The sequence below is a fragment of the Streptomyces lavendulae subsp. lavendulae genome, from assembly GCF_002803845.1.
Classification (GTDB): Bacteria; Actinomycetota; Actinomycetes; order Streptomycetales; family Streptomycetaceae; genus Streptomyces; species Streptomyces lavendulae.
Genome location: NZ_CP024985.1, coordinates 5894067 through 5951215 on the forward strand (window position 1 = coordinate 5894067; position 57149 = coordinate 5951215).

Here is a 57149-nt window from a genome sequence, read left to right on the forward strand (position 1 = left end):
AGGTGTGGAGCGCCCTGGACGTCCGGATGATGCGGCCGGTCGCCGCCAAACTGGTGCGGACCGTGCCGGGGATGGACCCGGCCGAGGTCGAACGGCGCTTCACGCACGAGGTCCGCTCCGCGGCCAACCTCCCGCACCGCCACACGGTGACCGTCCACGACTGCGGCGAGACCTTCCTCGCGGGCCGCAGGCTGCTCTACCTGGTGATGGAACGCCTCGACGGCAGCACGCTGGCGCAGCTCTTCCGCGATCCGCGGCCCGTGCCCTGGTACGACATCGCGAACTGGGCCGGCCAGATCGCCGCCGCCCTGTCCGCGGCGCACGCTCGCGGCATCGTCCACCGGGACGTCAAGCCGGGCAACGTGATGCTCACCGGGAACGGTGTGATCAAGGTCCTGGACTTCGGGCTCGCGAAGATCCTCGCCGAGAGCCTGGAGGTCTCGGCCCTCACCGTCACCGGCACCGCCATGGGCACCTTCGCGTACATGTCCCCCGAACAGTGCCGGGGCGATTCCGCCATCGACCACCGCGCGGACCTCTACAGCCTGGGCTGCCTGCTCTACGAGGGCCTCGCCGGGCGCCCGCCCTTCACGGGCGCGGAGCCCTACGCGCTGCTCTACCAGCAGGTGCACGAGCAGCCCCGCCCGCTCCCCGCGGGCAGGGCCCCCGCCGCCCTCACGGACCTGGTGATGCACCTCCTGGCCAAGGACCCGGCACACCGCCCGCCCGACGCGGCCACCGTCGTACGCGAGCTGGACCGCCTCCTGGCCGCCTACCGGCAGCCCCCGGCCCGGCCACCCGCCGTACCGGGCGGCGGGGACGGCGCCGCGGAGGTGGCCCGGATGCGCGCCGAGGCCGAGCGGGAGATCACGGAGCTGCGGGAGCGGGTCACACGTGACGTGATGGCCGTCCGCGCCGCCGCCCAGAAGGACGCGGCCGCCAAGCGCGAGGAGGCCGACGCCCTCTTCGAGGAGACCCGCGCCAGGGCCGCCCAGGCCGCCGCGGACTTCGAGACCAACCTGGCCAAGCGGCGCGAGCAGTCCGAGCGCGAGATGGCCGTCCGTCGGGCGAGGGCCGAGGAGCGCCTCGCGGAGATCGAGCACCGCGCCGAGCAACTGCGCCTGGAGGCCGAGAAGCTCCGTACGGACTGCGAGCGCCGGGCCCTCCAGACCGTGGAGACCGCGCAGCGCCAGGCCGAGAACATCGTCGCCGACGCGAACGCGAAGGCCGACCGGATCCGCAGCGAGTCCGAGCGCGAGCTGGCGGCGCTCACCACCCGCCGCGACTCCATCGACGCGCAGCTGACCAACGTCAGGGGAAGGCTGGCGGAGCTGACCGGTGCGGCGGCGGCCGTGGAGGCGCAGCAGCAGGTGATCCCGCAGCAGAAATGACGTGAGGCGGCCCGCCCCCGAAGGGGAGGGCCGCCTCACGGTCGGACGGGCTCGGGCCTACAGGCCGTAGCGCTCCCGGGCCTCCTTGATGGCGGACGCCGGGACCTCGCCGCGGCGGGCGAGCTGGGCCAGCGAGGCCACCACGATCGACTGGGCGTCGACGCCGAAGTGGCGGCGGGCGCCCTCACGGGTGTCGGACAGGCCGAAGCCGTCCGTGCCCAGCGAGGTGTAGTCCTGCGGGACCCACTGGCTGATCTGGTCCGGGACCTGGCGCATCCAGTCGGAGACGGCCAGGACCGGGCCGGGCGCGCCGTCGAGCACGCGGGTGACGTACGGGGTGCGCTCCTCGCCGCGCAGCAGCGCCTCGTCGCACTCCAGCGCCTCGCGGCGCAGCTCGCCCCAGGAGGTGGCGGACCAGACGTCGGCGGCCACGTTCCAGTCGGCGGCGAGCAGCTTCTGCGCCTCCAGGACCCAGTGGATCGCCGTGCCGGAGGCCATCAGCTGGATCTTGGGAGCGTCGGCGGCCGGGGCCGCCTCCGCCAGGTCGGCCGCGGTGTTGAAGCGGTACAGACCCTTGAGGATGCCCTCCTCCACGCCCTCGGGCATGGCCGGCTGCACCTTCGGCTCGTTGTAGACCGTCAGGTAGTAGAAGACGTCTTCCGGCTTCTCGCCGTACATCCGGCGCAGACCGTCCTTGACGATCACCGCGATCTCGTACGCGAAGGCCGGGTCGTAGTTGAGCGACGCCGGGTTCGTGGACGCGATCAGGTGCGAGTGGCCGTCCGCGTGCTGCAGGCCCTCACCGGTCAGCGTGGTGCGGCCGGCGGTGGCGCCGACGATGAAGCCCTTGCCGAGCTGGTCGGCGAGCTGCCACATCTGGTCGGCGGTGCGCTGCCAGCCGAACATCGAGTAGAAGATGTAGAACGGGATCATCGGCTCGCCGTGCGTCGCGTACGACGTGCAGGCGGCGATGAAGTCGGCCATGGCGCCGGCCTCGGTGATCCCCTCGTTGAGGATCTGGCCGTCCTTGGCTTCCTTGTAGTACATCAGCTGGTCGCGGTCGACCGGCTCGTACGTCTGGCCCAGCGGCGAGTAGATGCCGGCGGACGGGAAGAGGGACTCCATACCGAAGGTGCGGGCCTCGTCGGGGACGATCGGCACCCAGCGCTTGCCGGTCTCCTTGTCCCGCATCAGGTCCTTGACGAGGCGGACGAAGGCCATGGTGGTGGCCATCTCCTGCTTGCCGGAGCCCTTGATCAGCGGGGCGAAGGAACGGTCGGCCGGTGCGGGCAGGGCCACGTGGTGGACCTTGCGGGCCGGGGCGGGGCCGCCGAGGGCCGCACGGCGCTCGTTCAGGTACTGCACCTCGGGGCTGTTCGCGCCCGGGTGGCCGTACGGGACCTTGCCGTCGGCGAAGGCGCTGTCCGGGATCGGGAGGCCAAGGAGGTCACGCATGTCCTTGAACTCGTCGATGGTCAGCTTCTTCATCTGGTGGTTCGCGTTCTTCGACTCGAACCCGGCGCCCAGCGTGTAGCCCTTGACGGTCTGCGCGAGGATGACCGTCGGCGCGCCCTTGTGCTCCAGGGCTGCCTTGTACGCGGCGTAGACCTTGCGGGGCTCGTGGCCGCCGCGGGAGCTGTGGAAGCACTCGGCGATCTTCGCGTCGGACAGCAGGCCGCCCAGGGCGACGAGCTCGGCGTTGGCGCCGAAGAAGTGCTGGCGGATGTAGGCCACGTCGCGGGTCGCGTACGTCTGGAACTGCGCGTCCGGTACCTCGCGCAGGCGGCGTACGAGGGCGCCCGTGGTGTCGAGCTGGAAGAGCTCGTCCCAGGCGGAGCCCCACAGGGACTTGATGACGTTCCAGCCGGCGCCGCGGAACTGGGCTTCCAGCTCCTGGACGACGCGGAAGTTCGCGCGGACCGGACCGTCGAGGCGCTGCAGGTTGCAGTTGATGACGAAGGTCAGGTTGTCGAGCTGCTCGCGGGAGGCGAGGGCGAGGGCGGCCGTCGACTCGGGCTCGTCCATCTCGCCGTCGCCGAGGAAGGCCCAGACGTGCGAGTTGGCGGTGTCCTTGATGTTCCGGTTCTGCAGGTAGCGGTTGAAGCGCGCCTGGTAGATCGCGGAGAGCGGGCCGAGGCCCATGGAGACCGTGGGGAACTCCCACAGCCACGGCAGGCGCCGCGGGTGCGGGTAGGACGGCAGGCCGTTGCCGCCGGACTCCTGGCGGAAGTTGTCGAGCTGCTGCTCGGAGATCCGGCCGTCGAGGAAGGCGCGGGCGTAGATGCCGGGGGAGGCGTGGCCCTGGATGTAGAGCTGGTCGCCCGATCCGTCGGCCTCCTTCCCGCGGAAGAAGTGCTGGAAGCCGGTCTCGTACAGCCACGCGGCGGAGGCGAAGGTGGCGATGTGGCCGCCGACGCCGTACTTGGAGCCGCGGGTGACCATGGCGGCCGCGTTCCAGCGGTTCCAGGCGGTGATCTTGGCTTCCATCGCCTCGTCACCGGGGAACTCCGGCTCCGCGGCGGTGGGGATGGTGTTGACGTAGTCCGTCTCCAGCAGCTTCGGCAGGGCCAGGCCTGCGGCCTCGGCGTGCTGGAGCGTGCGGCGGAGCAGGTATTCGGCGCGGCGCGTACCGGCGGCCTGGGCGACGGCGTCGAGGGAGGCCGCCCATTCGGCGGTCTCCTCGGTGTCGCGGTCCGGGAGCTGGTCGAGCTCGCTCGGAAGCTTTCCTACGGGGTCGGACATCGGTGTGCGCCGCCTTCCGGACAAGGAGAGGTGGTGGTGAAGAGAACCCTGACGGGCAGGACAGGGTCGGTGGACCCGGGTGGGGCCCGCGTCGACTGTAAAGCGCTGATCGATGATCGATCAAATAAAAGTGACGAATAAACGTCCCTGCGCCAAAAGTCGGCACCCGGTGCCATGAATACAGGCACCCGGTGCCCATGGGACGAGTACACGAGCGGGCCCTGGAGGCTCTCTGGCGATCCACTAAAAGACGCAGGTCAAAGCGTGTTTCCGAGGGTACGGGAAGCGCGCGCCCCGGGGAGCCGGGGGCGGGCCGTCCGCCCCTCGCGGACAGGGCTCAGGCGCGCGGCGCGCAGCCCAGGACGTGCCGCTTCACGAGCAGCCCGATGTCCGGATCCTGACTGCGGAAGGCGGCCACGAGGGCCTCGTGCTCCTCCGCGTAGGACTTCTGGACCGTGCCCAGCCAGCGGATGGACAGGGCCGTGAACACCTCGATGCCCAGGCTCTCCCAGGTGTGCAGCAGCACGCTGTTCCCGGCCGCCCGCACCATCTCGCGGTGGAAGCCCACGGTGTGCCGCACCTGCGCCGTGCCGTCCTCGCTGCGGTCCGCCTCCCACAGGGCGGCCACGTGCGGCTCCAGGGCCGTGCAGTCGGCCGCCAGACGCGGGGCGGCGAGCTCGGCCGCGATCTGCTCCAGACCGGCCCGGACCGGGTAGATCTCCTCCAGGTCGGCCGCGGAGAGGTTCCGTACGCGCACGCCCTTGTTCGGCGCCGACTCGATCAGGCGCAGCGTCTCCAGCTCGCGCAGGGCCTCCCGTACGGGCGTCTGGCTGACCTCCAGCTCGACCGCGATCCGCCGCTCGACGATCCGCTCGCCGGGCTTCCAGCGCCCGCTGACGATCCCCTCCACGATGTGCTCGCGGATCTGCTCGCGCAGCGAGTGCACGACGGGTGGGGTGATCATCGGCGTTTCAACTCCTGTGGGGGCACGCAGGGCCTGATGCGTAGACAATACGGCGGTCGTGGCCTGCTGCGATGCGTTCCCGGTCAGGGACGCCGGGTGAGGCTCGTTACAACGACGGCGCCCCCGCCCGGACGGATCCGGACGGGGGCGCCGCCAGCGGCAGCCGGGGCTGCGCGCGGGGCCTTACAGGCCGAGCTCGACCTCGAACTCGCCGGCTTCGAGGATCGCCTTGACGGCCGAGAGGTACCGGGCCGCGTCCGCGCCGTCCACCAGGCGGTGGTCGTAGGACAGGGTCAGGTACGTCATGTCGCGGACGCCGATGACGGTGCCCTCGGGGGTCTCGATGACCATGGGGCGCTTGACCGTCGCGCCGATGCCCAGGATGGCGACCTGGTTCGGGGGCACGATGACGGTGTCGAACAGCGCACCGCGCGAGCCGGTGTTGCTGATGGTGAAGGTCGCGCCCGACAGCTCGTCCGGCGTGATCTTGTTGCCGCGGACCTTGGCGGCCAGGTCGGCGGTCGCCTTGGAGATGCCCGCCAGGTTGAGGTCACCGGCACCCTTGATGACCGGGGTCATCAGGCCCTTCTCGGAGTCCACGGCGATGCCGATGTTCTCCGAGTCGAAGTAGGTGATGGTGCCCTCGTCGTCGTTGATCCGGGCGTTGACGACCGCGTGGGCCTTCAGCGCCTGGGCGGCGGCCTTGACGAAGAACGGCATCGGGGACAGCTTGACGCCCTCGCGGGCGAGGAAGCCGGCCTTGGCCTGCTCGCGCAGCTTCATGATCTTGGTGATGTCCACCTCGACCACGGAGCTGAGCTGCGCCTGCGAGTGCAGGGCCTTCATCATGTTGTCGCCGATGACCTTGCGCATGCGGGTCATCTTGACGGTCTGACCGCGCAGCTCGGACACCGCGGCGGCCGGAGCCTTCGCGGCCGGAGCGGCGGCCGGAGCCGGGGCGGCAGCGGCGGCCTTGGCGGCCTCGGCGGCGGCCAGGACGTCCTGCTTGCGGATGCGGCCACCGACACCGGTGCCCGAAACCGTGGACAGGTTGACGCCGGACTCCGAGGCGAGCTTGCGCACCAGCGGGGTCACGTACGCGCCCTCGTCACCGGCGGAGACCGGGGTGACGGGAGCGGCGGCGACCGGAGCCGGAGCGGCGACCGGGGCCGGAGCGGCCACGGGGGCCGGAGCGGCGACCGGGGCGGCCGGGGCGGCCGGAGCCGGGGCGGCGACCGGAGCCGGGGCGGCCACGGGGGCCGGAGCGGCCGGAGCGGCCGGAGCCGGAGCGGCGACCGGGGCCGGGGCAGCGGCGGCCGGGGCGGCGGCCGGAGCCGCACCCGCGACGCCGATGACGGCCAGACGGGCGCCGACCTCGGCGGTCTCGTCCTCGCCGACCAGGATCTCCAGCAGGGTGCCGGAGACCGGGGCGGGGATCTCGGTGTCGACCTTGTCGGTCGACACCTCCAGCAGCGGCTCGTCGGCCTCGACCGACTCGCCGACGGCCTTCAGCCAGCGGGTGACGGTGCCCTCGGTGACGGACTCGCCCAGGGCGGGCAGCACGACATCGGTGCCGGAGGCGGCCGGGGCAGCGGCGGCGGGGGTCTCGGCCGGTGCGGGGGCGGCCGGGGCCTCGGCCACCGGGGCCGGAGCCGCCGGGGTCTCGGCGACGACCGTCTCGGCGGCCGGAGCGGCGGCCGGGGCCGGGGCGCCGGAGCCGTCGTCGATGACGGCCAGCTCGGCGCCGACCTCGACGGTCTCGTCCTCGGCGACCTTGATGGAGGCCAGGATGCCGGAGACGGGCGACGGGATCTCGGTGTCGACCTTGTCGGTCGAGACCTCGAGCAGCGGCTCGTCGGCCTCGACGCGCTCGCCCTCGGCCTTCAGCCAGCGGGTGACAGTGCCCTCGGTGACGCTCTCACCGAGCGCCGGAAGGGTTACGGAAACCGACATGGTTTCTGTTGCTCCTAACGAAAGTGCGGAAGTGGTCGTCGCGCCCGTGACTGTGGATTAGTCGTGTGCGTGAAGCGGCTTGCCGGCCAGGGCCAGGTGGGCCTCGCCGAGGGCCTCGTTCTGGGTCGGGTGCGCGTGGATGAGCTGCGCGACCTCGGCGGGCAGGGCCTCCCAGTTGTAGATCAGCTGGGCTTCGCCGACCTGCTCGCCCATGCGGTCACCGACCATGTGGACGCCGACCACGGCACCGTCCTTGACCTGGACGAGCTTGATCTCGCCCGCGGTCTTCAGGATCTTGCTCTTGCCGTTGCCCGCCAGGTTGTACTTGAGGGCCACGACCTTGTCCGCCCCGTAGATCTCCTTGGCCTTGGCCTCGGTGATGCCGACGGAGGCGACCTCGGGGTGGCAGTAGGTGACGCGCGGGACACCGTCGTAGTCGATCGGAACCGGCTTGAGGCCGGCCAGACGCTCCGCTACCAGGATGCCCTCGGCGAAGCCGACGTGCGCGAGCTGGAGGGTGGGGACGAGGTCACCCACGGCCGAGATCGTCGGCACGTTGGTCTGCATGTACTCGTCGACCAGGACGTAGCCGCGGTCCATCGCGACGCCCTGCTCCTCGTAGCCCAGGCCCTGCGAGACCGGGCCGCGGCCGATGGCGACCAGCAGCACCTCGGCCTCGAAGGTCTTGCCGTCCGCGAGGGTCACGCGCACACCGTTCTCGGTGTACTCCGCCTTCTCGAAGAAGGTGCCCAGGTTGAACTTGATGCCGCGCTTGCGGAAGGCGCGCTCCAGGATCTTCGAGCTGTTCTCGTCCTCGACCGGGACGAGGTGCTTGAGGCCCTCGATGACGGTGACGTCGGTGCCGAAGGACTTCCACGCCGAGGCGAACTCGACGCCGATGACGCCGCCGCCCAGGATGATCGCGGACTCGGGCACGCGGTCCAGGACCAGCGCGTGGTCCGAGGAGATGATCCGGTTGCCGTCGATGTCCAGGCCCGGCAGCGACTTCGGCACGGAGCCGGTCGCCAGCAGGACGTGGCGGGCCTGGATGCGCTGGCCGTTCACGTCGACGGAGGTCGGGGAGGAGAGACGCCCCTCACCCTCGATGTAGGTGACCTTGCGGGAGGCGACCAGCCCCTGCAGGCCCTTGTAGAGGCCGGAGATGACCTCGTCCTTGTACTTGTGCACACCGGCGATGTCGATGCCCTCGAAAGAGGTCTTGACACCGAACTGTCCGGCTTCGCGCGCCTGGTCCGCGACCTCGCCGGCGTGGAGCAGAGCCTTCGTGGGGATGCAGCCGTTGTGCAGGCAGGTGCCGCCGAGCTTGTTCTTCTCGATCAGCGCAACGTCGAGACCCAGCTGGGATGCGCGCAGAGCCGCGGCGTAACCGCCACTGCCACCGCCGAGGATCACTAGGTCGAAAACGGTGCTGGCGTCGTTCGCCACGTCACGTCCTCCATGCATGTGCGCCGAGCACCGGTCCTCTGTGACCGGGCGGCGGCTGGTAATCGGCCGCTTGTTTCTTCGGCCCTGTGGTGGGGGCCCTGTCCTGCCGAGAACCCATCTTCGCATTTGTCGGGGGAACGCGGGACGCCGGGCCCCGGGTGTGCACGGTCGTTCCGCCCGAAGTAGGGGTTACCGCGGCGTAGAAACCTACTGATCCTCAAGGTTTCTTCCAGAGCGAACGCGCCCCGGACCCGTGACCGGGTTCCGGGGCGCGCCGCGTCTCACAGGACGTGTCTCACGGGGTGGTGCGTCAGCCCAGGTCGCCCGTGGCGGTGCGCTCGGCCAGCCGCACCAGGGTGCGCACGGCCGAGCCGGTGCCGCCCTTGGGGGTGTAGCCGTACGGGGCGCCCTCGTGGAAGGCGGGACCGGCGATGTCGAGGTGGGCCCAGGTGATGCCCTCGCCGACGAACTCCTGGAGGAAGAGGCCGGCCACCAGACCGCCGCCCATGCGGACACCCATGTTGGCGATGTCGGCGGTGGGGGAGTCCATGGTCTTGCGCAGGTCCTCGGGGAGCGGCATCGGCCAGGAGGACTCGCCGACCTCTTCCGCGATCTCGTGGATCGAGGTGCGGAAGGCGTCGTCGTTGGCCATGATCCCGAAGGTCCGGTCGCCCAGGGCCAGCACCATGGCGCCGGTCAGGGTGGCGACGTCGACGATCGCGTCCGGGTTCTCCTCGGAGGCCTTGGTCAGGGCGTCGCCCAGGACCAGACGGCCCTCGGCGTCCGTGTTGAGGACCTCGACGGTCTTGCCGCTGTACATGCGCAGGACGTCGCCGGGCTTGGTGGCGGAGCCGGACGGCATGTTCTCGGCGAGCGCGAGCCAGCCGGTGACGTTGACCTGGAGGCCCAGCTTGGCGACGGCCACGACGGAGGCGAAGACGGCGGCGGCGCCGGCCATGTCGCACTTCATCGTCTCGTTGTGACCGGCCGGCTTCAGGGAGATGCCGCCCGAGTCGTAGGTGATGCCCTTGCCGACGAAGGCGAGGGTCTTCTCCGCCTTGGGGTGGGTGTAGGAGAGCTTCACCAGGCGCGGCAGGTTCTCGGAACCCTTGCCGACGCCCATGATGCCGCCGTAGCCGCCCTTGACCAGGGCCTTCTCGTCCAGGACCTGGACCTTGACGCCGTTCTCCTTCGCGGTCGCGGACGCGACGGCGGCGAAGGCCTCGGGGGTGAGGTCGTTCGGCGGGGTGTTGACCAGGTCGCGGGCGATGTTGACCTCGGTGGCGACCACGGTGGCGCGCTCGGCCGCGGCCTTGTGCTCCTTGTCACGCGGCTTGGCGCCCAGCAGGGCGACCTCGGCCAGCGGCTGCTTGGGGCCGGAGCCCTTGGCGGCCTTCTTCTCGCCGCCCTGGTAGGCGGTGAAGGCGTACGCGCCGAGCAGCGCGCCCTCGGCCACGGCGGTGACGGCGGAGGCGTCGTCCAGGGGGAGTGCGAAGGCGGCCTTCTTGGCGCCGTGCAGGGCGCGGGCGGCGGCGCCGGCGGCGCGGCGCAGGGCCTCCTCGTCGAAGGACTCGTCCTGCTCGGGGGCCGTGCCCAGGCCGACCGCCAGCACGACCGGGACCTTGAGGCCGGCCGGCGCGGGCAGCTTGGTGGTCTCGCCTTCGCCGCCCGAGGCGCCGAGGGCGTCGAGCACGGCCGCGAGCTTTCCGTCGAACGCCTTGTCCACGGCCTCGGCGCCGGCCGCCACGACGAGCCCCTTCGGGCCCTTGGCCACGCCGACGACGAGGGCGTCGGCGCGCAGCGTCGCCGCGCCGGCAGTGCTGAGAGTCAGAGCAGTCACGGTGGTGAAGTCTCGCTTCCGTTTGTGTGTGTGGGCGCTGCGGACACGTCGGGATCTCCGGCCGCTCCGCAGCGATCGTATTCGGGCCCGGCGGCCGCCGGAAACGAGCCTACGCGCACGTACTCGTCCGTACGTCACTCGAAGGTTTGTCAAGTTGTTCGATCAAAGGGCCATCAGGTTCACCCATCTGTGGACTCTGCTCCAGGTTTGCTCTTTAGACCTGACGAGGTCCGAGAGACTCGACCCACTCTCGCAAGGGGACGCGGGGTCCCTTTGCATGATTTCCACAGAGCCTCCCCGGCCCGGCCTTCCGCCTTGGGCCGCCGCCGAGGGACGCCTGCGGGGGGAAGGCCGAAATGGTCAACAAGAACCGGATGAACAGGGTGGCCGCGGCAATGGCCGCAGCCACCCTGATGGCGATCGCCGTACCCGCGGCGACCGCCCAGGCGGCGACCGTCGCACCGCGGATCGACCTGAGGGTGCTGGTCGTCGACGACGGCGGCGGCGCGGTCCAGGCGATCACCGCCGAGCTCCGCGACACCGGAGTCCCGTACACCCGCGTCGACCTGGGCAGCGCGAGCCGCCCGGTGATCGACGCGGCGTTCCTGAGCGACACGGTCTCCGGCCGTCCGCGAGCGAAGTTCCAGGGGGTCGTCCTGCCGAACGAGAACCCGTTCGGCGCGGGCTCGGCCGAGCTCGCCGCGCTCACCGCGTACGAGACGACGTACGGGATCCGCCAGTTCGACGCCTACACCTGGGCGCACCCCGAGGTCGGCCTGGAGTACACCGACAACGGCGGTTACGGCGGCAGCCTCGACGGCACCCAGGCCGCCGTCACCGCCGCCGGGAAGACGGGGCCCTTCGGTTACCTGCAGGGTCAGGTCGCCTTCGAGGACAACTCTCCGCTGATCATGGAGAGCTACGGGTTCATGGCGAAGCCGCGCGCGGGCTACACCAGTTACCTGGACGCCCCCGTCCCCGGCGGCACCGAGCGGGCCTCGCTGCTCGGCGAGTACACCCACGACGGGCGCAGCGAACTGGTCGCCACCTTCGCCTACAACCAGTACCAGCAGCAGTTCCGGCTGCTGGCCCGGGGCATCGTCGAGTGGCTCACCCAGGGCGTCCACCTCGGCCAGGAGCGCAACTACTTCGCGGTCCACGTCGACGACGTCTTCGCCCCGGACGCCCGCTGGGACAAGACCCTCGACTGCACGCCCGGCGACTACGCCTGCGCGGGCGGCGAGGGCAAGGAGAGCACCATCCGCATGACCGCCGCCGACGCCCAGTACGCGGCGCAGTGGCAGACGAGCAAGAACTTCAAGCTCGACATGCTCTTCAACGCCGGCGCCGGGGAGGAGTGGAAGACCGAGAACGGCGGCACCGACGCCCTGACCGCGCAGCTCCTCGCGGACAAGGCCAAGTACCGCTGGATGAACCACACCTACACCCACCTCTTCCTCGGGTGCACCCAGGACGTCTCCGTCAGCCCCTGGACCTGCACCAAGAACGCCCAGGGCGCGACGAACTGGATGAGCCGGGCCGACATCTCCGCGCAGATCCGCGACAACAACAACTGGGCCGCCTCGCACGGCCTCACCACCGACCGGTCCGAGATCGTCACCGGCGAGCACTCCGGTCTCAAGACCCTCCCCCAGCAGCCCACGGACAACCCCAACCTGGCCGGCGCCTTCGCCGACAACGGTGTCAAGTGGGCGGGCAGCGACAACTCCCGCGAACCCGCGCAGCGGGCCGTCGGCGCCGCCCTGACCGTCCCCCGCTACCCGATGAACGTGTTCTACAACACGGGCACCAACGCCGAGATGGCCGACGAGTACAACTGGATCTACACCAGCCGGGCCGACGGCGGCAGCGGCCTCTGCGAGGACAACCCGGCGACCTCCACCTGCCTGCCGGCCCCGCTCGACGTCAACACCGGCTTCCAGGACTACATCGTCCCGGCCGAGGCGCGGACCGCCCTGCGTCACGTGCTCGCCAACGACCCGAAGCCGCACTACGTCCACCAGTCCAACCTGGCCGAGGACCGCACCCTGTACCCCGTGCTCAACCAGGTACTCGACACCTACCGCGCGCTCTACGCCACCAGCGCGCCGATCGTCAACCAGAGCATGAAGGACACCGGCGTCGAGCTGAGCCGCCGCGCCGCCTGGGACAAGGCGATCGCCAACAACCAGGTCACCGCCTACCGCATCGGCAAGGACGTCACCGTCAAGGCGCCCTCGGGGGTGGTCGCCCCGGTCACCGCGCCCAACGGGACCAAGAAGCAGCTCCTGCTCGGCACGACCGACTTCGGCACCGCCTACGCCGGCACCCGCTCCGCCTGGACGGCTCCCGACCTGCTCCAGTCGGCGGTCACCCTGAAGCTCGCCTGACCCGACGGCCGGAACGCCTGCCGGCCGTCACGCGTACCACCTAGCGCCGGCGCTCCAACCCACGGGCGCCGGCCCCTTTTCCGTCCTGGGGGGACACACCGCATGAGCCATGGGCGTCATGTCACCATGCTCACAGAAGGCACCTATCCACACGTCCACGGGGGCGTCAGCACCTGGTGCGACCAGCTCGTCCGCGGTATGCCGGAGGTCGACTTCAACGTCATAGCCCTGACCGGCTCCGGACGCGAGCCGGTCACCTGGGAACTGCCGCGCAACGTCTACCGGCACACCTCCTTCCCGCTCTGGGGCCCGCCGCCCTCCCGGACCCGCCGGTCCGCGTTGCGGGGCAAGGCCCACCGCCGTTTCGCCGACCTCTACGAGACCTTCCTGCTCTCGCTGCTCGACCCCGCGCACGACGGTTTCTCCGAGGCCCTCGGCGAGTTCGCCCGCCTGGCCCGCGCCGGCCGGCTCACCCCGGCCCTGCGCTCCGAGTCGGTGCTCCGCCTCCTGATGGACGTCTGGACCCGGCCCGGCCTGGCCACCGCCCCGGCCGAACCCACCATCCACGACGCGCTCACCGCCACCGACCTGCTGGAACACGCCCTGCGCCCGCTGTCCGTGCGGATCCCGCCCGACAGCGTCGCCCACGCCGTGAGCAGCGGCCTCGCCACCCTCCCGGCCCTCGCCGCCAAACGCCTCGACCAGGTGCCGTTCCTCCTCACCGAGCACGGCATCTACCTGCGCGAGCGCTACCTCGGCTACCGCACCGCCGCCCAGCGCTGGCCCGTCAAGGCCCTGATGCTGGGCTTCTACCGGGAGCTGAACTCCGAGGGGTACCGGCAGGCCGACCTGATCACCCCCGTCAACCAGTACAACCGCCGCTGGGAGGAGCGCGGGGGCGCCGACGCCGAGCGGATCCGTACCGTCTACAACGGGGTCGATCCGCACGCCTTCCCCGAGGCCGGGCCCGAACCTGAGGTCCCCACCCTCAGCTGGTGCGGCCGCATCGACCCGATCAAGGACCTCGAAACCCTCATCCGCGCCTACGCGTTCATGCGACGCGAACTGCCCGCCCTGCGCCTGCGCCTCTTCGGGCCGGTCCCGGCGGGCTGCGAGGAGTACCGGCTCCGCCTGGAGAAGCTCGCCGCCGAACTCGGCGTCGGTGACGGGATCAGCTACGAGGGCCGCATCGACGAGGTCGCCAAGGCGTACGCGGCCGGCAGCGTCGTGATGCTCTCCTCCATCAGCGAGGGCTTCCCCTTCAGCATCATCGAGGCCATGTCCTGCGGGCGCACCACCGTCTCCACGGACGTCGGGGGCGTCCGCGAGGCCGTCGGGGACACCGGGCTCGTCGTCCCGCCCCGCGAACCCGAGACCATGGCCCGCGCCACCCTGGCCCTGCTGCGCGACGACGAACGCCGGGCCGAGCTCGGCCGGATGTCCCGCAAGCGGGTCGTGGAGAAGTTCACCCTCCACCAGTCCGTCGACGGCTTCCGGCACATCTACCGGGAGCTCGCCGGGCAGCCCGTCCTGCCCGTCCGTGCGGGCGACGACTGGACCCAGCGGCTCGCGGACCCCTGGTACCGCGAACTCGCCGCGGACGGGAGCCTGTGGTGAGCGGATCCCTTTGGCTCAGGCCCCCCGGACCGGAGGGCGGCTGGGTCCACGTCGGCCACGCCGCCGCCACGGGCCGCGGGGCGGGCGGCCCCGGCCCGGGTGCCGGCCGCACCGACACCCTGCCCGCCGTCCCCCGGCCCCGGCGCGCCGCGCCGGAGGGGGCGGCGGCCGCCGCCGACCCCATGGACGAACTCGCCGACCGGCTCGGCGCGTTCATCGCCGCCGCCGTGCACCCCGACGAGATCGCCGCCGTCCTCGAATCCGACGGCATGAACGACGAGTACATCCGCCTCACCTACGGCCGCCGCGACTCCTTCGCCCTCGCCGAGGAGCTCTACGCCCGCGTCCCGCGCTCCTTCCCGGAACCGGACGAGGTCACCGACCCCTGGAAGGTCTCCCTCACCGCCTGCCTGCTCCGCGGGGTGATCTTCGTCCTGCCCGGACTCGCCTACGTCCTGGGCGCCCCCCTCCTCGAAGGCCCCCCGGACCGGCTCGGGCTGCCCGCCGGCACCCTGACCCTGCTCGCCGGGGCCCTGATCGGCTGGGTCTGGGACCAGACCCTGTCCCACCGCGCCTACTCCTGGCTCGGCCTCGGCGACCGGGCCGCCGCCCGGCGGACCCTGCTCGCCGGAGCCCCCGCGGGAGCGCTGCTGGGCACCGCCGCCGCGCTCGCCGTCCCCGGCGGCCCGCCGTTCTCGTACGGCTTCGCCGCCGGCCAGGCCCTGTACGTCGGGGCCGCCACCGTCCTCCTGGTGCTCGGCCGCGAGCGGGCGCTGCTCGCCGCGCTCGCCCCGATGGCCGCCGGGGCGGTGCTCTCCCTCGTCACCGACCTGCCGGTGCCGCTGCGGGTGGCCCTGCTCGTCGCGTCCCTGCTGGCCGCCTGCGCGCTCGCCCTGCGGGAACTGCCCGTCCGACGGGGCGTACGGGCCGCCGTGCGCCGGATCCGCGACCGGCTCGGGAGCCGGTCCGGCGAACGGGGCCCGGTGCGCTGGCGGATGCTGCGCGGCGCCGAGGAGGACCCGGCCCGGCGCGGCCCCCGGATCGGGGACTCGGTGCCCTACGGGGTCTTCGGCCTCGGCACCGGCCTGCTCGTGCTGTACGCCGCGCTCGGGGAGGTGCTCTCCGGCGGCCCCGCCGAGGCGGTCGCCGCGCCCTCCGCGGTGGCCCTCACCCTCAGCATGGGCCCCGCCGAGTGGCTGCTGCACCGCTTCCGCAGCGGCAGCCTCGCCGGGCTGCGGGCGGCCCGGTCGCCGCGGGCGTTCCGGCGCCGGATGCTCACCACCCTGACCGGCTGCCTGGCCGTCTACCTGGTGGTGCTGCTCGCCCTCGGCGTCACGGGAACCCTGCTGTGGCCGCACGCCCCCGGCCTGACCTGGGTCCGCGTCACGACCCTGCTGCTCCTGGGCACCGTGATGTGGACGGGACTGCTCCTGCAGTCCTTCGGCGCCGTGCGGCCCGCGGCCGTGGTCTGCGCCTGTGCCGCCGTCGCCCAGAGCCTGGCCCTGCTCTTCGGGGTGGGGCAGCCCCGGCTGGTGCAGCTCGTCGTGGCGGCCGGCGCCTCGGCGGCCCTGGCCGTCCTGGTGTGCCTGCTCCTCGGCCGGGCCACGGCCCACCGGTGAGCGCCGATCACGTGTCCGCGTACGAGGAGAAGGACCCCATGCTGCTGGTGCCGCTCTACGAGCACCCCGCCGACCGGCCCGAGGACTGGGAGCTGCTCATCCGCTCCGCGGGCCGGCTCCACTCCGTGGTGCTCAACCCCGACAGCGGTCCGGGCCGGGCCCCCGACGAGGGCTTCGCCGACGTCTGCGCCCGGCTGCGGGACGCCGGGGTGACCGTGCTCGGGTACGTGGACACGGACTACGGGCGGCGCCCGCACGGGGAGGTGGTCCGGGACCTGCTGCGCCACCGGGACTGGTACGCCACCGACGGGGCCTTCCTCGACCAGGCCGCCGCCGATCCCGAACTGCTGCCCCACTACGGGCGGCTCGCGGTCTCGGCCCGTGCGGCGGGGGCCCGTACGCTCGTCCTGAACCACGGCGTCCACCCGCACCCCGGATACGTCGGACTCGCCGATCTGCTCGTCACCTTCGAGGGACCCTGGGACGCCTACCGCGACGCGGCGGCTGCGCCGCCCGCCTGGACCGCCGACCACCCCGCCCGGACGTTCTGCCACCTCGTGTACGCGGTCCCGCCGGGCGCGCCCGCCGCGGAGCTCGCGGCGGTGCGCCGGGCGGGAGTGCACTGTGCGGTACCGGGCACGGGCGCGCATCCGTGGGGGACCCTCCCGAACGCCCTGGAGGCCGCCGGATGAAGCGTTTCACCACCGGGCTCGCGGTCATCGCCGCCGGCGCCCTGCTCGTGCTCACCGGATGCTCCTCCGAGCCCGACGACGACGAGGAGACCCCGGAACCGGGACCCACCCCTTCCGCGGGTCTCACCCCGGCCCCTTCCACGCCTCCGGGGCAGCGCTGGCAGCCGCAGCCGGGCACGGCCTGGCAGTGGCAGCTCAGCGGGAAGCTCGACTCCTCCGTGGACGTGCCTGTGTACGACATCGACGGGTTCCTCACCTCGAAGGAGGAGGTCGACGGTCTGAAGAAGGCCGGCCGCCGCACCATCTGCTACATCTCCACCGGCGCCTGGGAGGACTTCCGCCCCGACTCCGGGGACTTCCCGAAGGACATGCTCGGCGAGGGCAACGGCTGGAAGGGCGAGCGCTGGATCGACGTCCGGCGGCTGGCCGACGTCGAGCGGCTGATGGCCAAGCGCTTCGACATGTGCCGGGACAAGGGCTTCGACGCCGTCGAACCGGACAACATGGACGCCTACCGCAACGACTCCGGCTTCCCGGTGAGCGCCGAGGACCAGCTGAAGTTCAACCGGATGATCGCGAAGCTCGCCCACGACCGGGGGCTGGCCGTCGGGCTCAAGAACGACCTCGACCAGATCCCGCAGCTGGTCGGCGACTACGACTTCGCGGTCAACGAGCAGTGCGCCCAGTACCGGGAGTGCGACGAGCTGACCCCGTTCATCCGGGCGGGCAAGGCCGTCTTCCACGTCGAGTACGAACTGTCCACGGACAAGTTCTGTGCGCGCTCGAAGGAGTTGAAGCTCAGCTCGCTGGAGAAGAAGCTCGAACTGGGCCCCTGGCGGAAGTCCTGTTAGCGGCGGGCGCCGGGCGGCCGGCGCCGGGTCAGGCCACCGGCAGGATCGCGTGCACCCGGTAACCGCCCCCGTATCGGGGGCCGGTGAAGCAGGAGCCGCCCAGGGCGCCCGCCCGCTCCCGCATGCCGAGCAGGCCGTGCCCGCCGCCCGGGTCCGTCGCGGCGGGGGCGGAGTCGGCGGAGTCCCCGCCGTCGTCCAGTACGGTCACCTCCACCGAGGCGCCCACCCGCACCACGCTGACCTCGGCCTTCGCTCCGGGTCCGGCGTGCTTGCGGACGTTGGTCAGCGCCTCCTGGATCACCCGGTACGCCGCCAGGTCCACGGCGGCCGGGAGCGGTTCGGCGTCCGCCCCCACCTGCATGAGCACCCGTACCGGCAGTCCGGCGTGCCGGAAGGTGTCCAGCAGTTCGTCCAGCAGGGCCAGCCCCGGCGCCGGTTCCGTCGGCGCCTCCGGATCGCCCGACTGCCGCAGCAGCCCCACCGTGGCGCGCAGCTCGTTCAGGGCCGAGCGGCTCGCGTCCCGGACGTGGGCCAGGGCCTCCTTCGCCTGGTCGGGCCGCTTGTCCATGACGTGCGCGGCCACCCCCGCCTGCACGTTGACCAGGGCGATGTGGTGGGCCACCACGTCGTGCAGGTCCCGGGCGATGCGCAGCCGCTCCTCGGCGACCCGCCGCCGGGCCTCCTCCTCACGGGTCCGTTCGGCCCGTTCGGCCCGCTCCCGTATGGCGTCGATGAACGCCCGCCGGCTGCGCACCGCGTCCCCGGCGGCCGCGGCCATCCCGGTCCAGGCGAAGATGCCGATGTTCTCCTGCGCGTACCAGGGCAGCGGCCCGGCGAGCATCGCCACCCCGGTCAGCCCGGCCATCGTCACGAGCCCGATCCGCCAGGTGGTCGGCCGGTCGGTGCGGGAGGCCACCGTGTACAGGGCGATCACCGCGGACATCGCGACGGGCGCCCGCGGCTCCCCGGTGGACAGCTCCAGCATGGAGACCCCGCAGGTGATGGCCAGTACGGTCCACGGCCTGCGGCGACGCAGCACCAGTGCCGCCGAGCCGATCAGCATCAGCAGCAGGGAGAACGGTTCGGGGGTGCGGGTGCCGAAGGTGGGCCCGTGCGGTCCGTGGGGATCGGCGAAGGATCCGACGACCATGGAGACGAACGCCCCGAGCGCGAGCACGGCGTCGGTGGCGAGCGGGTGCGCCCGCATCCACTGCCGGGTGGGGGCGAAGGGCCCGAGGTCTGTCGTCACCCCGATACGGTACGGCCTTGCGGCCGGAGGGCTCCCCTACAGGAGGGGCGGGGGCCGGCGGACGATCGGGGCGCGGGAGCGGGCCGGTCCCCACTTCGCGCGGACCGTGCAGACGGCCATCACGGCGGCGATGGCCGCCAGGTGTTCCTTGCCGGCCAGGTTGTCCTTGAACAGCACCTCGCCGATCATCACGAGGATCACCAGCGCCCCGGTGAAGTAGGCCCGGTAGCGCCAGCAGACGTAGATCGCGAGGCCCACCACGGCGGCGGAGGGGCCGGTGTCGTTGACGATCCGGTCGGACACCGGCAGGCCGAAGGGGTGGTCGTGGCCCAGGGAGAGCCCGATGCGGGCGTAGGTGGTGCCGGCGAGGGTGGCGACGTAGCCGATCAGCAGGGTGCGCCACCAGCCGATGCAGATCTCCGAGATCCCGAACACCAGCAGGATCTGGGCGAGCGCCCCCCACACCGGCAGGTCGAGGGCGGGGACGAACAGTGACAGCGGAGTGCGCAGCACGGCGAGCCACAGGGGGTCGACGGCCTTGACGGACCCCAGGTTCTGGACGGGCTGGAAGCCCCACGACGTGTTCTGCACGACCTGGAAGAGGGAGGTCAGGCAGACCGCGCCGATGGTCATCGGGATGGCGCGCCACTTGTCGCGGACGAGCGCGTCCCGGATGGTCCAGAACATGGGGCCCCACTCACGGCGGGCGAACCGCCGTAGTGGGGCCGTCGGCCACGACGTCAACGAATCGTCTCCAGATGTCTGCGGTGCAGCCACTTCGGCAGGCCGGGTGCCTCCAGGAAGCCCTCGGCCCGGCCCGCCGCGACACCGATGCGCAGCAGGTCGGAACTCTTCTCGAAGAGCATGAACCGCGGCTCCCAGATCGGCCGGTATTTGGCGTTGGCCCGGTAGAGGGACTCGATCTGCCACCAACGGGAGAAGAAGCTCAGCAGGGAGCGCCACATGCGCAGCACCGGTCCCGCGCCGAGCTTGGACCCCCGCTCGAAGACGGAGCGGAACATCGCGAAGTTCAGTGAGACCTGTGTGACGCCGATCTCCTTCGAGCGTTCCAGGAGTTCGATGACCATGAACTCCATCAGGCCGTTCTCGGAGTCCCGGTCACGGCGCATCAGGTCGAGGGAGAGGCCCTTGGGGCCCCACGGCACGAAGGACAGCACGGCCCGCAGGTCGCCGTTGCCGTCGGTGCACTCCAGCATCACGCACTGCCCGTCGTCCGGGTCGCCGAGGCGGCCCAGGGCCATGGAGAAGCCGCGCTCGGTCGCGCCGTCGCGCCAGTCGTCGGCCTTCTTGAGGAGGACGTCCATCTCCTCGGCCGGGATGTCGGCGTGGCGGCGGATGCGGACCGTGTACCCGGCCCGCTTGACGCGGTTGAAGGCCTGCCGGACGGTCCGCATCGCGCGGCCCTCCAGCGTGAACTCGTCGGTCTCCACGATGGCCTCGTCGCCGAGCTCCAGGGCGTCCAGTCCGTGCCGGGCGTAGATCTGCCCGGCCTCCTCGCTGGCGCCCATCACGGCCGGTACCCAGCCGTGCTCGCGGGCCTCGGCCAGCCACGGCTCGATCGCGCCGGGCCAGGCCTCGGGGTCGCCGATGGGGTCGCCGGAGGCCAGCGAGACCCCGCCGACGACGCGGTAGGTGACGGCGGCCTTGCCGGTGGGGGACCAGATGACGGACTTCTCGCGGCGCAGCGCGAAGTAGCCGAGCGAGTCGCGGTCGCCCTGCTTGGCGAGCAGCGCCCGCAGCCGCTCCTCGTCCTCGGGGGTGAGCGGGTCGACGGCGCGGCGCGAGCGGAAGGCCGCGAACAGCACGGCGAGGAGCAGCAGCATCGACATCACGTTGATGAAGACGTCCACCCAGGCGGGCGTGGTGATCGCGTTGTACGCCTTGTCGTCGGGCGCGAGCGTGATCAGCCGCATCACGCCGTACCGCCAGCGGGCCAGGAACGTCGCGTCGGCGCGGTCCGGGTCCGTGTTGGTGGCGCCCACCAGCAGGGCGGCGACCAGCGAGGTCAGCAGCAGGCCGACGGCGGCGACGGCGGTGGCCAGCTTCGGGTTCGAGCGGTCGCCCTTGGCGTAGAACTCGTGGCGGCCCACCAGCAGCGCGCCGACGAAGGCGGCGGTCAGGGCGAGCGAGACCCAGTTCTGCGCGTGGTCGCGGAACTCCGGGTAGCACAGGTTGAACTCGCCGCTCGTGCACGGGGCGAACGCGGCGACCGCGAAGGCCAGCAGCAGCATGCCGCTGACCACCAGGTTCAGGATCCACGCGGCCCGCTTGCGGCGGCCCATGGTCACCGCGAGCAGCATCGAGAACAGGCCGGACGCGAAACCGGCCGTCAGCAGGTACGGGGTGTAGAAGTCGGCGGTGTTGTGCCTGCGCAGGTCCTGCCCGAGCGAAAGCCACACCGCGCTGAGGAAGTTCACGAAGGTGACGGCCCGCAGGTACCAGACCGCGAAGGCGGCGCTTCGTCTCGACGAGGCGCTCCCCCTGCGGGTCTCGGCCTTCGCGGCGGGCTCGCCGCCGGACTCCTTCTTCTTGTTGGAACCCTTGCCGGATGCCTGATCCAGGCTCCGGTCGGTGTCTACGCTGGTCAAGCGGACCTCTCCCATGAAAAGCGATGATATGGGGCGTCACCGTCCACAGGCAGTGCGAGCACTGCGGACTGGTCAGGCCCGTAGTGCCCGGTGTTTCAGTCCGTCGGCTGTTCCACAGCCGCCCGCTCCGGCAGTTCCGCCGCGAGTGCGGCGGCCGCCTGGACCAGGGGGAGTGCCAGCAAGGCCCCGGTTCCTTCTCCCACTGTGACGCCGTGGTCGAGCACGGGGTTGAGTGCCATCCGGTCCAGGGCTTTCGCCTGGCCCGGCTCCCCGCTGGTCTGTCCGGCCAGCCACCAGTCCGGGGCGCGGAAGGCGGCCCGCTGGGCCACCAGTCCGCAGGCCGCCGAGACGACCCCGTCGAGGATGACCGGTGTACGGCGCACCGCGCACTGGAGGAGGAAGCCGGTGATCGCGGCGACGTCCGCGCCGCCGACCGCCGCCAGCAGGGCCATCTGGTCGCCGAGGACCGGGCGGGCGCGGCGCAGCGAGTCCCTGACGGCGGCGCACTTGCGCATCCAGGCCAGGTCGTCGATCGGCACCCCGCCGCGGCCGGTGACCACGGACGCGTCCGTTCCGCAGAGCGCGGCGACCAGGACGGCCGCCACGGTGGTGCCGCCCACGCTGAGGTCGCCGAGGACGACCAGGTCCGTACCGGAGTCGGCCTCCTCGTCGGCGATCCGGATGCCCAGGCGCAGTGCGGCCTCGGCCTCCTGCGCCGTCAGCGCGTCCTCCACGTCGATCCGGCCGCTGCCGCGCCGTACGCGGTGCCGGGTCACGTCCTCGGGCAGCAGCCCGGGGTCGCAGTCCAGGCCCGCGTCCACGACGCGGACGCCCGCGCCGAGCCGCCCGGCCAGGATGGACACCGGGCTGGTTCCCTCCAGGACGGAACGGACCAGTTCGTGGGCGCTGCCCGCGGCCCGTGCCGAGACGCCCTGGGCGGCGATCCCGTGGTCGGCGGCGAACAGCACGACGCGCGGCCGCTCGATCGGCTTCACCGGGACCTGCCCCTGTGCGGCGGCCAGCCATTCGGCGAGGTCGTCGAGCCGTCCCAGCGCGCCGGGCGGCACGGCCAGCCGCTCACGGCGATCCTCGGCGTCACGCCGGACGCCCCCGTCGGGGCGTTCGATCAGATCGGAGAAGTCGTCGAGATTCAGCGTGGTCATTTGCCAGAGACTACAGCCGGTCAGGCCCTCTCTCAGGGGCGCTCCCGCGGATCCTCTGGCGGGCCCTCACCGGGGCTGCTCCTTGAGGGCGAGCGGCTGGCCCGCCACCACCAGCAGGACGTGCTCGCACTCGCCCGCCACCGCGTTGTTGAGGCGGCCCAGCTCGTCGCGGAACCGCCGTCCCGCGGCCGTCGCGGGGACCACGCCGGCGCCCACCTCGTTGCTGACGAGCACCGTGCGGCGGCGCGTCGCGCGGACCGCCGCCACGAGGTCGGCCATCCGTCGGCGCAGCTCCTTCTGGCCGCCGGCCGCCCAGACGGAGTCGTCCCAGGCGCCGGCCCGGTCCATGGCGTCGGTGAGCCACAGCGCGAGGCAGTCGATCAGCAGCGGGGGCCCGGCCTGCTCCAGCAGCGGCACCAGTTCGCAGGTCTCCACCGTCCGCCAGCCGGCCGGACGCCGCTCGCGGTGCAGGCCGACGCGCTGGGCCCACTCCGCGTCGCCGTCGCGGGTGCCGCCGGTGGCGACGTAGACCACCTCGGGGAAGGACTCCAGCCGGCGCTCCGCCTCGAAGGACTTGCCCGAGCGGGCGCCGCCCAGCACCAGGGTGCGGCGGGGCACGTCCGGCACCTCGTGGTAGTCGCCCGCCGTCACCGTGGTGCCGTCGGGCACCGCGCGGGCCCCGGCGGCCGCGCACCGGCGTTCCAGTTCCCGGCCCGGCGGGGTGTCGTGGTCCACGTGCACGGCGATCACGTCGGTGGCCGGGCCGACGGCGCCGCTCGCGCGCAGCCGGGCCAGGGCCTCGGGGCGGCCGAGCACGTCCGCGAGGACCACGTCGTACGCGCGCCGCGCCGTGGTTCCGTTGGTACCCGACGGCGCCCCGCCCGGCGGCAGGTACAGCAGCCGGCTCCCGTCCGGGCCGGTGACCTCGTACCCGGTGCCGGGCGCGTCCATCGGCACCGCCCGCACCCGGTGCCCGCTGATCACCGAGAGCTCCCGCCCGTCCGGGACCCGGCCCGCGGCGGGCAGCCCGGGCGGCAGCTCGACGGGCGGCCCGTCGTGCGGGTGCGTCAGCAGCACCTGCCGTACGCCGGCCAGCGAATGCCCCGCGCGGGCCCCGGCCAGCACCGCCCCGGGCGTCAGGTCCAGCAGCAGCGCGCCGTCCACGAGGACGGCGGTCGCGGCGCGGGCGAGCGGGCCCACGGAGACCGCGCAGGCGGCGCAGGGACAGCCGGGGCGGGGCAGTCCTTCAGGGGTACCGGTGCCGAGCAAGGTGAGTTCCACACAGAGATCCTCCCGCGTCGCCGGTACTGGTGCGCGTCCGGTTACTCTGCGGGCACACTCATGCCGAGAAGTGTGAGATCGCGTGCGAACAACGGAGGCGGACATGGTGTGGACGTGGCGGTTCGAGAAGGCCGACGGCGCCGAGACGACCCCGGCGGTGGAACCGGAGGAGTTCACCACCCAGGGGGACGCCGAGTCCTGGATCGGCGAGGTCTGGAAGGAGCTCCTCGACGGGGGCGCCGAGCAGGTCACCCTCTTCGAGGACGACACCCTGATCTACAAGATGAGCCTCAGCGCGGCCGCCGAGGCGTAGTCCCCGGCCGGTACGGGGCCGGCCGCGCGCCGGCGGCCCCGTACCGCAGGGCCGGGCTAGCCCCGGACCCCGCACAGGTGCAGGAGCGCCGCCACCGAGCGGTAGGGGTCGGTCCGTCCGGCGCGTTCCTCGGCGGCGAGCAGTGCTTCGAGTTCCTCGTCCGGCGGGAGTTCCGCGCCGGCCTCGGTGCCGTCGGTGAAGACCCGTACGCCGTACCAGGTGGAGAGCGGTGCGCCGATGCCGGACAGGGTGGCCGTCAGATCGGCCAGCCGGTCGGCGCGCACGTCCAGACCGAGCCGGTTCGTGTAGTCGACGGTGTCGAAGGCCGCGAGCGCCCCGGCCCAGTCCCCGGCCAGCCCCGGCCGCAGCGCGAGCGCGTCACCGTTGCGCACCAGCAGGGACAGCAGGCCGCCCGGCGCCAGCATGCGGGCCAGCCCGGCGAGCATGGCGTCGGCCTCGGGGACGTACATCAGCACCCCGTGGCACAGCACCACGTCGAAGCTGCCCGGTACGAAGTGGGCGCCCGTCTCCCGGCCGTCGCCCTCTAACAGCTGGACGCGGTCCTGGATCCCGGCCGGTTCGGCGGCCAGCGCCGCGTGCGCGACGGCCAGCATGTCGGGGTCCTGCTCCAGGCCGGTGACCTTGTGGCCGGCGCGGGCGAGGCGCAGGGCCTGCGTGCCCTGGCCCATGCCCACGTCGAGGACGCGCAGCCGCTGCCCGACCGGGAAGCGGTGCGTGATCTGTTCCTCGACCTGCCGGCCCACGAGTTCCTGCCGGACCGCGTTGCGCAGTCCGCCGAGGCCTTCGAGCCAGAGCCGGGCCCCTTGCGCGAAGTCCTCGCTCAGGGCCGTTCCCCGCGCTTGACCTGCGGCTTGGGCAGGCGCAGCCGACGCATCTGGAGGGTGCGCATCAGGCCGTACGCGACCGCGCCGCGGCGCGGCTCGTTCGCGAAGCGCTCGTTCAGCGCCTTGCGGAGGCGGAACGCGAGGCCGATGGAGTCGAGGATGATCAGGACGATCACGCCGAGCCACAGCATCAGTGCGATGTTCTGGATCTGGTTCACCCGGACCATGCTCAGCACCAGGATGATCACGGCCAGCGGCAGGAACATCTCGGCGACGGAGAAGCGGGAGTCCACGAAGTCGCGGACGAACCGGCGGACCGGGCCCTTGTCACGGGCGGGCAGGTAACGCTCGTCGCCGTTGGCCAGCGCCTCGCGCTGCCTGGCCATCTCTTCCCGGCGGCGTTCACGGGCTCGCTTGGCGTCCTCCTTGCGGTTGCCGGTCGAGGCCACCACGGCCTTGCGCTGCGACTGGGCCACAGCACGCTTCGGCGTCGGGCGGCCCTTCGGGGCCTGCGGGTCACGGGGCTGCGAGAGGTCGGCGCTCGCCTTGTCGGCGGCGGCGGCCTTCTCTTCCTTGGAGGAGCGGCTACCAAACACAAAACCCAAGCCTACGTGGTCGGGGGCACGGGCCCCACCTCCGCGGGGAACGATCCGGCAACGGCGGGCGTCTTCCCAGTGCGGGGGTTCCTCCGGTCTCGGGGATCACCTACTCCTTACGCCTGATACGGCGCCGGGGTACTCGTCCTGGAGGAGGAGCGCATCCGTACTCGAACAGTGCGGTAATGGAGACAGGGCCCGTACTGTGGGTCCTGTCGGTGACCTGGAGCACAGTCCGTCTAGAAGGGGGCGCGCGAAGCCCATGAGCGGTGTCATGAAGCGTATGGGGATGATCTTCCGCGCGAAGGCGAACAAGGCCCTTGACCGGGCCGAGGACCCGCGCGAGACCCTCGACTACTCGTACCAGAAGCAGCTGGAGCTGCTGCAGAAGGTGCGCCGCGGGGTCGCCGACGTGGCGACCTCCCGCAAGCGCCTGGAGCTGCAGCTCAACCAGCTCCAGGGCCAGTCCGCCAAGCTGGAGGACCAGGGCCGCAAGGCCCTCGCCCTGGGCCGCGAGGACCTGGCGCGCGAGGCCCTGTCCCGCCGCGCCTCGCTCCAGCAGCAGGTCAGCGACCTGGAGGTGCAGCACCAGACGCTGCAGGGCGAGGAGGAGAAGCTGACGCTCGCCGCCCAGCGCCTCCAGGCCAAGGTGGACGCCTTCCGGACGAAGAAGGAGACCATCAAGGCCACCTACACGGCCGCGCAGGCGCAGACCCGCATCGCGGAGTCCTTCTCCGGCATCTCGGAGGAGATGAGCGACGTCGGTCTGGCCATCCAGCGGGCCGAGGACAAGACCGCCCAGCTCCAGGCCCGGGCCGGCGCGATCGACGAGCTGCTGGCCTCCGGTGCCCTCGACGACCAGAGCGGTCTCGGTTCCAAGGACGACATCCAGGCCGAGCTGGACCGTCTCTCCGGCGGTACGGACGTGGAGCTGGAGCTCCAGCGGATGAAGGCCGAGCTGGCGGGCGGCCCGTCGGCGCACCAGCAGGCCATCGAGGGCGGCGCCCCCGGTACCGGCGCGCCGTCGCAGACCCCGCACCGGTTCGACAAGCAGTAGGACAGGGGCCCGTCATGATCGTCCGAATCATGGGGGAGGGGCAGGCAAAGCTGGCCGACAGCCACTTCGCCGAGCTCAACGCACTGGACGACGAGCTGCTCGCGGAAATGGAAGCGGGCGACGAGGAGGGCTTCCGGCGCACGCTGGGATCGCTGCTCGACGCCGTGCGCCGGCTGGGAACGCCGCTGCCCGACGACGCGCTGGAGCCGTCCGAGCTGATCCTGCCCGCGCCCGACGCCTCGCTGGACGAGGTCCGGCAGATGCTCGGCGACGACGGCCTGATCCCGGGCTGACACCAGCCCCCGCCGCCCGCCGTACCCAGGTCACCCGGCGGGCGCGGGACACCGACGGCCGCAGGGCCCGCTCCCGTACGACCGGGCGCGGGCCCCGCGCGTTCAGTCCGGGGTGCGGCCCCGCGCGTTCAGTCCGGGGTGCCGCCGATGAACTCCTCGAACCTGCGGCGCGGCCGGGCCCAGCGCCGGTCGTGGTGGAAGGCCCGCAGTCCCGCCCTGGCCCGCGCGCGCGGGCGGTTCGCGTAGAACCGTTTCGCGTACGGGGACCCGGGCCGGGCCAGGCGCACCGCCCCGATCAGCGCCACGAAGGGGATCACCGTCCCGAACACCGCCGTGCGCGGCTTCCCCTTCCACAGGGCGACCAGGGCCAGGAAGAAGTTCATGGCGGTGTTCATGACCACGAGGCCCCGGCTGTGCCGCTCGTCGGGGGTCAGCTCGTTGACCCCGAAGGGCAGGAAGCCGCCCAGCACCAGCGCGACCACCGCGGCCGTCAGTACCACGACCTCCACGCTCTTGCGGCCCTGCTCGCTCCAGTAGACGTCGTCGAGGTGCAGGATCAGCGCGAACTCGTCCAGCACCAGGCCGGCCCCCAGCCCGAAGAGCACGGCCGAGAGGCCCGCGCCGAAACTGTGCTGGCCGCTGCCGACCGCGCCGAACCCGCCGATGATCACGAGGACCACCCCCGGGACCACGTGGTGGACGTGCAGGCCGCCCGGGGTGATGTTCTTGAAGGGCCCCCGGCCGGCCCGGATCAGCCGCGTGATCACCCGGGTGACCAGGAACGACAGCACGAACGACAGCAGGGCGAGCAGGAGCGGCAGCTTGCCCGGCTCGACGATGTTCCGGTACCACCAGTGACCCACGACACCCGCTTCCCTTTTGGCGTGTAATGAGCAATTTACCGCCGCCTCCGAAGGGGTAGCGTTCGCGCCGATGACAGATTCGTTCGATGATCCACCACCGGCGCCGCCCTCCGAGCGCGCCTCCTTCCCGGACGGGCTCCGCTTCGCGTTCGGGACGCTGACCGTGCTGCCCGCGCGGATCACCCGCTGGGACCGGCCCGCCGCCCGCAGCGGCATGGCCTGCGCGCCGCTGGTCGGCCTCGTCGTCGGCCTGCTCGCCGCCGTGCCCGGGAGCCTGCTGCTGCTCCTCGGGGGCGGGCCGCTGCTCGCCGCGGCCGTCACCGTCGCCGTACCGGCCGCCCTGACCCGAGGGCTCCACCTCGACGGCCTCGCCGACACGGCCGACGGCCTGGGCAGTGCCAAGCCCGCCGAGGACGCCCTGCGGATCATGAAGCAGTCCGACATCGGCCCCTTCGGCGTCATCTCCCTGCTCATCGTGTTCCTGGTGCAGGTCGCCGCGCTGGCGAACGTCTACGCCGACGGCTGGGCCCGGGGCGCCCTCGCCGCCGTGCTCGCCGCCGTCACCGCCCGGCTCGCCATGACCCTGGCCTCCCGCGAGGGCGTCCCCGCGGCCCGGCCCGAGGGCCTGGGCGCGGCCGTCGCCGGCGTCGTCCCGCACGGCGCCGCCACCGCGGCCGCCGCCGCCGTCACGGCCGCCGCCGCGCTGGCCGCGCTCCCGCAGGGGCTGCCCGCCGCCCTCCAGCACGCCGCGGCCGTCGGAGCGGGGCTGCTCGCCGCCGACCTCCTCCTGCGCCGCTGCGTCCGCCGCTTCGGCGGGGTCACCGGGGACGTCTTCGGCGCCCTGTGCGAAGTGGCGGCGACCACCGCCCTGGTGACCCTCTCCCTCGGCTGAGCCCGCGCGCCCGCCCGCGTACCCTCGGGGCATGGCCGAGACGGGGACCCAGACGCAGACCGCCGCGCCCATCAGGGTGCTGCTCGCCGACGACCAGGCGCTGCTGCGCAGCGCGTTCAAGGTGCTGGTCGACTCCGAGGCGGACATGGAGGTGGTCGGCGAGGCCGCCGACGGGGCGCAGGCCTACGCCCTCGCGCGCGAACGGCGGGCCGACGTCGTCCTCATGGACATCCGGATGCCCGGCACCGACGGTCTCGCCGCCACCCGGATGATCAGCGCGGACCCCGGACTCTCCGCGGTCCGCGTCGTCATGCTGACGACCTTCGAGGTGGACGAGTACGTGGTCCAGGCGCTGCGCGCCGGGGCCTCGGGCTTCCTCGGCAAGGGTGCCGAGCCCGACGAGCTGCTCAACGCCATCCGCGTCGCGGCGGCCGGCGAGGCGCTGCTCTCCCCGGCCGCGACCAAGGGCCTGATCGCCAGCTTCCTCGCGCAGGGCGGCCACTCCGAGGCCCCCGCCGCCGGCTCCGCCCACGCCGAACGGCTCGCCGCGCTGACCGTCCGCGAGCGCGAGGTCCTCGTGCTCGTCGCCGCGGGCCTGTCCAACGACGGCATCGCCGGACGGCTGGAGGTCAGCCCGCTCACGGTCAAGACCCACGTCAACCGGGCCATGGCGAAGCTCGGCGCCCGCGACCGGGCGCAATTGGTGGTCATCGCGTACGAATCGGGCCTGGTCCGGCCGCGCGCCGACTGACCGGACGCGGCCCGCGACAGGGCCCGCGGCAGCGGTCCGCGGCGGCGGTCCGCAGGAGGACGGAGCACCCCGGAGTACTGCGGACGCGGTATGCCGCGCATAAGGACGGCACCTGGGGGCGACGCACCGGCGCCGCGCCGTGGGTCAGGCTGGGACGCCCCCACCCGCGTCCGGCAGAGAGATCCCACACCCATGTCCTGGCTGTCCCGCTTCAGCCTTGCCCAGAGAGCGCTGATCGGCCTCGTGTCGATCGTCGCGCTGCTCTTCGGCGTCATAGCCATCCCGCAGCTCAAGCAGCAGTTGCTGCCCTCCATCGAACTGCCGATGGTCTCCGTGCTCGCGCCGTACCAGGGCGCCTCGCCCGACGTGGTGGAGAAGCAGGTCATCGAGCCGATCGAGGCCACCCTCAAGGGCGTCGACGGCATCACCGGCATCACCTCCACCGCCAGCGAGGGCAACGCCCTCATCCGGGCCACCTTCGACTACGGCGACAGCGGCACCAAGCAGCTCGTCGCCGACGTCCAGCAGGCCGTCAACCGGGCCCGCGTCCGGCTGCCCTCCGAGGTGGACCCGCAGGTGGTCGCCGGCTCCACCGACGACATCCCCACCGTCGTCCTCGCCGTCACCTCGGACAAGGACCAGCAGGCCCTCGCCGACCAGCTGAACAAGTCCGTCGTCCCCGCCCTGGAGGACATCGACGGCGTCGGCCAGGTCAGCGTGGACGGCGTCCGCGACCTCCAGGTGACGGTCACCCCCGACGAGGCGAAGCTCGCCGCGGCCGGTCTGGACGGGACGAAGCTCGCCGAGGGGCTCAAGGCCGGCGGCGCGACCGTCCCGGCCGGCTCCTTCGACGAGGGCGGCAAGAACCGCACCGTCCGCGTCGGCTCCGGGTACACCTCCCTCGCCCAGCTGGAGGACCTCCGGCTGACCCCCGGCCCCGGCAAGCCGGCCGTCCGCCTCGGTGACGTGGCCGCGGTCAGGCAGGAGCCCGCCGCGGGCGACTCGATCACCCGCACCAACGGCAAGCCCAGCCTCGCCCTCGTCCTCACGATGGACAAGGACGGCAGCGCCGTCGCCATCTCGGACGCCGTCAAGGACAAGCTCCCGGAGCTGCGCTCCACCCTCGGCTCCGGCGCCGCGCTGACCGTCGTCAGCGACCAGGGCCCGGCGGTGGCCCGGTCCATCTCCGGCCTGACCACCGAGGGCCTGCTCGGCCTGGCCTTCGCGGTCATCGTGATCCTGGTCTTCCTGGCCTCGATCCGCTCGACCCTGGTCACCGCGGTCTCCATCCCGCTGTCCGTGGTCCTCGCCCTGATCGTGCTGTGGACCCGCGACCTGTCGCTCAACATGCTGACGCTGGGCGCGCTCACCATCGCCATCGGCCGCGTCGTCGACGACTCGATCGTGGTCCTGGAGAACATCAAGCGCCACCTCGGCTACGGCGAGGAGCGCGAGACCGCGATCATCACCGCGGTGCGCGAGGTGGCGGGCGCGGTGACCTCGTCCACGCTGACCACCGTCGCCGTCTTCCTGCCGATCGGCCTGGTCGGCGGCATGATCGGTGAGCTGTTCGGCTCCTTCTCGCTCACCGTGACCGCCGCCCTGCTGGCCTCGCTGCTGGTGTCGCTGACGGTCGTCCCGGTGCTGTCCCACTGGTTCCTGCGCGCCCCCAAGGGCGTCTCGGCGGCGGACGCCGAGAGCGCCGCGAAGGCCCGCCGCGAGGCCGAGGAGAAGGAGGCGCGCAGCCGCCTCCAGCGCTTCTACGTCAGGGTCCTGGGCTTCGCCACCCGGCGTCGCCTGACCAGTGTGGCCATCGCGGTCGTCGTCCTGGTCGCCACCTTCGGCATGACCCCGCTGCTGAAGACCAACTTCTTCGACCAGGGCGAGCAGGACGTCCTGACGGTCAAGCAGGAACTCGCCCCCGGCACCTCGCTGGCCGCCTCCGACGAGGCCGCCCGCAAGGTGGAGAAGGCCCTCGGCTCCGTGGACGGCGTCAAGGACTACCAGGTCACCGTCGGCTCCTCCGGCTTCCTCGCGGCCTTCGGCGGCGGTACGGGCACCAACCAGGCCTCCTACCAGGTCACCCTGGAGGACTCCGGCGACTCCGAGGCCGTCAAGGGCCGCATCCAGGACGCGCTGGCGAAGCTGGACGGCATCGGCGACACCTCCATCTCGGCGGGCGGCGGCTTCGGCAGCCAGAACCTGAGCGTGGTCGTCAAGGCCGGTGACGCGGGCGTCCTGGCCAAGGCCGCCGAGCAGGTCCGCGCCGAGGTGGCCACCCTCAAGGACGTCACCGACGTCCAGAGCGACCTCGCCCAGTCGGTGCCCCGGATCTCGGTCACCGCCACCCCCAAGACCGCCGAGGCGGGCCTGAACCAGACCGCGCTGGGCGCGCTCGTCGCCCAGTCCGTCCGGGGCAACCCGGTGGCCAAGGCCGTACTGGACGACACCGAGCGGGACATCGTCGTCCGCTCCGCCCACCCGGCCACCACCCTGGCCGAACTGCGGGCCCTGCCGGTCGGCCCGGCCAGGCTCGGTGACATCGCCGAGGTCAAGGAGGTCCCCGGCCCGGTCGCGATGACCCGGATCGACGGCGCCCGCGCCGCCACCATCACCGCGAAGCCGGTCGGCGACAACACCGGCGCGGTCAGCGCCGCGCTCCAGAGCAAGATCAAGGCCCTGGACCTGCCCGCCGGCGCCACCGCCGCCATCGGCGGGGTCTCCCAGGACCAGGACAAGGCCTTCGGTTCGCTGGGCCTGGCCATGTTCGCCGCCATCGCGATCGTGTTCATGCTGCTGGTGGCGACCTTCCGCTCGCTGGTCCAGCCGCTGATCCTGCTGGTCTCCATCCCCTTCGCCGCCACGGGCGCGCTGGGCCTGCTGATCGCCACCGGCACCCCGATGGGCGTCCCGGCGATGATCGGCATGCTGATGCTGATCGGCATCGTGGTGACCAACGCGATCGTCCTGATCGACCTGGTCAACCAGTACCGGGCCCAGGGCATGGGCGTCGTCGAGGCGGTCGTCGAGGGCGGGCGCCACCGCCTGCGGCCGATCCTGATGACGGCCCTGGCGACGATCTTCGCCCTGCTCCCGATGGCGCTGGGCGTCACCGGCGAGGGCGGCTTCATCTCGCAGCCGCTCGCGGTCGTGGTGATCGGCGGCCTGGTCAGCTCGACGCTGCTGACCCTGCTGCTGGTGCCGACCCTCTACACGATGGTCGAACTCCGCAAGGAACGCCGCCGCGCGAAGAAGCGGGCCCGCCTGACGGTCGTCCGGCCCCAGGCGGCGGACGAGACCCCGGTCAAGGTCTGACCCCACCCACCACAAGGGCCCCGGCCCCCGCACCAGGCGGGGGCCGGGGCCCTACCCGTACCGGCTGTAGCAGCCGCCCTGCTTCTTGCCTGGGACGTCGGTGCGGAACTCGTACCAGCCCGGGTCCGCCGAGAGGTCGGTGACGTCCGTCGCGCTCAGGACGAGACAGAACGGACGCTCGATCGGCGTGGCCGCGCTCTGGCGCATGAAGGTCAGGGCGCCCTGGTAGGGGCCCGGGGCGAGTTTCCAGTCGTTCGTCCTGAACTGGATGTAGGGCTGGCGGGGCAGCGCCTGGGTGATGGTGAACGGACCGGGATCCGATTCGAATTCCCACGTGACGTCGAACCGGATGTCCTTGGTCGGGTTGCCGTGATCGACGAACCATTTGACGTTCCGCAGCCAGTAGAAGTTCGGCTCGGGGACCGCCCCGGTGCCATGCCGCAGGCGCAGTCGAACGTCCGTGAACAACTCCGCCTCCGGGGTGTTGAAGCGGGTGAACACCGTCGGCTGGACGAAGACCGAGACCCCTCCCCCATCCCGGGTCATCTTCAGCATCACGGGCAGGGTGGCGTCGGGACGGGGGTCGTCCTCAAGCTGGTGCGCGAAGTTGTAGCACGAGAAGCCCAGGGCGACCAGCGCCGCGACCGTAGTGACCCAGGAGTGCACCCCGCGGAGCTCCTTCTTCACGAGATCGACCATGGTTTCCAGGGTGATCCGGACCACGGGCTCCCGCCCGTCCGCCTGCGCCGCATGGCGCAGCGCACGCGAAGGGGCGCCCGGCCGTGGCCGGGCGCCCCTTCGCGTGGGTCACCGCTACGGCAGTGCCAGCATCCGTTCCAGGGCGAGCTTCGCGAAGCTCTCCGTCTCCTTGTCGACCTGGATCTGGTTGACGAGGTTCCCCTCGGCCAGGGACTCCAGGGTCCACACCAGGTGCGGGAGGTCGATGCGGTTCATCGTCGAGCAGAAGCAGACCGTCTTGTCGAGGAAGACGACCTCCTTGTCCTCCGCCGCGAAACGATTCGCCAGACGGCGGACCAGGTTCAGCTCGGTGCCGATGGCCCACTTGGAGCCGGCCGGGGCCGCCTCCAGCGCCTTGATGATGTACTCCGTCGAGCCGACGTAGTCCGCGGCCGCCACGACCTCGTGCTTGCACTCGGGGTGGACCAGGACGTTCACGCCGGGGATGCGGGCGCGCACGTCGTTGACGGAGTCGACCGAGAACCGGCCGTGCACCGAGCAGTGCCCGCGCCACAGGATCATCTTCGCGTTCCGCAGCTGCTCGGCCGTCAGGCCGCCGTTCGGCTTGTGCGGGTTGTAGAGCACGCAGTCGTCCAGGGACATGCCCATGTCGCGGACGGCGGTGTTGCGGCCCAGGTGCTGGTCGGGGAGGAACAGCACCTTCTCGCCCTGCTCGAAGGCCCACTCCAGGGCCTTCTTCGCGTTGGACGAGGTGCAGATCGTGCCGCCGTGCTTGCCGGTGAAGGCCTTGATGTCGGCGGAGGAGTTCATGTACGAGACGGGGACGGTCGTACCGGCGATCCCGGCCTCGGTCAGCACGTCCCAGCACTCGGCGACCTGCTCGGCGGTGGCCATGTCGGCCATCGAGCAGCCGGCCGCGAGGTCGGGCAGCACGACCTTCTGGTCGTCCGAGGTCAGGATGTCCGCGGACTCGGCCATGAAGTGCACGCCGCAGAAGACGATGTACTCGGCCTCCGGCTTCGCCGCGGCGTCCTTGGCCAGCTTGAAGGAGTCGCCGGTGACGTCGGCGAACTCGATGACCTCGTCGCGCTGGTAGTGGTGGCCGAGGATGAAGACCTTGTCCCCGAGCTTCTCCTTGGCCGCGCGGGCGCGGGCCACCAGGTCCGGGTCGGACGGAGAGGGCAGGTCGCCGGGGCATTCCACCCCGCGCTCGCTCTTGGGGTCGGCCTCACGGCCGAGCAGCAGCAGGGCAAGGGGCGTCGGCTGGACGTCCAAAGGCTGGGCGGTGGTCACGACACGCACCCTTTCTGTTCTGCGACAAGGGAATTCTGGGACTGCGGGAGAGCCATCTTTGCGACTTCTCGTCTATTTGACGCTATCTATCATAACCGCTTCACGTCACTTTGACGATGCCGATAGTGTCGATGTGACGCATTCGCCCGGCCGGGTGCGGTCCGCTCCACCGGTCCTCTTCGCGGGGTCCACCGCTCCGCCCGGGTGTGCGAGCATGAATATCTGAAACAAGGCGTCGGCCCCGGAATGAATCCGCGGTCCCGCTGGTTGCCACCCACGGCAAGAGTCCGACGTTTCCCCAGCCGCCCCCGGCGGGGAGCCGCCCACTTCGGGAGTGAATGCAGATGTCCGTACAGGACGACAAGACCACCGTGAGCGACGGCATCCTCCTGTCCGACGCCGCCGCCGAGAAGGTCAGGACCCTGCTGGAGCAGGAAGGCCGCGATGACCTGGCGCTCCGCGTCGCCGTCCAGCCCGGTGGCTGCTCCGGCCTGCGCTACCAGCTCTTCTTCGACGAGCGGTCCCTCGACGGCGACGTCGTCAAGGACTTCGACGGCGTCAAGGTCGTCACCGACCGGATGAGCTCCCCGTACCTGCACGGTGCCTCGATCGACTTCGTCGACACCATCGAGAAGCAGGGCTTCACGATCGACAACCCGAACGCCACCGGCTCCTGCGCCTGCGGCGACTCGTTCAGCTAAACCCGGCTGACCCCGTACGACGAGTACGACGAGGGCCCGGGCACCGGTCACAGCGACCGGCGCCCGGGCCCTCGGGCGTTCCCGCTACCGTCTCACTGGCGGGGGAGCGTCTTGCCCGTCGTCGCGTCGACCACCTTCCGGTCGCCGAGCGGCTCGCGGAGCGTGGTCGAGGCGGTCATCTCCTGCGCCAGCATGATGCAGGCCTGTCCAGGCTGCTTCGGCGTGTCCGTGACCTTCACCAGCACCGACCCGGCCTCCTCCCGCGCCTCCAGGGCGTACGTGCTGCACACGCTGCCCCAGAAGTTCACCGTCAGCTTCCGGTCGTCCTGCGCGTACGAGAACGCGGGCGCGGTCCTGTCCTTCGGGGGCACCGGGGCGCCCGCGCCGTCCTTGCCCGCCGGGGAGGCCACCGTCCGGCCCGGGGCGCCGTCCTTTCCGGCCACCTCGAACAGCCATGCGGGCACCAGGCCCCGACCGCCGTCGACCGTCCCCGGGGCCAGCCCGAGCACGGCTCCCCGTACGGTCTCGGTCCGCGGGGGCTTCATCGGACGCGGCTCCGGGTTGCAGGGCAGGGTGTCCGTCGCGCCCGTCGGGGTGTCCGGGGTCAGCGGTACGGAGGTCGCGCAGCCGCTCGGTCCCGGGCCCGTCCCGTCACCGCCCTTGCCGGCCGCGTTGAGCCGGGCCAGCGCCTCGTCGGCGCCGACCACCGGCTGCTCGCCCGTGCGGACCGGGGCCTTGAGCTCCCCGCTGCCCGCCACCACCTGGGCGTCGGAGCCCACGCTCACGCGCGTGGACCAGCCCGTGGTGGGCAGCCCGCCCACCACCGGGTCGGCGCCGACCACCCGTACGGAACCCTGCACCAGGCGGGCGTCCTGCCGGGCGTCGCCCTGACCGGCGGCCGCCAGCACCGGGGCCGCGGCCGCCTTGGCCGCCTCCTCCGACACCGGCCCGCCGCCCGCGCCGGACCCGGCGGCCGCGGCCCCCTCGGCGGGACCCTGGGGCAGGGTGGCCGGGCCGCAGGTGTCCTTGCCGCGCACACAGTCGTCCCCGGCGCCGCCGCCGTTCGGGGCCCCGCCCTGGAACCGGGAGAAGCTCCACGTCCCGGGGGCCTTGAGGGACACCGTGAGCCGGGGTCCCGAACCGTCGGCGGCCTCCCCGGCCTGCCACTGCTCGCCGCTCAGGCGCGGGGCGCCGGAGATCCCGAGGGCCCGGGCGAGCCGGGCCACCTCGTCGGAGGAGACCTCGCCGGACGCCGCGAAGGACGGCGCCCCGCCCGCCGGGGCCTGCGGCAGCGGCCCCTCGGCGCGGTAGGTGACCCCGGCGCCGGACGGATCCGGCTCCCCGGGCGCGATGCCCGGCCCCGACGGGGACCCCGCGGGGCGGGGCGCGACGGCCGCGCTGTCACTCGTACGGGTTCGACTGCCCGAGGCGTCTCCGTAGGCCGTGGACGCCCAGTACGCCGTGCCACCGCCGGCCAGCAGGACGGCGGCCGCGATCGAGCCGATGGCCCAGGCCGGCCGCCGTCGTGTGGCGCGTGATGTTTCGGGTTGTTCGCTGGTCACCGCATCGCTCCTTCGCGTGTCCCGCCGTACGTGATGCGGGTGTGACGCGGCGGCCGCGAAACCGGTTCCCTCCCGGTGTCGCTCAGTCCCCGTAGGCGGCGGTGGAGGCGATCAGCCGGGCCGATGCGGGCGGGACGCTGATGCCGTGGATCTGCGAGGGCGTGACGCGGGCCGGGCGCGGCTCGTGCGGGACCGGCCAGTGCGGTGCCATCCGGGCACAGTCGCCCAGCAGCCGGGCGAAGCCGGGGCGGGCGCCGGCGGTGGGCTCGGCGTGACGGAAGCCGTCGGTAGAGGTCATGGGGCACGGTAGGCACGACGGCAGGGGCGAAGGAAGTCCTACTACGGGGTAGTTTCGACGGGTCGGCCCACCGCCGTGGACCGGGTAGTTTTGACTGTCCCCTTGCCGTCCTCCGCAGGAGCATCCACGCCGTGCGCATCGCAGTCACCGGCTCCATCGCCACCGACCACCTCATGACCTTCCCGGGCCGCTTCGCCGACCAGCTCGTCGCCGACCAGCTCCACACGGTCTCCCTCTCCTTCCTCGTCGACAACCTCGACGTGCGGCGGGGCGGTGTCGGCCCGAACATCTGCTTCGGCATGGGGCAGCTGGGAAGCCGCCCGATCCTGGTCGGCGCGGCCGGCTCGGACTTCGACGAGTACCGCGCCTGGCTGGACCGCCACGGGGTCGACACCGAGTCGGTGCGGATCTCCGAGGTGCTGCACACCGCGCGCTTCGTGTGCACCACGGACGCCGACCACAACCAGATCGGCTCCTTCTACACGGGCGCGATGAGCGAGGCCCGCCAGATCGAGCTGAAGGCCGTCGCCGACCGGGTGGGCGGGCTGGACCTCGTCCTCATCGGCGCCGACGACCCCGAGGCGATGCTCCGCCACACGGAGGAGTGCCGGACGCGGGGGATCCCCTTCGCCGCCGACTTCTCGCAGCAGATCGCGCGGATGGACGGCGAGAACATCCGCACCCTGATGGAGGGCGCGACGTACCTCTTCTCGAACGAGTACGAGAAGGGGCTCATCGAGTCGAAGTCCGGCTGGACCGACGAGGAGATCCTCGCCAAGGTCGGCACCCGCGTCACCACGCTGGGCGCGCAGGGCGTGCGGATCGAGCGGACCGGGCAGGAGCCGGTCGTCGTCGGCTGCCCGGAGGAGACCGCGAAGGTGGACCCCACGGGTGTCGGCGACGCGTTCCGCGCGGGCTTCCTGACCGGCCTCGGCTGGGGCGTCGGCCTGGAGCGCGCGGCGCAGCTGGGCTGCATGCTCGCGACGCTGGTCATCGAGACCCTGGGCACCCAGGAGTACACGCTGGCGCGTGCGCACTTCATGGAGCGCTTCACCAAGGCCTACGGCGAGGCGGCGGCCGCCGAGGTCCGCGCCCACCTTCCCGCCTGACCCGGATCCCGCACGGGGCGGCGGCAGGGGGCCTCCCCGCCGCCGCCCCGCGGGGCCGGCGTGCGTCAGGCGGTGCGGCGGACCGTGTAGGCGGTCCCGCCGGGGCGGGGGGATTCGCCCAGGTAGTCGTGCCCCCGCATCGCGCACCACGCCGGGATGTCCAGCCGGGCCACCTCGTCGTCCGACAGGACGGTGACGGTGCCCCCCACCGGAACCCGCCCGATGGCCCGGGCGAGCTCGATCACCGGCTGCGGGCAGCGCAGCCCGAGGGCGTCGAGCTCCAGGCTCTCCGCCACCGGGGCGACGGTCACCGGTTCGCCGACGCCCAGCTTCTCGCGGACCCCGGCCACCGCCCCCGGCAACACCTCCAGGAAGCCGTTGACCTCGTCCGCCGAGGTCCCCCTCGGCAGGGATACCCGTACGTTTCCCTCCGACAGCACCCCCATCGCCCGCAGCACGTGACTGGGGGTCAGGGTGGAGCTGGTGCAGGAGGACCCGGAGGAGACCGAGTAGCCGGCGCGGTCCAGCTCGTGGAGCAGGGTCTCGCCGTCCACGTACAGGCAGGAGAAGGTCACCAGGTGCGGGAGCCGGCGCTCGGCGTCGCCCACCACCTCCACGTCCGGCACCAGCCGGGCCACCCGCCGCCGGATCCGGTCGACCAGCACCCGCAGCCGCGCCGACTCCGCTTCGGCCTCGGCCCGTACCGCCCGCAGGGAGGCGGCCGCCGCGACGATCGCGGGGAGGTTGGCGAAGCCGGGGGAGCGGCCCGACTCCCTTTCGTCGGCGGGGCCTTGCGGTGCGAAGCGGACCCCCTTGCGGACCGCGAGCAGTCCGATCCCGGGCGGCCCGCCCCACTTGTGGGCGCTCGCCGTCAGCAGGGACCAGGGGGCGTCAACCCGGCCCCACCCCAGGGACTGCGCCGCGTCCACGAGCAGCGGCACCCCGGCCGCCGCGCAGACCTCGGCGACCTCCGCCACCGGCTGGACGGTGCCCACCTCGTGGTTGGCCGACTGGAGGCAGGCCAGAGCGGTGCCGGAGCCGAGGGCGGCCGCGTACCCGTCGGGCGAGACGGCGCCCAGCCGGTCGACCGGAACCTCCGTCACGGTGCCCCCGGCCGCCGCGTGCGCGTCCGCCGCGTGCAGGACGGAACTGTGCTCGACCGCCGAGACGACCAGCTGCCCGCCGACGCGCCGGCGGCCCGCGAGGGCACCCGCGACCCCCGTGTGAACCGCGTGCGTCCCCGAAGGAGTGAAGACGAGCTCGTCGGCCCGGCATCCCACCGCCTCGGCCGCCGCCTCGCGCGCCGCGTCCAGCAGCAGCCGGGCGCGCCGCCCCTCCCGGTACAGTCGGGCCGGGTCCGCCCAGCCCTCGTCGAGGGCGGCCTGCAGCGCCTGACGGGCCACGGGGTGCAGCGGGGCGGCGGAGGCGGTGTCGAAGTAGGGCATCCGGCCACGCTAACCGGAGCCCGTGGACGGCCGGGGTCAGGGGCCGTCAGATGTCGTCCGGAGCCCGCCATTCAGGGCCGGATGGCCCGTCCCCCGTACGGCGGATCCATCCCTTCGGGGGCAGTAGCGGCGCGTTGGGCACCCTCCCCGCGCGACCCCAAATAGCGTCCAGTAGGGTTTGGTCCGCATAAACATCCAAACCCCTGCCTGCGTCAGGGCCGGCGACCGACCCGAACACGGCCGCGGCCGGCCGCGCGGGCCGAGACTCTCGGGAAGGCGCTACGTGAGTCCCTACGGCTCCGACCGCTCGCCGCGGCGCCCGATGCGGCGGAAGCTGCTGCAGGCGCTGACTGCGGGCGTGGTCCTGGCGACCGCCACTGGTTGCTCGTACAACTGGCAAGACTTCCCCCGCCTCGGAATGCCCTATCCGGTCACGGAGGAGGCGCCTCGCATCCTGTCCCTGTGGCAGGGGTCGTGGGCAGCTGCTCTCATCACGGGCATCCTGGTGTGGGGCCTGATCATCTGGAGCGTCATCTTCCACCGGCGCAGCCGGACGAAGATCGAGGTCCCTGCGCAGACCCGGTACAACATGCCCATCGAGGCGCTGTACACCGTGGTCCCGCTCATCATCGTCTCGGTGCTCTTCTACTTCACCGCGCGTGACGAGTCGAAGCTGCTCGCCCTCACCAAGCCGGCCCACACGATCAACGTGGTCGGCTTCCAGTGGAGCTGGGGCTTCAACTACGTCGAGAACGTCGACGGCGATGCGGCCACGCCGAAGGCGGGCGAGGTCCCCAAGGAGATCGCCACCATTCCGGACCGCTTCACCAAGGACTTCCCCGCGGGCGCCGAAGGCGTCTACGAGAAGGGCGTCCCCGGCGACCGGAACCCGGAAACCAACAACCCGGGACCGACCCTCTACCTCCCCAAGGGCGAGAAGGTCCGCTTCATCCTGTCGTCGAACGACGTCATCCACTCCTTCTGGGTGGTGCCCTTCCTGTTCAAGCAGGACGTCATCCCCGGCCACACCAACGTCTTCGAGGTGACTCCTTCGCAGGAGGGCATCTTCATGGGCAAGTGCGCCGAGCTCTGCGGTGTCGACCACTCCCGGATGCTCTTCAACGTGAAGGTCGTCTCGCCGGAGGAGTACCGGGCGCACCTGAAGCTGCTGGCGGAGAAGGGGCAGACCGGCTTCCTCCCGGCCGGCATCAAGCAGACTGACCCGGCCCGGAATGCGGAAGTGAACAAACTGTGAGCATCCTCAACGAATCCCAGGGTGCCGCCGCCGACTCGTATGAGAACGAGCTGCCGGTGCGGCGCAAGCAGCCGGGCAACGTGGTCGTGAAGTGGCTGACCACGACCGACCACAAGACCATCGGCACGATGTACCTGGTCACGTCGTTCGTGTTCTTCATCATCGGCGGGATCATGGCGCTCTTCATGCGCGCCGAGCTGGCCCGTCCGGGCACGCAGATCATGTCGAACGAACAGTTCAACCAGGCCTTCACCATGCATGGCACGATCATGCTGCTGATGTTCGCCACCCCGCTGTTCGCCGGCTTCGCGAACTGGATCATGCCGCTGCAGATCGGCGCGCCCGACGTGGCGTTCCCGCGGCTGAACATGTTCGCGTACTGGCTGTACCTCTTCGGCTCGTCCATCGCGGTGGCCGGCTTCGTCACCCCCTCGGGTGCTGCCGACTTCGGCTGGTTCGCCTACTCCCCGCTGTCGGACGCCGTCCGCTCGCCGGGCATCGGCGCCGACATGTGGATCATGGGTCTGGCCTTCTCGGGCTTCGGCACGATCCTCGGCTCGGTCAACTTCATCACCACGATCATCTGCATGCGCGCTCCCGGCATGACGATGTTCCGCATGCCGATCTTCACCTGGAACGTGCTGCTGACCGGTGTCCTGGTCCTGCTCGCCTTCCCGGTCCTGGCCGCCGCGCTGTTCGCGCTGGAGGCCGACCGCAAGTTCGGTGCGCACGTCTTCGACGCGGCCAACGGCGGCGCCTTGCTGTGGCAACACCTCTTCTGGTTCTTCGGACACCCAGAGGTGTACATCATCGCGCTACCGTTCTTCGGCATCATTTCCGAGGTCATCCCGGTCTTCTCCCGCAAGCCGATGTTCGGTTACATCGGTCTGATCGCGGCGACGATCTCGATCGCCGGCCTCTCGGTGACCGTGTGGGCGCACCACATGTACGTGACCGGCGGCGTGCTCCTGCCGTTCTTCTCGTTCATGACCTTCCTGATCGCGGTACCGACCGGTGTGAAGTTCTTCAACTGGATCGGCACCATGTGGAAGGGCTCGCTGTCCTTCGAGACCCCGATGCTCTGGGCCATCGGCTTCCTGATCACCTTCACCTTCGGTGGTCTGACCGGTGTCATCCTGGCCTCGCCCCCGATGGACTTCCACGTCTCCGACTCGTACTTCGTCGTCGCGCACTTCCACTACGTCATCTTCGGCACCGTGGTCTTCGCGATGTTCTCCGGCTTCCACTTCTGGTGGCCGAAGTTCACGGGCAAGATGCTGGACGAGCGCCTCGGCAAGATCACCTTCTGGACGCTGTTCGTCGGCTTCCACGGCACCTTCCTGGTCCAGCACTGGCTGGGTGTCGAGGGCATGCCGCGTCGCTACGCGGACTACCTCGCGGCCGACGGCTTCACCACGCTGAACACGATCTCCACGATCAGCTCGTTCCTGCTCGGCCTGTCGATGCTGCCCTTCATGTACAACGTCTGGAAGACGGCGAAGTACGGCAAGAAGATCGAGGTCGACGACCCGTGGGGCTACGGCCGTTCGCTGGAGTGGGCGACCTCCTGCCCGCCGCCGCGGCACAACTTCCTCACCCTGCCGCGGATCCGTTCCGAATCCCCGGCGTTCGACCTGCACCACCCGGAGATCGCGGCCCTCGACCACCTTGAGGACCACAGCGCCGGCACCAAGGCCGTCACCGGTGGCAAGGAGGCCGGCAAGTGAAGATCCAGGGCAAGATGTTCCTCTGGCTCGCCGCCTTCATCCTGATCATGACCGTCGTGTACGGCGTCTGGTCGAAGGAGCCGGTCGGAACCACCGCTCTCGCGCTGGCCTTCGGCCTGAGCGCCATGATCGGCTACTACCTGGCCTTCACGGCCAAGCGCGTGGACGAGATGGCCCAGGACAACCTGGAGGCCGAGGTCGCCGACGAGGCGGGCGAGCTGGGGTTCTTCTCCCCGCACAGCTGGCAGCCGCTCTCGCTGGCCGTCGGTGGCGCCTTCGCCTTCATGGGCGTCATCTTCGGCTGGTGGCTGATGTACTTCTCGGCGCCGCTGATCCTGATCGGTCTGTGGGGCTGGGTGTACGAGTACTACCGCGGTGAGAACGCGAACCAGTAGGTCGCGGCCGTACAGCAGGACCTGAGGGGCCCGGACACCTTTTCGGAGGAGTCCGGGCCCCTCGTTTGCAGTCACCCCGCGCGCCGTAATTGTCATATCTTCATAGCGTTGGCCCCATGAAGCACTCACCGCGTCTTTGGACGGTACTCAGCTGCTCCCTGCTGGTCGCGTCCCTCGGGGCCGGCGCCACCGCATGCGGGTCCGGCGAGAAGAACCCGCTGTCTGTCCGCCCGTACGACGCGGGCGAGCACGTCGCCTTCAACCAGGCCACCGGCGGACGCCCCGCCGACCCCGACAAGCCGCTCGAAGTCACCGTCAAGGGCACGACGGCGCGCATCACCGACGTCATGGCCGTGGACACCCACGGACGCCGCCTGGCGGGCGAACTCTCCGCCAAGGGCGACCGCTGGCACAGCACCGCCCCCATGGCCGCGGGCGTGCGCTACACCGTCACCGTGAGCACGGAGGACGAACGCGGCGCTCCAGGGCAGCGCACGCTGGCTTTCGACACCACCCCGGCCAAGAAGGTCCTCAAGGTCGAATTCGGCCCGGACGAGGGCAAGTACGGCGTCGGACAGCCCATCACGGCCGAACTCAACGAGCCGGTCAAGGACAAGGCGGCCCGCGCCATCATCGAACGGGCCCTGGTCGTGGACACCCCGGACAACGTCGAGGGCGCCTGGTACTGGGTGGACGACAAGAACCTGCACTACCGCCCGAAGGAGTACTGGCCCGCCAACTCCACCGTCTCCGTGAAGAGCAACCTGGAGGGCGTCAAGATCTCCGACGAGCTCCACGGAGCCGCCTCCAAGCCCCTGAAGCTGGAGATCGGGGACCGGGTGGAGGTCACCACGGACGCCTCCTCGCACTACCTCACGTTCAAGCGGAACGGAGAAGTGATCAACACCATTCCGGTGACCACCGGAAAGCCCGGCTTCTCCACCCGCAACGGGGTCAAGGTGGTCCTGGGCAAGCAGTACTTCGTCCAGATGCGCGGAGACACCGTCGGCATCGGCGGCAGCGAGTACTACAACCTGCCCGTCTACTACGCCACCCGCGTGACGTGGAGCGGCGAGTACGTCCACGCCGCGCCGTGGTCGGTCGGCTCACAGGGCTACGAGAACGTCAGCCACGGGTGCACCGGCATGAGCACCGGCAACGCCGCCTGGTTCTACGAGAACATCACCGAGGGCGACATCGTCCGTGTGATCAACAGCATCGGCGACGACATGGACACCTTCGGGAACGGCTACGGCGACTGGAACATGGACTGGAAGGACTGGCGCGAGGGCAGCGCCCTCCTCAAGGGCACCCAGGAAGGCCGCCACCCCATGGACCAGGCCCGCCTGAGGCCCCAGGTCTAGAAGGCCTGCAGACGCCCCTCCGCGGCCCCCACGGTCGGCTGAGCCGAAGGGGCCGCGTCGGCGAAGACGGGTGAGCGCCCGGAGGGAATCGCGAGGAACGAGCGAATCCTGAGGACCCACGCCCGCCTGGAGCCGACATCGGCGGCCCCGGAGGCGAATCCGGCCCAAAAGAAGGCCGCTCAGGCGGCGCTGGAGGACAGGCGGGCCCGCAGGACACGCGCGAGGGCCTCCGGGAACTCGACAGGGTCCACCGGAAGGGTGACGGCGGCGTCCGCGCGGCTCCAGGTGGCCAGCCATGCGTCCTGGGGGCGCCCCATCAGCAGCAGCACCGGGGGACACCGGAAGATCTCGTCCTTGATCTGCCGGCACACGCCCATGCCCCCGGCGGGAACGGCCTCCCCGTCCAGCACGCAGGCGTCGATGCCGCCCGCGTCCAGCTCCTTGAGGACCGCCGGAAGCGTCGCGCACTCCAGGAACTCCACCGGCGGCAGGTCGGCGGCCGGCCTGCGCCCGGCCGCCAGCCGCACCTGCTCCCGGGTGCCCGCGTCGTCGCTGTAGACCAGAACCCGCGCAGTCGCCCGCATTTCGTTCCTCCACGTGTCACGTGAATCACGTTGATGTTGCGCGGGATGCTACTCCGTCCGACCGGTCGTCAACATCGGTTCCGGCAGCCTCGCGCAAGACGCCGGGAGGGGGATCTGATGGGCCGTTCGGGCCTTGCACACGCCCCTGACACTCCGAACGGCACCCCCCGGGGTGAGGGCGGGATAAGCGACCGACATAATGTCGGTCGTGGCGACAGCAACGACAGTAGATACCGGGCACGCGCACCCGACGGTCAACCGGCCGAACCTCGTCAGCGTCGGAACCATCATCTGGTTGAGTTCCGAGCTGATGTTCTTCGCGGCCCTCTTCGCGATGTACTTCACCCTGCGATCCGTGACGGGCGCCGAGTACTGGACAGAACAGGCTTCGGCCTTGAATCTGCCCTTCTCGGCGACGAACACAACGATCCTGGTGCTTTCCTCGCTCACCTGCCAGCTCGGCGTATTCGCCGCCGAGCGCGGTGACGTGAAGAAGCTCCGGACGTGGTTCATCATCACGTTCGTCATGGGTGCGATCTTCATTGGCGGCCAGGTGTTCGAGTACACCGAGCTGGTCAAGCACGAGGGCTTGTCTCTCTCGTCAGGCCCGTACGGCTCGGTCTTCTACCTGACCACCGGCTTCCACGGTCTGCACGTGACGGGCGGTCTCATCGCCTTCCTGCTGGTCCTCGGCCGGACGTACGCGGCCAAGAGGTTCACCCACGAACAGGCCACGTCGGCCATCGTCGTGTCCTACTACTGGCACTTCGTCGACGTCGTCTGGATCGGCCTCTTCGCCACGATCTACCTGATCAAGTAGCGAACACGTCGCCGGGCACCGCCCGGCACTCCATCCAGACACACCGACGCAGAAGATCCTGACACCGGGGTAATCCGTGAAAAAGCTCTCCGCACGACGACGCCATCCGCTGGCGGCGGTCGTCGTTCTACTCTTCGCGCTGGCGGTCACTGGGGGGCTGTACGCCGCCTTCGCGCCCGCTGGCAAGGCGCAGGCCGATGAAACCGCCCAGTCCCTCGCCATCGAGGAGGGCAAGAAGCTCTACGCCGTGGGCTGCGCAAGCTGCCACGGAACCGGCGGTCAGGGTTCCACTGACGGCCCCAGCCTGGTAGGCGTCGGCTCCGCGGCCGTCGACTTCCAGGTGAGCACGGGCCGCATGCCGGCCCAGCAGCCCGGCGCCCAGGTGCCGAGGAAGCCGGTCATCTACTCCCAGGCCCAGATCGACCAGCTCGCCGCGTACGTCGCGTCCCTCGGTGCCGGCCCCATCGCGCCCACCGAGAAGCAGTACGACCCGGCCGGTGCCGACATCGCCAACGGTGGTGTGCTCTTCCGCAACAACTGCGCGCAGTGCCACAACTTCACCGGCGAGGGCGGCGCTCTCACGCTCGGCAAGTACGCCCCGAACCTTGAGGACGTCTCGCCGAAGCACATCTACGAGGCCATGCTCACCGGCCCGCAGAACATGCCCTCCTTCCCCGACAGCACCATGCCGGAGAAGCAGAAGAAGGACATCATCGCGTACCTCCAGAACGTCAACGGCGAGAAGTCGACCAGCCCCGGTGGCCTCAAGCTCGGTGGCCTCGGCCCCGTCTCCGAGGGTCTGTTCGGCTGGATCTTCGGTCTGGGTGCGCTGATCGCTGTCGCCGTCTGGGTCGCGGCCCACACCGCTAAGGCCAAGAAGTCATGAGTAGCCAAGACATTCCCGAAGAGAAGCACCTGCCGAGTGAGCAGGGCGACGCGCACCACGGTGGCGTAGCGGTCGCGGACGACCCGTTCGCCGACCCGGGCCTTCCGGTCCACAAGCCGCGCATCCAGGACATCGACGAGCGGGCCGCGAAGCGGTCCGAGCGCACGGTCGCGATGCTGTTCACGCTGTCGATGCTGGCCACGATCGGCTTCATCGTCTCGTACGTGACCCTCCCGGTCGACAAGATCGTCTTCATCTTCCCGATCGGGAAGGTGAGCGCGCTGAACTTCGCGCTCGGTCTGACGCTGGGCACGGCCCTCTTCTGCATCGGCGCGGGCGCGGTCCACTGGGCCCGCACCCTGATGTCCGACGTCGAGGTCGCCGACGACCGCCACGAGATCGCGGCCCCGGCCGAGGTCAAGGCGAAGGTCCTGCAGGACTTCGCCGACGGTGCGAACGAGTCCGGCATCGCCCGCCGCCCGCTGATCCGCAACACCCTGATCGGCGCGATGGCCATGGTGCCGCTCGCCGGCGTCATGCTGCTGCGCGACCTGGGCCCGCTGCCCGAGGTCAAGCTGCGCAAGACCGTGTGGGCCAAGGGCAAGCTGCTGATCAACGACAACACCAACGAGCCGCTGCGTCCCGAGGACGTGCTCGTCGGTTCGCTGACCTTCGCCCGGCCGGAAGGCCTGGAGGAGGAGCAGCACGACTTCCAGACGCAGATCGCCAAGGCCGCCCTGATGATCGTCCGCATCAAGCCGGAGGACATCAAGGACAAGCAGGAGCTGGAGTGGTCCCACGAGGGCATCGTGGCCTACTCCAAGATCTGCACCCACGTCGGCTGCCCGATCAGCCTGTACGAGCAGCAGACGCACCACGTGCTCTGCCCGTGCCACCAGTCCACCTTCGACCTTTCCGACGGCGCGCGAGTCATCTTCGGCCCGGCCGGTCACGCGCTTCCGCAGCTGCGGATCGGCGTGAATGACGAAGGCTTCCTCGAAGCGCACGGCGACTTCGAAGAGCCCGTCGGTCCTGCTTTCTGGGAGCGCGGATGAGCACTGCCACCAATTCATCAGCCGCTGGAGCGCCGGGCAACACGGCGCGCAAGGCGCCGGCCGGCGAGCGCGTAGCCGACTGGGCGGACGGCCGCCTGGGCATCTACAGCCTGGCCAAGTCCAACATGCGCAAGATCTTCCCGGACCACTGGTCCTTCATGCTGGGTGAGATCTGCCTCTACAGCTTCATCATCATCATCCTCACGGGTGTGTACCTGACGCTGTTCTTCCACCCGAGCATGAACGAGGTCGTGTACCACGGCTCGTACGTGCCGATGCAGGGCGTCCAGATGTCCGAGGCCTTCGCCTCGACCCTGGACATCAGCTTCGACGTCCGCGGCGGTCTGCTCATCCGGCAGATCCACCACTGGGCGGCCCTGATCTTCGTCGCGGCCATGCTCGTGCACATGATGCGCGTGTTCTTCACGGGTGCCTTCCGCAAGCCGCGCGAGGTCAACTGGGTCTTCGGCTTCCTGCTGCTGGTCCTCGGCATGTTCACCGGTTTCACCGGTTACTCCCTGCCGGACGACCTGCTCTCGGGCACCGGTGTCCGCTTCATGGAGGGCGCGATCCTGTCCGTGCCGGTCGTCGGCACGTACCTGTCGTTCTTCCTCTTCGGCGGCGAGTTCCCCGGCGGCGACTTCGTCGCCCGGTTCTACTCGATCCACATCCTGCTGCTGCCCGGCATCATGATGGGCCTGCTGGTGGCCCACCTGATCCTGGTCTTCTACCACAAGCACACCCAGTTCGCGGGTCCCGGCAAGACGAACAACAACGTCGTCGGCATGCCGCTGCTGCCGGTCTACATGGCCAAGGCCGGAGGCTTCTTCTTCCTGGTCTTCGGTGTCATCGCGGCCATCGCGGCGCTCGCGTCGATCAACCCGATCTGGGCGCTCGGCCCGTACCGCCCGGACCACGTGTCCACCGGTGCGCAGCCCGACTGGTACATGGGCTTCTCCGAGGGCCTCATCCGTGCCATGCCGGGCTGGGAGATCAACCTCTGGGGCCACACGCTGGTCCTGGGCGTGTTCATCCCGCTGGTGATCTTCCCGCTGGTCCTCGCCACGATCGCGGTGTACCCGTTCATCGAGGCCTGGGTCACCAAGGACAACAGCGAGCACCACATCCTGGACCGCCCGCGCAACGTCCCGACCCGTACGGCGTTCGGTGTCGCCTGGCTCACCTGGTACGTGATCCTGCTGATCGCCGGTGGCAACGACATGTTCGCGCAGTACTTCCACCTGTCGATCAACTCGATCACCTGGTTCGCGCGGATCGGCTTCTTCGTGGGCCCGGTCATCGCCTTCGTCATCACCAAGCGGATCTGCCTCGGCCTCCAGCGCCGGGACCACGACAAGGTGCTGCACGGTCGCGAGACCGGCATCATCAAGCGCCTGCCGCACGGTGAGTTCGTCGAGGTCCACGAGCCGCTCCCGCAGGGCAAGCTGCACACCCTCACCTCGCACACGCAGTACGCGCCGATCGAGGTCGGCCCGACGGTCGACGAGAACGGTGTCGAGCGCAAGGTGAAGGCCGGCGAGAAGCTGCGTGCGAAGCTCAGCAAGGGCTTCTACGGGGAGAACACCCACATTCCGAAGCCCACGGCGGAGGAGTACAAGGAGATCCAGAGCGGCCACGGCCACCACTGATCTCGGTATGACCGCTTGAGGGATCGGTTTCGGCCAATCCTGGTGTCGCCACGGTGAGAGCCCCGTCCAGTGTCTGGACGGGGCTCTTCGCCGTCTCCGGGGCTGGATAGGCTGAGATCCTTCCTCATTCGACGTGAAACTTTTCCGAGCAGCAGGAGCGGACCATGAACGTTGTGACCCCGGCAGGCGGCGACAGCGTGGCGGCCCGTGGCTGGCCGGGCCTCCTCGACACCCTGCTGACCGGCCGGGACCTCGGTGCGGACGACACCGCCTGGGCGATGGACCGGATCATGCGGGGCGAGGCGACGGACGCGCAGATCGCCGGTTTCATGGTGGCCCTGCGGGCCAAGGGGGAGACCGTCGCGGAGATCAACGGCATGGTGCGTGCCATGTACGATCACGCCAATCTGATCGAGGTACCGGGCCGGACGGTGGACATCGTCGGCACGGGCGGGGATGGCGCCAAGACCGTGAACATCTCCACGATGTCGGCGCTCGTGGTGGCCGGTACCGGCGCGAAGGTGGTCAAGCACGGCAACCGGGCCGCGTCCTCCGCGAGCGGCTCCTCGGACGTGCTGGAGAAGCTCGGCGTCAACCTGAACCTCACCCCCGCCCGGGTGGTGGAGGTCGCCGAGGAGGCCGGCATCACCTTCTGCTTCGCGGTGAAGTTCCACCCCGCGCTGCGGCACGTGGCGGCGGCCCGCAAGGAGCTGGGCATCCGGACCACCTTCAACTTCCTCGGCCCGCTGACGAACCCGGCGAAGGTGCGCGCGCAGGCCACCGGCGTGGCGGACGCCCGGGTCGCCCCCATCGTGGCCGGGGTGCTCGCGGAGCGCGGCTCCTCGGCGCTGGTCTTCCGGGGCGACGACGGCATGGACGAACTCACCACGACGGCCACCTCCCGGGTGTGGTGGGTCCGCGACGGCGCGGTCACCGAGCAGACGTTCGACCCGCGTGACATCGGGATCCCCATCGTGGACGTCTCCGCCCTCCGCGGCGAGGACGCCTCCTACAACGCGGACGTCGCCCACCGGCTGCTGGCCGGGGAGACGGGCCCCGTGCGCGAAGCGGTCCTGCTGAACTCGGCGGCGGCCCTGGTGGCGCTGGACCCGGGCAGCGGGTCCCTGGAGGAGCAGCTGGCGGCGGGCGTCGTCCGCGCGGCCGAGTCGATCGACTCGGGCGCGGCCCGCGCGGCCCTGGAACGCTGGGCGGCCGCCAGCAACGCGTAGCCGCCCGCCGCGCGGCGCCCCCCGACGGCCGGAGGCCGGCGCAGCCGGGCGAAGCCCGGGAGGCCGCCCGCGGCCGAGCGGCGCGAGCGCGGCGTTCAGAAGCAGACCCCGGTCCACATGGTGGACCGGGGTCTTGTGTGTGGAGGATCTTGTGGCAGGATGCTGTCCAGGTCACGAGTGACAGCGTTTAGGCCCCGGCTTGCTGTCCGGCAACCCTCCTTCCGTGGCGGGGTGCCCCGGGTGATGACCAGGTCGTAGGCAGCGAGGTCTACGGCAAGCGCGGATCCCTCGATACCAGGGGTCCTGGGTCTTCGAGGAGCTTTTTCCGTGAGCAAGCGAATGCGATAGGGCGACTCCGCCCCTTCTTCACCCCTCGGATAGGGCCGCTCAGGCGTACCCCCACGACATTCCGAGGTCCTTCCCGTACCCCTGTGGCCGGCCGGCGCCGTCGCGTCCTGCCGTACCCGCGTACGGGCACACCGAAGCCATTCAGCCCTGCCTGCCGGGAGACACCGCCATGTCCGCATTCCTGAACTCCGCCACCGTCACCGCCGCCACCGCCGTCGACCCCGCCTGTGCCGAGCCGCTGCCCGTGCTCGGCCGTGACGTCACCGTCCCGCTCGTCACCGGTGGCGAGGTCACCTACGCCGCCCTCGACTACGCGGCCAGCGCCCCCGCGCTCCAGCGGGTCTGGGACGACGTGGCCGCGTACGCCCCGTACTACGGCAGCGTCCACCGCGGGGCCGGGTACCTCTCGCAGCTCTCCACCGACCTGTTCGAGCAGAGCCGCGCCACGGTCGCGGAGTTCCTGGACTGCCGCCCCGGCGACCAGGTGGTGTTCACCCGGTCGACCACCGACTCCCTGAACCTGCTCGCCGCCGCCCTCCCGGCCGGCTGCCAGGTGTTCGTCTTCGAGACCGAGCACCACGCCTCGCTGCTGCCGTGGACCAACGCCCAGGTCACCTACCTCAACGCGCCGCGCACCCCGGCCCAGGCCGTCGCCACCCTGGAGCGGGCGCTGGCCGACCGCGACCCCTACGGCCCCGCCCTGGTCTGCGTCACCGGTGCCTCCAACGTCACCGGCGAGCTGTGGCCGGTCAAGGAGCTGGCCGCCGCCGCGCACGCCCACGGTGCCCGGATCGTCCTCGACGCCGCCCAGCTGGCCCCGCACCACCCCCTGTCCGTCCGGGACCTGGGCGTGGACTGGGTCGCCTTCTCCGGCCACAAGCTCTACGCCCCCTTCGGCTCGGGCGTCCTCGCCGGCCGCGCCGACTGGCTCCAGGAGGCCGAGCCGTACCTGGCCGGCGGCGGCGCCTCCCGCAAGGTGGCCCGCCGCGAGGACGGCGGCGTCGACATCGAGTGGCACACCACCGCGGCCCGCCACGAGGCCGGCTCCCCGAACGTCATCGGCGTCTACTCCATCGCCTCGGCCTGCCGCGCCCTGAAGGAGGCCGGGTTCGAGAACCTGGTCGCCCGCGAGAACCGCCTCATCGCCAGGGTCCGCGAGGGCCTGGCGGACGTCCCCGCCGTGCGCGTGCTCTCCCTCTTCGGGGACGACGCCCCGCGTGTCGGCGTCATCTCCTTCGTGGTGGACGGCTGGAACAGCTCCCACTTCGCCGCCGCGCTGTCGGCGGAGTACGGGATCGGCGTGCGCGACGGCCTCTTCTGCGCCCACCCGCTGGTCCGCACCCTGCTCGGCAGCGAGCCCCAGGAGCCGGGCGAGTGCGGTGCCCCGGAGGCCGCCCCGGGCGAGCGCTCGCTCAACGCGATCCGGGTCTCCTTCGGCGCGGGCACCCCCGACGAGCACGTCGAGCGGTTCCTGCGGGCCGTCAAGGAGCTCGTCGCGGACGGCGCCAAGTGGCAGTACCGCACGGAAGAGGGCCGCTGCGTCCCGGCCGTGTGAGACGCTCTCGATCATGACCTAGGGGAGGCCCCGCCGGGGCTGTGAACCGGCGGAGCGCTACGCGTCGAGGCCGATGGCGAAGGCCGCTTCCAGGTCGTGCTGGGAGTACGTGCGGAACGCCACGTGCGTGTCGGTCGCCTCGACGCCCGGGATCTTGCTGATCCGGCCGGGGATGATGTCGGCGAGGTTCTCGTGACGGGCGACGCGGACCAGGGCGATCAGGTCGTAGGTACCGGTGACGGAGTAGACCTCGCTGACGCTGTCCAGCTGGGCGATGGACTCGGCGATCTCGGGGATGCGGTCCACGCTGGTCTTGATGAGCACGATCGCGGTGATCACGGTTGGCTGTCTCCCTCGCCGGCAGTCACTGGTCGACCCACTCTAGTCGTACGGCGATAGCGCGCCCATGCGTAGAGGAACCCCAGGGAGAAGCCCACCACGTGCGCCAGGTAGGCCACCCCCGGCCCGCTCTCCGCGCGCTGCGCGGCCAGCCACTGGAGGGCGAACCAGAACACCAGGACGATCCAGGCGGGGAAGCGCAGGGGCAGGAAGAGCAGGAACGGGAACAGGCTCGTCACCCGGGCCCTCGGGAAGAGGCAGAGGAAGGCCCCCAGGACCGCCGAGATCGCCCCGGACGCGCCGACCAGCGTCTGGTCCGAGGAGGCGTTGGCCGCCGCGTACGCCGCCAGCGCCAGGTAGCCCGTGCACACGTAGAAGACGAGGAAGGGCGCCCGGCCCATCCGTTCCTGCGTCATCGCGCCGAAGACGTGCAGGAAGAGCATGTTCCCGAGCAGGTGGAGCCAGCTGCCGTGGACGAACAGCGCGGTCAGCGGGGTCAGCAGCGGGCGCGCGGCCCCCGAGAAGAGTTCGTCGGGCACCACCCCCCAGTGCCGGAAGTACGCCGTCCCCGTGGTGAGCAGCCGGTCGCCGGTGCCGTAGGAGGGATTCAGGCCGGAGGCGGGACCGAGCAGGAAGGCCAGGCAGCAGCCGGCGATCAGTGCGTACGTGACCACCGGGCCCCGGGCGGCCTCGCGTAACGTCAGCCACTTTACGATCATGCGACAGAGCATGACGCAGACGGACCCCGCCCGAGGGCGGTGCCAGGCCGTAGGGTTACGTGCGCGGTCCGTGCACTGCCGCGGACGGCTTTAATTGAATGAGCTACGAAGGAGCGAGCGACCTGATGACGGTTCCCCTGCCGACCGAGACCACCCGGTGGCGCTGCACGCTGTGCGGCAACCTCACGCGGTTCGACGTCACCCGTTCGTCGAAGGTCGTCGAGTACGTCCACCTGGACCTCGCCGGGGAGCCCAAGGTCGAGGAGCGCGAGGTGGTCAGTGAGACCATCGACTCGGTCCGCTGTCGCTGGTGCAACGCGGTGGACCAGATCGAGCTCGTGGACAGGCCGGGCGCGGACTCCTGAGGGAGCCGGGCCCACAGTAGATCACGGTAGGGGTGACGGATTGTGGAGCCAGCAAGCGGCGCTGAGCCGGCCGACGTGGCCGGCGACGCCGCCGAGGTGCTCGACCGCCCGCTGCCGGAGGGCGTGCGGCGCCGGGTCGTCGCGCTCGTCTCGGACGCCTTCGGCGGACTGACGGTCGCCGACCTCCCGGCGCAGCTGCGGCAGTACGCCCGGTTCACCCCGACTCGCCGCGCCAAGTTCGCGGGCAACGCCATGGCCGCCGCCGTGGAGACGGACGGGGTCTTCCGCGGCCGGGTCGCGGAGAAGCTGCGCGAGGCGCAGCCGGAGCTGGCCGGGGCGCTGGACGGCGGGGCGCCGCCCGCGGCCGCGGACCCGCTGGACGTGGCGGCCGCCGCGTACGTGCTGCGTCCGGCCGGCTGGGTCAAGCTGGTGGCCGCCGCAGGCGAGGAGGCCCAGCGCGCCGACGCCGAGCGGGTCGGTGACGAGACCCGCCGGGAGCTGGAGCGGCTGCGCTCGGAGCTGGCCCAGGCGCGGGAGAACCAGCGCGCCGGGGGCGACCAGGTGCGGGCCGAGCTGGACTCCGCGCGCAAGGAAGCGGAATCGCTTCAGCGCAAGCTGCGCAGTGCCCTCAGCGACGTGAAGAGGGGCGAGGCGGCCCTGCGCAAGGTCACCGCCGAGGTCGACGGGATCCGTGCCGAGGCGGCCGCGCAGGTGGCCGCCGCCGAGAGCGAGTCCCGGCGCCTGAAGTCCCGGCTCGCCGAGGTGGAGTCCTCGCTGGAGACCTCGCGGCGGGCCACCCGTGAGGGGCGCAGCATCGAGGACATGCGGCTGCGGCTGCTGCTGGACACCGTGCTGGACGCGGCGGCGGGCCTGCGCCGTGAGCTGGCGCTGCCGCCGGTCTCGACGCGTCCGGCCGACACCGTGGACGCGGTGGAGCCGGGCCGGATGACCCCGAAGGACATCGCGGCGCGGGCCCTGTCGGAGACCGATCCGGCGCTGCTGGACCAGCTGTTGGCGCTGCCCCAGGCGCATCTGGTGGTCGACGGCTACAACGTGACCAAGACCGGCTATCCGACGATGCCGCTGGAGAAGCAGCGGCTGCGGCTGCTGGGCGGGCTGTCGATGCTGGCCGCGCAGACCGGCGCCGAGATGACCTGTGTCTTCGACGGGGCGGAGCTGGCGGCCCCGGTGCTGCTCGCGCCGCCGCGCGGGGTGCGGGTGCTGTTCTCCAAGGCCGGGGTGACGGCCGACGAGCTGATCCGCCAGCTGGTGCGGGCCGAGCCGCCCGGCCGGCCTGTGGTCGTGGTCTCCACGGACCGCGAGGTGGCCGACGGGGTCGCGAAGGCGGGGGCCCGGCCGGTGACCTCGGCGCTGCTGCTGAAGCGGCTGTCGAGGGTTTCGTAGCCGATGGCCCTTTGGTGCCTTTCGTAACTGCTGGGCGCAATGCCGGAATTGGTGGTGCGTGCGGGGGACGCACCGTCAACTCGTCGGCACGCAGCGTGCGCCGCGGGTAAAGAAGCCGGTGGGGAAGCGGAATTTTGCGTACGGGGATTTGAACTCATCGCGGGCGGGTCACTAGGGTCTGCTTCAAACCTTCGTGCGGTCGTTCATCCATTCGGGGTGCGGGCGGAGGTGCGCTGCCGAGTCCGACCTTCCCTTCGGTGGCTCCAGGATGAAGGAGCTCGCGTTCGTGGCGTCCCACCGTCGACCCAAGCCGCCGACCCGCACCCGCGTGAGCGTCCTCACGGCACTGGCCACCGCGGCCGTCGCCCTCTCCTCCCAGTCGGCCATGGCCGCCCCGGACAAGCCGAACAAGGACGAGGTCAAGTCCAAGGTCGACGCCCTCTACGAGGAGTCCGAGCAGGCGGGCGAGAACGCCAACGCCGCCAAGGACCGCCAGGACAAGCTGGAGAAGGAGATCGCCCAGCTCCAGGACCAGGTCGCCCGCGGCCAGGACGAGCTCAACGGCCTGCGCAACGTCCTCGGTTCGATGGCGACCGCCCAGTACCGCGGCGGCGGCCTCGACCAGTCCGTGGAGCTGCTGCTGTCCGGCGACCCGGAGACCTACCTCGACAAGGCCTCCACGCTCCAGCAGTTGAGCGGCAAGCAGGTCGAGGCGATATCGAAGATCCAGGCCAAGCAGCGCAGCCTCGCGCAGCAGCGGCAGGAGGCCGCGGGCAAGCTGGCCGACCTCGACGCCGTCCGCAAGGAGCTGGCCGAGAAGAAGAAGACCGCCCAGGAGAAGCTCGCCGCCGCCCAGGCCCAGCTCAACTCGCTCACCGCCGAGGAACGCGGTCAGCTGAAGAACGAGGAGGCCAAGGCGGGCGAGGAGGCCGCCAAGGCCGCCGGCGGGGGCTCCGGCGCCAAGCCCGGTGCGGTCAAGGGCTCCGGGCGGGCCGCGGCCGCCCTCGCCGCCGCCGTGACCCAGGAGGGCAAGGGCTACAACCTGGGCTCCACCGGCATGGCGTACTGGGACTGCTCCAGCCTGGCGCAGTGGGCCTACGGGCAGGCCGGCGTCCAGATCAGCCGCACCACCTTCACCCAGATCAACGACGGCACGCGCATCGGCATGAGCGAGCTCCAGCCCGGGGACCTGGTCTTCTTCTACGACGACCTGCACCACGTCGGCCTCTACGCGGGCAACGGCCAGGTCTTCCACGCCGCCAACCCCCGCAGCGGCGTCAGGTACGAGGCCATGAAGAACATGCCCTTCCAGTTCGGTGTCCGCGTCGGCTGACCCCGCGCTCCGCGCCCTCCCCGGCTCCGGGGGGACGCGCCGCACACCGCCCATCCGGGCGAATTGCGCGGACCCGCCCTGACCTCACGCCCCGCCGGTGACCTGCGTCTCCGGCGGGGCGTCACCGTGCGTGCCCGCCGGCGGTCGTTGGCCGGCGTGTGATGGCGCCGCTACTGTCTGCCAGCGCGGAACCCGGCACTCGGCCGTCCACGGGGGGCGGACCCGGGCCCCGCGCAGCGCAAGGGAGCGGTTCCACGTGGCGTCCCATCGCCGGTCCGGGCCC

Annotated in this window: 48 protein-coding genes, 2 pseudogenes and 1 riboswitch (2 of these 51 cut by a window edge); of the genes and pseudogenes, 29 read left to right on the plus strand and 21 right to left on the minus strand. The window is 71.3% G+C overall.

Going from position 1 to position 57149, the window contains the following annotated elements:
* Together SLAV_RS42585 and SLAV_RS42590 are read left to right on the plus strand one after the other, a co-directional pair.
* A pseudogene (locus SLAV_RS42585) lies at positions 1-716 on the plus strand (serine/threonine-protein kinase); its annotated part reaches 67 nt to the left of the window's first position; the annotation flags it as partial.
* 195 nt (positions 717-911) lie between these two features.
* A pseudogene (locus SLAV_RS42590) lies at positions 912-1391 on the plus strand (cellulose-binding protein); the annotation flags it as partial.
* A gap of 57 nt (positions 1392-1448) precedes the next feature.
* On the opposite strand, the gene aceE reads toward SLAV_RS42590, so the two are convergent.
* The 5 genes from aceE to SLAV_RS26270 form a co-directional block, all read right to left on the minus strand.
* Positions 1449-4133 carry a pyruvate dehydrogenase (acetyl-transferring), homodimeric type gene (aceE, locus tag SLAV_RS26250; protein WP_030233095.1) on the minus strand — a complete coding sequence of 895 codons (2685 nt, stop codon included), beginning with the start codon at positions 4131-4133 and terminating at the stop codon, positions 1449-1451.
* 337 nt (positions 4134-4470) lie between these two features.
* Positions 4471-5094, minus strand: a complete 624-nt coding sequence (locus tag SLAV_RS26255; RefSeq protein ID WP_030233098.1) for a GntR family transcriptional regulator — start codon at positions 5092-5094, stop codon at positions 4471-4473.
* Between the two features lie 186 nt (positions 5095-5280).
* On the minus strand, positions 5281-7050 hold the full coding sequence (gene sucB / locus SLAV_RS26260) for a 2-oxoglutarate dehydrogenase, E2 component, dihydrolipoamide succinyltransferase (RefSeq protein WP_030233100.1): 1770 nt from the start codon (positions 7048-7050) through the stop codon (positions 5281-5283).
* A gap of 57 nt (positions 7051-7107) precedes the next feature.
* On the minus strand, positions 7108-8496 hold the full coding sequence (lpdA, locus tag SLAV_RS26265) for a dihydrolipoyl dehydrogenase (protein WP_030233103.1): 1389 nt from the start codon (positions 8494-8496) through the stop codon (positions 7108-7110).
* Positions 8497-8806: 310 nt separating this feature from the next.
* On the minus strand, positions 8807-10336 hold the full coding sequence (locus SLAV_RS26270) for a leucyl aminopeptidase (protein ID WP_030233106.1): 1530 nt from the start codon (positions 10334-10336) through the stop codon (positions 8807-8809).
* 395 nt (positions 10337-10731) lie between these two features.
* Here SLAV_RS26270 and SLAV_RS26275 point away from each other — a divergent pair, with 395 nt between their 5' ends.
* The 5 genes from SLAV_RS26275 (at position 10732) to SLAV_RS26295 (ending at position 17505) form a co-directional block, all read left to right on the plus strand.
* Positions 10732-12726: a hypothetical protein gene (locus tag SLAV_RS26275; protein WP_030233108.1), complete on the plus strand. Its 1995-nt coding sequence runs from the start codon at positions 10732-10734 to the stop codon at positions 12724-12726.
* Between the two features lie 102 nt (positions 12727-12828).
* Positions 12829-14343 (plus strand): GT4 family glycosyltransferase PelF, encoded by a 1515-nt coding sequence (gene pelF / locus SLAV_RS26280; protein ID WP_030233111.1) that lies wholly within the window; start codon positions 12829-12831, stop codon positions 14341-14343.
* The gene (locus SLAV_RS26285) at positions 14340-15962 is read left to right on the plus strand and encodes a hypothetical protein (RefSeq protein ID WP_030233113.1); all 1623 of its coding nucleotides are present in this window, start codon (positions 14340-14342) and stop codon (positions 15960-15962) included. Before pelF ends, SLAV_RS26285 begins: the two co-directional genes overlap by 4 nt.
* Positions 15963-16000: 38 nt before the next feature.
* Complete coding sequence (locus SLAV_RS26290; RefSeq protein ID WP_030233116.1) at positions 16001-16654, plus strand: spherulation-specific family 4 protein; 654 nt, start codon at positions 16001-16003, stop codon at positions 16652-16654.
* Positions 16651-17505, plus strand: a complete 855-nt coding sequence (locus SLAV_RS26295) for an endo alpha-1,4 polygalactosaminidase (RefSeq protein WP_030233119.1) — start codon at positions 16651-16653, stop codon at positions 17503-17505. The genes SLAV_RS26290 and SLAV_RS26295 overlap by 4 nt, the downstream gene beginning before the upstream one ends.
* A gap of 28 nt (positions 17506-17533) precedes the next feature.
* Here the strand turns inward: SLAV_RS26295 and SLAV_RS26300 are convergent, their stop codons facing one another.
* The 5 genes from SLAV_RS26300 to SLAV_RS26320 all read right to left on the minus strand — a co-directional run bounded on the left by SLAV_RS26300 (position 17534) and on the right by SLAV_RS26320 (position 23807).
* Positions 17534-18712 carry a sensor histidine kinase gene (locus tag SLAV_RS26300; protein WP_100661311.1) on the minus strand — a complete coding sequence of 393 codons (1179 nt, stop codon included), beginning with the start codon at positions 18710-18712 and terminating at the stop codon, positions 17534-17536.
* 78 nt (positions 18713-18790) lie between these two features.
* Complete coding sequence (locus SLAV_RS41835; protein WP_030233123.1) at positions 18791-19441, minus strand: hypothetical protein; 651 nt, start codon at positions 19439-19441, stop codon at positions 18791-18793.
* Between the two features lie 53 nt (positions 19442-19494).
* Positions 19495-21378, minus strand: a complete 1884-nt coding sequence (locus tag SLAV_RS26310; protein WP_030233135.1) for a phosphatidylglycerol lysyltransferase domain-containing protein — start codon at positions 21376-21378, stop codon at positions 19495-19497.
* Between the two features lie 80 nt (positions 21379-21458).
* Positions 21459-22526: a nicotinate-nucleotide--dimethylbenzimidazole phosphoribosyltransferase gene (gene cobT, locus SLAV_RS26315; RefSeq protein ID WP_030233139.1), complete on the minus strand. Its 1068-nt coding sequence runs from the start codon at positions 22524-22526 to the stop codon at positions 21459-21461.
* 66 nt (positions 22527-22592) lie between these two features.
* Entirely contained in the window at positions 22593-23807 is a 1215-nt protein-coding gene (locus tag SLAV_RS26320) for a bifunctional adenosylcobinamide kinase/adenosylcobinamide-phosphate guanylyltransferase (RefSeq protein ID WP_030233141.1), read from the minus strand.
* Positions 23808-23910: 103 nt separating this feature from the next.
* Between SLAV_RS26320 and SLAV_RS26325 the strand changes: the two genes are divergently transcribed.
* Positions 23911-24120, plus strand: a complete 210-nt coding sequence (locus SLAV_RS26325) for a hypothetical protein (protein ID WP_030233143.1) — start codon at positions 23911-23913, stop codon at positions 24118-24120.
* A 56-nt stretch (positions 24121-24176) separates the two neighbouring features.
* On the opposite strand, the gene SLAV_RS26330 is transcribed toward SLAV_RS26325, so the two are convergent.
* Together SLAV_RS26330 and SLAV_RS26335 are read right to left on the minus strand one after the other, a co-directional pair.
* Entirely contained in the window at positions 24177-24884 is a 708-nt protein-coding gene (locus SLAV_RS26330; protein ID WP_030233146.1) for a class I SAM-dependent methyltransferase, read from the minus strand.
* A 77-nt stretch (positions 24885-24961) separates the two neighbouring features.
* Positions 24962-25570 (minus strand): DUF3043 domain-containing protein, encoded by a 609-nt coding sequence (locus tag SLAV_RS26335; protein ID WP_100660972.1) that lies wholly within the window; start codon positions 25568-25570, stop codon positions 24962-24964.
* A 253-nt stretch (positions 25571-25823) separates the two neighbouring features.
* Between SLAV_RS26335 and SLAV_RS26340 the strand changes: the two genes are divergently transcribed.
* Entirely contained in the window at positions 25824-26618 is a 795-nt protein-coding gene (locus SLAV_RS26340) for a PspA/IM30 family protein (protein WP_078950439.1), read from the plus strand.
* A gap of 14 nt (positions 26619-26632) precedes the next feature.
* Positions 26633-26911, plus strand: coding sequence for a PspA-associated protein PspAA (pspAA, locus tag SLAV_RS26345; protein ID WP_030233154.1), 279 nt, complete (start codon positions 26633-26635; stop codon positions 26909-26911).
* 128 nt (positions 26912-27039) lie between these two features.
* On the opposite strand, the gene SLAV_RS26350 is transcribed toward pspAA, so the two are convergent.
* Positions 27040-27774, minus strand: a complete 735-nt coding sequence (locus SLAV_RS26350) for a hypothetical protein (RefSeq protein WP_030233156.1) — start codon at positions 27772-27774, stop codon at positions 27040-27042.
* A 70-nt stretch (positions 27775-27844) separates the two neighbouring features.
* Between SLAV_RS26350 and SLAV_RS26355 the strand changes: the two genes are divergently transcribed.
* From SLAV_RS26355 to SLAV_RS26365, 3 genes are all read left to right on the plus strand, one after another.
* Positions 27845-28666, plus strand: coding sequence for an adenosylcobinamide-GDP ribazoletransferase (locus tag SLAV_RS26355; RefSeq protein ID WP_030233158.1), 822 nt, complete (start codon positions 27845-27847; stop codon positions 28664-28666).
* A 31-nt stretch (positions 28667-28697) separates the two neighbouring features.
* Positions 28698-29417, plus strand: a complete 720-nt coding sequence (locus SLAV_RS26360) for a response regulator (protein WP_030233161.1) — start codon at positions 28698-28700, stop codon at positions 29415-29417.
* A 192-nt stretch (positions 29418-29609) separates the two neighbouring features.
* Positions 29610-32732, plus strand: coding sequence for an efflux RND transporter permease subunit (locus tag SLAV_RS26365; RefSeq protein WP_030233164.1), 3123 nt, complete (start codon positions 29610-29612; stop codon positions 32730-32732).
* A 51-nt stretch (positions 32733-32783) separates the two neighbouring features.
* On the opposite strand, the gene SLAV_RS26370 is transcribed toward SLAV_RS26365, so the two are convergent.
* The gene (locus tag SLAV_RS26370; protein WP_158740726.1) at positions 32784-33431 is read right to left on the minus strand and encodes a hypothetical protein; all 648 of its coding nucleotides are present in this window, start codon (positions 33429-33431) and stop codon (positions 32784-32786) included.
* Positions 33432-33545: 114 nt separating this feature from the next.
* Positions 33546-34733, minus strand: coding sequence for a quinolinate synthase NadA (gene nadA / locus SLAV_RS26375; protein ID WP_030233169.1), 1188 nt, complete (start codon positions 34731-34733; stop codon positions 33546-33548).
* 335 nt (positions 34734-35068) lie between these two features.
* On the opposite strand from nadA, the gene erpA reads away from it, so the two are divergent.
* A complete protein-coding gene (erpA, locus tag SLAV_RS26380; RefSeq protein WP_030010511.1) occupies positions 35069-35425 on the plus strand; it encodes an iron-sulfur cluster insertion protein ErpA in 357 nt (118 codons plus the stop codon).
* A gap of 92 nt (positions 35426-35517) precedes the next feature.
* On the opposite strand, the gene SLAV_RS26385 is transcribed toward erpA, so the two are convergent.
* On the minus strand, positions 35518-36987 hold the full coding sequence (locus SLAV_RS26385; RefSeq protein WP_030233171.1) for a hypothetical protein: 1470 nt from the start codon (positions 36985-36987) through the stop codon (positions 35518-35520).
* Between the two features lie 82 nt (positions 36988-37069).
* A complete protein-coding gene (locus SLAV_RS26390) occupies positions 37070-37285 on the minus strand; it encodes a hypothetical protein (RefSeq protein ID WP_030233173.1) in 216 nt (71 codons plus the stop codon).
* Positions 37286-37416: 131 nt separating this feature from the next.
* Here SLAV_RS26390 and SLAV_RS26395 point away from each other — a divergent pair, with 131 nt between their 5' ends.
* Positions 37417-38394: a carbohydrate kinase family protein gene (locus SLAV_RS26395; protein WP_030233175.1), complete on the plus strand. Its 978-nt coding sequence runs from the start codon at positions 37417-37419 to the stop codon at positions 38392-38394.
* A 65-nt stretch (positions 38395-38459) separates the two neighbouring features.
* Here SLAV_RS26395 and SLAV_RS26400 read toward each other — a convergent pair whose 3' ends face one another.
* Positions 38460-39839 (minus strand): cysteine desulfurase/sulfurtransferase TusA family protein, encoded by a 1380-nt coding sequence (locus tag SLAV_RS26400; protein WP_030233177.1) that lies wholly within the window; start codon positions 39837-39839, stop codon positions 38460-38462.
* 283 nt (positions 39840-40122) lie between these two features.
* Between SLAV_RS26400 and ctaC the strand changes: the two genes are divergently transcribed.
* The 4 genes from ctaC to SLAV_RS26420 all read left to right on the plus strand — a co-directional run bounded on the left by ctaC (position 40123) and on the right by SLAV_RS26420 (position 44580).
* Entirely contained in the window at positions 40123-41094 is a 972-nt protein-coding gene (gene ctaC / locus SLAV_RS26405) for an aa3-type cytochrome oxidase subunit II (RefSeq protein WP_030233179.1), read from the plus strand.
* On the plus strand, positions 41091-42821 hold the full coding sequence (ctaD, locus tag SLAV_RS26410) for an aa3-type cytochrome oxidase subunit I (protein WP_030233181.1): 1731 nt from the start codon (positions 41091-41093) through the stop codon (positions 42819-42821). The genes ctaC and ctaD overlap by 4 nt, the downstream gene beginning before the upstream one ends.
* Positions 42818-43216, plus strand: a complete 399-nt coding sequence (locus SLAV_RS26415; RefSeq protein ID WP_030233183.1) for a cytochrome c oxidase subunit 4 — start codon at positions 42818-42820, stop codon at positions 43214-43216. Before ctaD ends, SLAV_RS26415 begins: the two co-directional genes overlap by 4 nt.
* Positions 43217-43332: 116 nt before the next feature.
* Positions 43333-44580: a L,D-transpeptidase gene (locus tag SLAV_RS26420; RefSeq protein ID WP_030233186.1), complete on the plus strand. Its 1248-nt coding sequence runs from the start codon at positions 43333-43335 to the stop codon at positions 44578-44580.
* Between the two features lie 179 nt (positions 44581-44759).
* On the opposite strand, the gene SLAV_RS26425 is transcribed toward SLAV_RS26420, so the two are convergent.
* A complete protein-coding gene (locus SLAV_RS26425; RefSeq protein WP_030233192.1) occupies positions 44760-45164 on the minus strand; it encodes a hypothetical protein in 405 nt (134 codons plus the stop codon).
* 199 nt (positions 45165-45363) lie between these two features.
* Between SLAV_RS26425 and ctaE the strand changes: the two genes are divergently transcribed.
* The 6 genes from ctaE (at position 45364) to SLAV_RS26455 (ending at position 52706) form a co-directional block, all read left to right on the plus strand.
* Positions 45364-45984 (plus strand): aa3-type cytochrome oxidase subunit III, encoded by a 621-nt coding sequence (gene ctaE / locus SLAV_RS26430; RefSeq protein WP_030233195.1) that lies wholly within the window; start codon positions 45364-45366, stop codon positions 45982-45984.
* 76 nt (positions 45985-46060) lie between these two features.
* Complete coding sequence (gene qcrC, locus SLAV_RS26435; protein WP_030233198.1) at positions 46061-46870, plus strand: cytochrome bc1 complex diheme cytochrome c subunit; 810 nt, start codon at positions 46061-46063, stop codon at positions 46868-46870.
* Positions 46867-47925 carry a cytochrome bc1 complex Rieske iron-sulfur subunit gene (gene qcrA / locus SLAV_RS26440; RefSeq protein ID WP_030233201.1) on the plus strand — a complete coding sequence of 353 codons (1059 nt, stop codon included), beginning with the start codon at positions 46867-46869 and terminating at the stop codon, positions 47923-47925. Before qcrC ends, qcrA begins: the two co-directional genes overlap by 4 nt.
* Positions 47922-49574: a cytochrome bc1 complex cytochrome b subunit gene (gene qcrB, locus SLAV_RS26445; protein ID WP_030233204.1), complete on the plus strand. Its 1653-nt coding sequence runs from the start codon at positions 47922-47924 to the stop codon at positions 49572-49574. The genes qcrA and qcrB overlap by 4 nt, the downstream gene beginning before the upstream one ends.
* Before the next feature lie 164 nt (positions 49575-49738).
* Positions 49739-50803, plus strand: a complete 1065-nt coding sequence (gene trpD, locus SLAV_RS26450; RefSeq protein ID WP_030233208.1) for an anthranilate phosphoribosyltransferase — start codon at positions 49739-49741, stop codon at positions 50801-50803.
* Between the two features lie 169 nt (positions 50804-50972).
* Positions 50973-51089, plus strand: a riboswitch (SAM riboswitch).
* A gap of 231 nt (positions 51090-51320) precedes the next feature.
* Positions 51321-52706: an aminotransferase class V-fold PLP-dependent enzyme gene (locus tag SLAV_RS26455; protein WP_030233211.1), complete on the plus strand. Its 1386-nt coding sequence runs from the start codon at positions 51321-51323 to the stop codon at positions 52704-52706.
* 57 nt (positions 52707-52763) lie between these two features.
* Here the strand turns inward: SLAV_RS26455 and SLAV_RS26460 are convergent, their stop codons facing one another.
* Positions 52764-53045 (minus strand): Lrp/AsnC family transcriptional regulator, encoded by a 282-nt coding sequence (locus SLAV_RS26460; protein ID WP_007263678.1) that lies wholly within the window; start codon positions 53043-53045, stop codon positions 52764-52766.
* A complete protein-coding gene (locus tag SLAV_RS26465; RefSeq protein ID WP_030233217.1) occupies positions 53042-53764 on the minus strand; it encodes a rhomboid family intramembrane serine protease in 723 nt (240 codons plus the stop codon). The genes SLAV_RS26460 and SLAV_RS26465 overlap by 4 nt, the downstream gene beginning before the upstream one ends.
* A 125-nt stretch (positions 53765-53889) precedes the next feature.
* On the opposite strand from SLAV_RS26465, the gene SLAV_RS26470 reads away from it, so the two are divergent.
* The 4 genes from SLAV_RS26470 to SLAV_RS26485 form a co-directional block, all read left to right on the plus strand.
* Entirely contained in the window at positions 53890-54129 is a 240-nt protein-coding gene (locus SLAV_RS26470) for a hypothetical protein (RefSeq protein WP_030233221.1), read from the plus strand.
* 39 nt (positions 54130-54168) lie between these two features.
* Positions 54169-55533 (plus strand): NYN domain-containing protein, encoded by a 1365-nt coding sequence (locus SLAV_RS26475; protein WP_030233223.1) that lies wholly within the window; start codon positions 54169-54171, stop codon positions 55531-55533.
* Between the two features lie 286 nt (positions 55534-55819).
* Positions 55820-56866, plus strand: coding sequence for a C40 family peptidase (locus tag SLAV_RS26480; RefSeq protein ID WP_030233226.1), 1047 nt, complete (start codon positions 55820-55822; stop codon positions 56864-56866).
* Between the two features lie 256 nt (positions 56867-57122).
* A protein-coding gene (locus SLAV_RS26485; protein WP_030233229.1) for a C40 family peptidase crosses the window boundary here: on the plus strand, positions 57123-57149 show its start. The gene runs 1023 nt beyond the window's last position; only the first 27 of its 1050 coding nucleotides appear in the window; it begins with the start codon at positions 57123-57125; its stop codon lies off the right edge, out of view.

Excerpts from the sequence above, each read along its gene's own strand:
- SLAV_RS26360 (WP_030233161.1), top strand. The coding sequence starts at position 28,698 with ATGGCCGAGACGGGGACCCAGACGCAGACCGCCGCGCCCATCAGGGTG.
- SLAV_RS26425 (WP_030233192.1), bottom strand. The coding sequence starts at position 45,164 with ATGCGGGCGACTGCGCGGGTTCTGGTCTACAGCGACGACGCGGGCACC.
- SLAV_RS26370 (WP_158740726.1), bottom strand. The coding sequence starts at position 33,431 with ATGGTCGATCTCGTGAAGAAGGAGCTCCGCGGGGTGCACTCCTGGGTC.
- pspAA (WP_030233154.1), top strand. The coding sequence starts at position 26,633 with ATGATCGTCCGAATCATGGGGGAGGGGCAGGCAAAGCTGGCCGACAGC.
- qcrA (WP_030233201.1), top strand. The coding sequence starts at position 46,867 with ATGAGTAGCCAAGACATTCCCGAAGAGAAGCACCTGCCGAGTGAGCAG.
- SLAV_RS26390 (WP_030233173.1), bottom strand. The coding sequence starts at position 37,285 with ATGACCTCTACCGACGGCTTCCGTCACGCCGAGCCCACCGCCGGCGCC.
- SLAV_RS26400 (WP_030233177.1), bottom strand. The coding sequence starts at position 39,839 with ATGCCCTACTTCGACACCGCCTCCGCCGCCCCGCTGCACCCCGTGGCC.
- sucB (WP_030233100.1), bottom strand. The coding sequence starts at position 7,050 with ATGTCGGTTTCCGTAACCCTTCCGGCGCTCGGTGAGAGCGTCACCGAG.
- SLAV_RS26365 (WP_030233164.1), top strand. The coding sequence starts at position 29,610 with ATGTCCTGGCTGTCCCGCTTCAGCCTTGCCCAGAGAGCGCTGATCGGC.
- SLAV_RS26420 (WP_030233186.1), top strand. The coding sequence starts at position 43,333 with ATGAAGCACTCACCGCGTCTTTGGACGGTACTCAGCTGCTCCCTGCTG.
- pelF (WP_030233111.1), top strand. The coding sequence starts at position 12,829 with ATGAGCCATGGGCGTCATGTCACCATGCTCACAGAAGGCACCTATCCA.
- qcrB (WP_030233204.1), top strand. The coding sequence starts at position 47,922 with ATGAGCACTGCCACCAATTCATCAGCCGCTGGAGCGCCGGGCAACACG.
- SLAV_RS41835 (WP_030233123.1), bottom strand. The coding sequence starts at position 19,441 with ATGTTCTGGACCATCCGGGACGCGCTCGTCCGCGACAAGTGGCGCGCC.
- aceE (WP_030233095.1), bottom strand. The coding sequence starts at position 4,133 with ATGTCCGACCCCGTAGGAAAGCTTCCGAGCGAGCTCGACCAGCTCCCG.
- SLAV_RS26470 (WP_030233221.1), top strand. The coding sequence starts at position 53,890 with ATGACGGTTCCCCTGCCGACCGAGACCACCCGGTGGCGCTGCACGCTG.
- erpA (WP_030010511.1), top strand. The coding sequence starts at position 35,069 with ATGTCCGTACAGGACGACAAGACCACCGTGAGCGACGGCATCCTCCTG.
- trpD (WP_030233208.1), top strand. The coding sequence starts at position 49,739 with ATGAACGTTGTGACCCCGGCAGGCGGCGACAGCGTGGCGGCCCGTGGC.
- SLAV_RS26300 (WP_100661311.1), bottom strand. The coding sequence starts at position 18,712 with ATGCGGGCGCACCCGCTCGCCACCGACGCCGTGCTCGCGCTCGGGGCG.
- SLAV_RS26355 (WP_030233158.1), top strand. The coding sequence starts at position 27,845 with ATGACAGATTCGTTCGATGATCCACCACCGGCGCCGCCCTCCGAGCGC.
- SLAV_RS26310 (WP_030233135.1), bottom strand. The coding sequence starts at position 21,378 with ATGGGAGAGGTCCGCTTGACCAGCGTAGACACCGACCGGAGCCTGGAT.
- SLAV_RS26455 (WP_030233211.1), top strand. The coding sequence starts at position 51,321 with ATGTCCGCATTCCTGAACTCCGCCACCGTCACCGCCGCCACCGCCGTC.
- SLAV_RS26275 (WP_030233108.1), top strand. The coding sequence starts at position 10,732 with ATGGCCGCAGCCACCCTGATGGCGATCGCCGTACCCGCGGCGACCGCC.
- SLAV_RS26325 (WP_030233143.1), top strand. The coding sequence starts at position 23,911 with ATGGTGTGGACGTGGCGGTTCGAGAAGGCCGACGGCGCCGAGACGACC.
- SLAV_RS26290 (WP_030233116.1), top strand. The coding sequence starts at position 16,001 with ATGCTGCTGGTGCCGCTCTACGAGCACCCCGCCGACCGGCCCGAGGAC.
- SLAV_RS26465 (WP_030233217.1), bottom strand. The coding sequence starts at position 53,764 with ATGATCGTAAAGTGGCTGACGTTACGCGAGGCCGCCCGGGGCCCGGTG.
- SLAV_RS26295 (WP_030233119.1), top strand. The coding sequence starts at position 16,651 with ATGAAGCGTTTCACCACCGGGCTCGCGGTCATCGCCGCCGGCGCCCTG.
- ctaE (WP_030233195.1), top strand. The coding sequence starts at position 45,364 with ATGTCGGTCGTGGCGACAGCAACGACAGTAGATACCGGGCACGCGCAC.
- cobT (WP_030233139.1), bottom strand. The coding sequence starts at position 22,526 with ATGACCACGCTGAATCTCGACGACTTCTCCGATCTGATCGAACGCCCC.
- SLAV_RS26340 (WP_078950439.1), top strand. The coding sequence starts at position 25,824 with ATGAGCGGTGTCATGAAGCGTATGGGGATGATCTTCCGCGCGAAGGCG.